This is a genomic window from Pseudoalteromonas phenolica (assembly GCF_005886345.1).
In the GTDB taxonomy this organism is placed as follows: Bacteria; Pseudomonadota; Gammaproteobacteria; order Enterobacterales; family Alteromonadaceae; genus Pseudoalteromonas; species Pseudoalteromonas phenolica_A.
Genome location: NZ_PNEC01000002.1, coordinates 57,672 through 102,154 on the forward strand (window position 1 = coordinate 57,672; position 44,483 = coordinate 102,154).

The 44,483-nt window shown below is 41.8% G+C and carries 45 protein-coding genes and 7 tRNA genes (1 of these 52 only partly in view); 12 read left to right on the plus strand and 40 right to left on the minus strand.

From position 1 onward, the window contains the following. The 26 genes from neuB to CWB72_RS01335 form a co-directional block, all read right to left on the minus strand. A protein-coding gene (neuB, locus tag CWB72_RS01210) for an N-acetylneuraminate synthase (RefSeq protein WP_138628640.1) crosses the window boundary here: on the minus strand, nt 1-240 show its beginning. Its footprint begins 789 nt before the window's first position; 240 of the gene's 1,029 nt are visible here — the first part of the coding sequence; the start codon lies at nt 238-240; its stop codon lies beyond the left edge, outside the window. Continuing rightward, nucleotides 240-1,430: a UDP-N-acetylglucosamine 2-epimerase gene (neuC, locus tag CWB72_RS01215; RefSeq protein WP_138628642.1), complete on the minus strand. Its 1,191-nt coding sequence runs from the start codon at nt 1,428-1,430 to the stop codon at nt 240-242. Before neuC ends, neuB begins: the two co-directional genes overlap by 1 nt. A 132-nt stretch (nt 1,431-1,562) precedes the next feature. Further along, on the minus strand, nt 1,563-2,909 hold the full coding sequence (locus tag CWB72_RS01220; protein WP_171037194.1) for an NAD(P)-binding protein: 1,347 nt from the start codon (nt 2,907-2,909) through the stop codon (nt 1,563-1,565). Nucleotides 2,910-3,116: 207 nt separating this feature from the next. Further along, nucleotides 3,117-4,259 (minus strand): LegC family aminotransferase, encoded by a 1,143-nt coding sequence (locus CWB72_RS01225; RefSeq protein WP_138628707.1) that lies wholly within the window; start codon nt 4,257-4,259, stop codon nt 3,117-3,119. Nucleotides 4,260-4,264: 5 nt separating this feature from the next. Continuing rightward, complete coding sequence (locus CWB72_RS01230; RefSeq protein ID WP_138628646.1) at nt 4,265-5,452, minus strand: UDP-N-acetylglucosamine 4,6-dehydratase; 1,188 nt, start codon at nt 5,450-5,452, stop codon at nt 4,265-4,267. Continuing rightward, nucleotides 5,453-7,561, minus strand: a complete 2,109-nt coding sequence (locus CWB72_RS01235; protein WP_138628648.1) for a motility associated factor glycosyltransferase family protein — start codon at nt 7,559-7,561, stop codon at nt 5,453-5,455. A gap of 85 nt (nt 7,562-7,646) precedes the next feature. Next, nucleotides 7,647-7,931: a hypothetical protein gene (locus CWB72_RS01240; RefSeq protein ID WP_138628650.1), complete on the minus strand. Its 285-nt coding sequence runs from the start codon at nt 7,929-7,931 to the stop codon at nt 7,647-7,649. Beyond that, complete coding sequence (gene fliS, locus CWB72_RS01245) at nt 7,924-8,352, minus strand: flagellar export chaperone FliS (protein WP_138628652.1); 429 nt, start codon at nt 8,350-8,352, stop codon at nt 7,924-7,926. The genes CWB72_RS01240 and fliS overlap by 8 nt, the downstream gene beginning before the upstream one ends. Nucleotides 8,353-8,367: 15 nt before the next feature. Beyond that, nucleotides 8,368-9,786, minus strand: coding sequence for a flagellar filament capping protein FliD (gene fliD, locus CWB72_RS01250; protein ID WP_138628654.1), 1,419 nt, complete (start codon nt 9,784-9,786; stop codon nt 8,368-8,370). 23 nt (nt 9,787-9,809) lie between these two features. Next, nucleotides 9,810-10,241, minus strand: a complete 432-nt coding sequence (locus tag CWB72_RS01255; protein WP_138628656.1) for a flagellar protein FlaG — start codon at nt 10,239-10,241, stop codon at nt 9,810-9,812. A gap of 77 nt (nt 10,242-10,318) precedes the next feature. Further along, entirely contained in the window at nt 10,319-11,317 is a 999-nt protein-coding gene (locus tag CWB72_RS01260; RefSeq protein ID WP_138628658.1) for a flagellin, read from the minus strand. A gap of 158 nt (nt 11,318-11,475) precedes the next feature. Beyond that, entirely contained in the window at nt 11,476-12,477 is a 1,002-nt protein-coding gene (locus tag CWB72_RS01265) for a flagellin (RefSeq protein ID WP_138628660.1), read from the minus strand. A 539-nt stretch (nt 12,478-13,016) separates the two neighbouring features. After that, a complete protein-coding gene (locus CWB72_RS01270) occupies nt 13,017-14,015 on the minus strand; it encodes a flagellin (RefSeq protein ID WP_138628662.1) in 999 nt (332 codons plus the stop codon). Nucleotides 14,016-14,332: 317 nt separating this feature from the next. Beyond that, on the minus strand, nt 14,333-15,571 hold the full coding sequence (gene flgL, locus CWB72_RS01275; protein ID WP_138628664.1) for a flagellar hook-associated protein FlgL: 1,239 nt from the start codon (nt 15,569-15,571) through the stop codon (nt 14,333-14,335). A 6-nt stretch (nt 15,572-15,577) separates the two neighbouring features. Beyond that, on the minus strand, nt 15,578-17,584 hold the full coding sequence (gene flgK, locus CWB72_RS01280; protein ID WP_138628665.1) for a flagellar hook-associated protein FlgK: 2,007 nt from the start codon (nt 17,582-17,584) through the stop codon (nt 15,578-15,580). 1 nt (nt 17,585) lies between these two features. Then, nucleotides 17,586-18,557 (minus strand): flagellar assembly peptidoglycan hydrolase FlgJ, encoded by a 972-nt coding sequence (gene flgJ, locus CWB72_RS01285; protein WP_138628709.1) that lies wholly within the window; start codon nt 18,555-18,557, stop codon nt 17,586-17,588. A 102-nt stretch (nt 18,558-18,659) separates the two neighbouring features. After that, the gene (locus CWB72_RS01290) at nt 18,660-19,754 is read right to left on the minus strand and encodes a flagellar basal body P-ring protein FlgI (protein WP_138628667.1); all 1,095 of its coding nucleotides are present in this window, start codon (nt 19,752-19,754) and stop codon (nt 18,660-18,662) included. A gap of 9 nt (nt 19,755-19,763) precedes the next feature. Continuing rightward, on the minus strand, nt 19,764-20,447 hold the full coding sequence (gene flgH / locus CWB72_RS01295) for a flagellar basal body L-ring protein FlgH (protein ID WP_058029158.1): 684 nt from the start codon (nt 20,445-20,447) through the stop codon (nt 19,764-19,766). Nucleotides 20,448-20,461: 14 nt separating this feature from the next. Next, a complete protein-coding gene (gene flgG, locus CWB72_RS01300) occupies nt 20,462-21,250 on the minus strand; it encodes a flagellar basal-body rod protein FlgG (protein WP_130256153.1) in 789 nt (262 codons plus the stop codon). A 17-nt stretch (nt 21,251-21,267) separates the two neighbouring features. Beyond that, the gene (locus CWB72_RS01305) at nt 21,268-22,032 is read right to left on the minus strand and encodes a flagellar basal body rod protein FlgF (RefSeq protein WP_138569046.1); all 765 of its coding nucleotides are present in this window, start codon (nt 22,030-22,032) and stop codon (nt 21,268-21,270) included. A gap of 121 nt (nt 22,033-22,153) precedes the next feature. Beyond that, on the minus strand, nt 22,154-23,506 hold the full coding sequence (flgE, locus tag CWB72_RS01310; RefSeq protein WP_138628669.1) for a flagellar hook protein FlgE: 1,353 nt from the start codon (nt 23,504-23,506) through the stop codon (nt 22,154-22,156). Nucleotides 23,507-23,548: 42 nt separating this feature from the next. Beyond that, complete coding sequence (locus CWB72_RS01315) at nt 23,549-24,232, minus strand: flagellar hook assembly protein FlgD (protein ID WP_138628671.1); 684 nt, start codon at nt 24,230-24,232, stop codon at nt 23,549-23,551. Between the two features lie 14 nt (nt 24,233-24,246). Beyond that, nucleotides 24,247-24,681 (minus strand): flagellar basal body rod protein FlgC, encoded by a 435-nt coding sequence (gene flgC, locus CWB72_RS01320; protein ID WP_130256149.1) that lies wholly within the window; start codon nt 24,679-24,681, stop codon nt 24,247-24,249. Between the two features lie 2 nt (nt 24,682-24,683). Next, on the minus strand, nt 24,684-25,094 hold the full coding sequence (gene flgB, locus CWB72_RS01325; RefSeq protein ID WP_138569049.1) for a flagellar basal body rod protein FlgB: 411 nt from the start codon (nt 25,092-25,094) through the stop codon (nt 24,684-24,686). A 144-nt stretch (nt 25,095-25,238) separates the two neighbouring features. Further along, entirely contained in the window at nt 25,239-26,072 is an 834-nt protein-coding gene (locus CWB72_RS01330) for a CheR family methyltransferase (protein WP_138569050.1), read from the minus strand. Nucleotides 26,073-26,089: 17 nt separating this feature from the next. After that, entirely contained in the window at nt 26,090-27,022 is a 933-nt protein-coding gene (locus tag CWB72_RS01335) for a chemotaxis protein (RefSeq protein WP_138628673.1), read from the minus strand. A gap of 140 nt (nt 27,023-27,162) precedes the next feature. Between CWB72_RS01335 and flgA the strand changes: the two genes are divergently transcribed. The 3 genes from flgA (at nt 27,163) to flgN (ending at nt 28,682) form a co-directional block, all read left to right on the plus strand. Beyond that, nucleotides 27,163-27,870 carry a flagellar basal body P-ring formation chaperone FlgA gene (gene flgA / locus CWB72_RS01340; RefSeq protein WP_138628675.1) on the plus strand — a complete coding sequence of 236 codons (708 nt, stop codon included), beginning with the start codon at nt 27,163-27,165 and terminating at the stop codon, nt 27,868-27,870. A gap of 67 nt (nt 27,871-27,937) precedes the next feature. Then, entirely contained in the window at nt 27,938-28,261 is a 324-nt protein-coding gene (gene flgM / locus CWB72_RS01345; protein ID WP_138628677.1) for a flagellar biosynthesis anti-sigma factor FlgM, read from the plus strand. Further along, complete coding sequence (flgN, locus tag CWB72_RS01350; protein ID WP_138628679.1) at nt 28,254-28,682, plus strand: flagellar export chaperone FlgN; 429 nt, start codon at nt 28,254-28,256, stop codon at nt 28,680-28,682. Before flgM ends, flgN begins: the two co-directional genes overlap by 8 nt. Nucleotides 28,683-28,694: 12 nt before the next feature. Here the strand turns inward: flgN and CWB72_RS01355 are convergent, their stop codons facing one another. Continuing rightward, nucleotides 28,695-29,159, minus strand: a complete 465-nt coding sequence (locus CWB72_RS01355) for an LPP20 family lipoprotein (RefSeq protein ID WP_138628681.1) — start codon at nt 29,157-29,159, stop codon at nt 28,695-28,697. A 108-nt stretch (nt 29,160-29,267) separates the two neighbouring features. On the opposite strand from CWB72_RS01355, the gene CWB72_RS01360 reads away from it, so the two are divergent. Further along, nucleotides 29,268-30,455: a flagellar assembly protein T N-terminal domain-containing protein gene (locus tag CWB72_RS01360; RefSeq protein WP_138628711.1), complete on the plus strand. Its 1,188-nt coding sequence runs from the start codon at nt 29,268-29,270 to the stop codon at nt 30,453-30,455. A 127-nt stretch (nt 30,456-30,582) separates the two neighbouring features. Further along, nucleotides 30,583-31,308: a glutathione peroxidase gene (locus CWB72_RS01365; RefSeq protein WP_138628683.1), complete on the plus strand. Its 726-nt coding sequence runs from the start codon at nt 30,583-30,585 to the stop codon at nt 31,306-31,308. A 94-nt stretch (nt 31,309-31,402) separates the two neighbouring features. On the opposite strand, the gene CWB72_RS01370 is transcribed toward CWB72_RS01365, so the two are convergent. The 9 genes from CWB72_RS01370 to dnaQ all read right to left on the minus strand — a co-directional run bounded on the left by CWB72_RS01370 (nt 31,403) and on the right by dnaQ (nt 34,321). Continuing rightward, a tRNA-Asp gene (locus CWB72_RS01370) sits at nt 31,403-31,479 on the minus strand. 49 nt (nt 31,480-31,528) lie between these two features. Further along, nucleotides 31,529-31,605 (minus strand) — tRNA-Asp (locus CWB72_RS01375). A gap of 29 nt (nt 31,606-31,634) precedes the next feature. Then, nucleotides 31,635-31,711, minus strand: a tRNA-Asp gene (locus CWB72_RS01380). Nucleotides 31,712-31,738: 27 nt separating this feature from the next. Then, a tRNA-Asp gene (locus tag CWB72_RS01385) sits at nt 31,739-31,815 on the minus strand. Nucleotides 31,816-31,839: 24 nt separating this feature from the next. After that, a tRNA-Asp gene (locus CWB72_RS01390) sits at nt 31,840-31,916 on the minus strand. 38 nt (nt 31,917-31,954) lie between these two features. Then, nucleotides 31,955-32,031, minus strand: a tRNA-Asp gene (locus CWB72_RS01395). 27 nt (nt 32,032-32,058) lie between these two features. Continuing rightward, nucleotides 32,059-32,135: transfer RNA gene (locus tag CWB72_RS01400), tRNA-Asp, on the minus strand. A gap of 98 nt (nt 32,136-32,233) precedes the next feature. Then, nucleotides 32,234-33,598 (minus strand): TIGR03503 family protein, encoded by a 1,365-nt coding sequence (locus CWB72_RS01405; RefSeq protein WP_138628685.1) that lies wholly within the window; start codon nt 33,596-33,598, stop codon nt 32,234-32,236. 12 nt (nt 33,599-33,610) lie between these two features. Next, on the minus strand, nt 33,611-34,321 hold the full coding sequence (gene dnaQ / locus CWB72_RS01410; protein ID WP_138628687.1) for a DNA polymerase III subunit epsilon: 711 nt from the start codon (nt 34,319-34,321) through the stop codon (nt 33,611-33,613). Nucleotides 34,322-34,391: 70 nt separating this feature from the next. Between dnaQ and rnhA the strand changes: the two genes are divergently transcribed. Further along, nucleotides 34,392-34,859, plus strand: coding sequence for a ribonuclease HI (rnhA, locus tag CWB72_RS01415; protein WP_138484728.1), 468 nt, complete (start codon nt 34,392-34,394; stop codon nt 34,857-34,859). A gap of 9 nt (nt 34,860-34,868) precedes the next feature. Here rnhA and CWB72_RS01420 read toward each other — a convergent pair whose 3' ends face one another. Then, entirely contained in the window at nt 34,869-35,621 is a 753-nt protein-coding gene (locus CWB72_RS01420; protein ID WP_138628689.1) for a class I SAM-dependent methyltransferase, read from the minus strand. A 51-nt stretch (nt 35,622-35,672) separates the two neighbouring features. Between CWB72_RS01420 and gloB the strand changes: the two genes are divergently transcribed. Together gloB and CWB72_RS01430 are read left to right on the plus strand one after the other, a co-directional pair. Further along, nucleotides 35,673-36,434, plus strand: a complete 762-nt coding sequence (gene gloB / locus CWB72_RS01425; protein ID WP_138628691.1) for a hydroxyacylglutathione hydrolase — start codon at nt 35,673-35,675, stop codon at nt 36,432-36,434. A gap of 79 nt (nt 36,435-36,513) precedes the next feature. After that, nucleotides 36,514-38,097 carry a lytic transglycosylase gene (locus CWB72_RS01430; RefSeq protein ID WP_138628693.1) on the plus strand — a complete coding sequence of 528 codons (1,584 nt, stop codon included), beginning with the start codon at nt 36,514-36,516 and terminating at the stop codon, nt 38,095-38,097. Nucleotides 38,098-38,140: 43 nt separating this feature from the next. On the opposite strand, the gene CWB72_RS01435 is transcribed toward CWB72_RS01430, so the two are convergent. After that, entirely contained in the window at nt 38,141-38,827 is a 687-nt protein-coding gene (locus tag CWB72_RS01435) for a response regulator (RefSeq protein ID WP_138628695.1), read from the minus strand. After that, a complete protein-coding gene (locus CWB72_RS01440) occupies nt 38,828-40,276 on the minus strand; it encodes an ATP-binding protein (RefSeq protein ID WP_138628697.1) in 1,449 nt (482 codons plus the stop codon). Between the two features lie 55 nt (nt 40,277-40,331). Between CWB72_RS01440 and CWB72_RS01445 the strand changes: the two genes are divergently transcribed. Then, the gene (locus tag CWB72_RS01445) at nt 40,332-41,117 is read left to right on the plus strand and encodes a hypothetical protein (RefSeq protein WP_138628699.1); all 786 of its coding nucleotides are present in this window, start codon (nt 40,332-40,334) and stop codon (nt 41,115-41,117) included. Here CWB72_RS01445 and CWB72_RS01450 read toward each other — a convergent pair. Further along, nucleotides 41,114-42,016, minus strand: a complete 903-nt coding sequence (locus CWB72_RS01450) for a DMT family transporter (RefSeq protein WP_130256132.1) — start codon at nt 42,014-42,016, stop codon at nt 41,114-41,116. The two genes, CWB72_RS01445 and CWB72_RS01450, sit on opposite strands and share 4 nt — an antisense overlap. A gap of 220 nt (nt 42,017-42,236) precedes the next feature. On the opposite strand from CWB72_RS01450, the gene CWB72_RS01455 reads away from it, so the two are divergent. The 3 genes from CWB72_RS01455 (at nt 42,237) to CWB72_RS20815 (ending at nt 44,162) form a co-directional block, all read left to right on the plus strand. Then, entirely contained in the window at nt 42,237-42,605 is a 369-nt protein-coding gene (locus tag CWB72_RS01455) for a hypothetical protein (protein WP_138628701.1), read from the plus strand. A gap of 320 nt (nt 42,606-42,925) precedes the next feature. Continuing rightward, nucleotides 42,926-43,426 carry a hypothetical protein gene (locus CWB72_RS20810; protein WP_252371467.1) on the plus strand — a complete coding sequence of 167 codons (501 nt, stop codon included), beginning with the start codon at nt 42,926-42,928 and terminating at the stop codon, nt 43,424-43,426. A gap of 10 nt (nt 43,427-43,436) precedes the next feature. Further along, nucleotides 43,437-44,162, plus strand: coding sequence for a methyl-accepting chemotaxis protein (locus CWB72_RS20815; protein WP_252371468.1), 726 nt, complete (start codon nt 43,437-43,439; stop codon nt 44,160-44,162). Nucleotides 44,163-44,483 lie beyond the last annotated feature (321 nt).

Sequence of the window (44,483 nt, forward strand, 5' to 3'; positions counted from 1 at the left end):
TTTATTCAGCTCAAGCTTTTTAACCATCTCGAACTGCGTTTCTTCAGCACATGTGGTTTGTTGCTGATAAGCCGCTTTGGGCGTGCTTTTCACCAACTCTTCTTCGGTAATAAAAGTCTGGAATTTGACAGCATCAGCGCCGGTTTCAACAGCCACGTCGATCAGCTTTTTTGCTAATTCGAGGCTGCCATTGTGATTAACGCCCACCTCAGCGATGATAAAAACGGATTCGTATTGCATTATGCACCTATATCATAAAATTTTTTTCGGCAGTTAATCGGCCATTGTACTTTTTTCAATACTTCAAGGACTTTATCGACCGTGTGACCATCACCATAAGGGTTCATCTCACGGCTCAGATGCGTCAGAAACTGTGCATCTGATGCCTTATCTACTGCATTCAGTATGGCTTTTTTATCGACCTCAACGTCAATAACATTAACACCGCGTGTGCGGCCCGCTTGCCGGTTACCAATATTGATGGTGGGCTTACCAAACGATGGCGCCTCTATCAGTCCACTTGAAGAATTTCCGAACACCATCGCACAATGTTTAAGTGCTGACAGATAACGTTTAAACCCTAGTGATGCAATTAAACATACGCGCTCGCTATGTTGTTGCCTGAACGCACTGAGCAAAGGAATAAAGGCTTCTCCGGCCTCATCATTGTTTGGAAATGTAATGATGACCTTGTAAGTCGCCATCAGCGCATCAAGCGCAGATAAGACCTCGGTCAATTGCTGTTTACCTGTCAGCGCTCCATCTTTAGGCACCGGGTGAAAAGTAAAGAGGATAAAGGGGCTGTCTAATGAAAAACCAAGGCTTTCTGCCAGCTCTGTTTGTGACAAAGTACTGCAACGGCGTATATTTTCTAACCCTGGCTCACCAACATTAAACACCGTTGAGGGCGGCTCGCCTAACTGGATCACCCGGTTGCGGTGCGATTCGTTAGAAACAAAGTGCAGTTGCGACATCTTGGTCAGGGTATGGCGAACAGTGTCATCAATAACCCCTTCGGTGATTTCTCCACCTGAGAAGTGAGACACGGGAATAGACATCAGCGCAGCTGCCGACACTATGCCCAGTAGTTCATATCGGTCACCCATGACCATTACCAAATCCGGTTCGCGACGCGCAAACACATCTGCAAAGCTCATCATACCCAGGGCCGATGATTTTGCCTTCGCACAGCGACTGCTGCCGGCAAGCATAATATCGACACACTCAGTGATTTCGATTGCCTCACCTTCGATTTCGTTGAGCGTATAACCCTGCTCGGGCACCAGGTGATTACCCGTTACAACCAACTCAAAATTGAAGTGTTCAGATGTGTGTAACGCTTTTATCAACCAGTAAAGTACGCCAAACTCGGCTCGGGAGCTGGTGATCAGCATGATTGTCGGAAGCTGCGTTGGCGGCTTAATTGTCATGGCTTACATAAATCCAATTTTTTTAATTATTTATCTATTCTAACAGATTTGCGCTAAGACCAAAAAAATGCAAACCGAATCAGGCGTGAATTAAGCAAACCGCGACTATTCACGCCTGACAGCATCTTGTCTTTATCTCTGGGCATGCTTATAAACATCCAGGATCACGTCGTTCATAAAAAAGATGTCGCCACGCGCTTTCCCAAAAAGCTGAATGTTGCTCACCGTCGCCTTGACTGTCTCCAGTTGCTCTTTTTGCAGCGCACGGAATGCATGTGTCGGGACAGGAAAGCTGTTTGGAATAAAATCTGAGGTGGCAAAACGTAATTTGCTATCCGATGGAAAAACGCCGCAGGCCTTAAGTTCATCTAAGATCGCCTGTTCATCCGGTGCCGACTGAGACGAGCCCGCAGCTCTGAACAACTCAACCGTTGCCCTGAAGCCATTAGCATCTCCATGACCCTGCATATTTGAATACAGCGTCGTCCTGAAATGACTATATTGCGGATCATAATTGCAATAATAATGCATTGCCGTCGATGGAGGGTGGTCAACTATCAGGTGGATCAGATAAGAGTCTAAAAACAATAATGGTTCGGCCGGTTTGCTTAGTGTGACAGGTAGCAACTTGAGTAAACTAAACAAGGGGACAGTCCAGGTCACGAGCTGTGTGGCAACACGTTGATCGCCAATGGTCAAAGCGGAGATCTTCCCTTCCTGATACTCAATGTCTGAGATCTGAGTTCCCAAAGACAAAGTACCACCCATAGAAACAAACTTATCCAACAGAATATCAACCCAGGCACCAACTCCGCCTGACTCGGGGTAAAACCGCGCCTGGCCCGTTTTGCCCTCGTGAAAAGAACGAAATGCCAATACCTCATCCAGCAAGGGTAACTGTTTCAGCATTCGTACTGCTTGCGCACTGTACCCCTGCACTCGCGCCAGCCCGAATAACAGATGTGAATCAGCGGTCAAATGACTGGCGCACTGGAAGAATAGCTTTTCTGCAGCGGGGATCATGAGTTGTTCACTGATTGTTTTGCCAAACTGGCAATGCAACTGCTCAGCTAGGCTGGCATAGTGCGCTTTGCACGACGCTGTGGCTTCAGTTAGTTCATAAAGGCCCCGAAAATAATCGGCTTCTGGTAACACTGCGGCATCGACAACAGGAGATATCTCCCCTAGCTGACCATGCACAAAATGTCCGCACTGGAGTCCATCAAATTCTATCCACGCGCCGTCTCTTACTTCTGCAAACAGTAAGTCGTCCAGCGCTTCATCACCCAATTCACACAATAAGTGGGTGCCATAGTCAAATGTATGCCCTTGTGGGGTTTGGAACGAGCGCATCAGGCCACCAGCCTCAGTCGCATTGTCGACTAGCAGTACCTTACGCCCATGCTGCGCTTTTACCAGACCCGCCACAATACCGGCAATGCCAGCCCCTACTACAATATCGTCGTAACTATCTTTCATCTGTTCACCTAACGTCGCAATACAGCACATCTAAGTCATGTCAAAGGTGTGCATTTCACAAGCCAATCCTTAAATCACTGTTCACAGCCTTTCGTAATGATCTTAACCAGTCCATTAGAATTTAAGTCATATTTAAGCAACTTGATACCTGTCAAAGACTTGTGAATAACAATTGACTTAAACAGTCGTTTTCCAAACGCAGCGGCTCTACAATACCGGCGTGCTCGGTAAGTTAACCAGGCGATCGCTCAACCACTCACTCACCGTCAATGGACCACTTAATGAACCTTGATACATAGGCAACCGATTCATTAATTGCCATACTGGCCGAGTTAATACTTTCTCTGCGTTGGTCGAGCGTAATAAAGCCTCTTTTTCTTCACTGGACGGACAAATAACAGCATTTAGCCAGTAATTGGAGCGCGCATAGCTTGGCTCTGTAACAAACTCATAATCAGTCGCATGGAAAAAAGCTTCATAGCGCGCAGCCAATGCTCTTTTTTGTGCTAGAAATGCATCCAACTTGCTAAGTTGCGCACATCCTAACGCCGCATTGAGGTTAGGCATCCGAAAGTTGAATCCGGGTTCATCGTGATAATACTCATATGGGTGAGGTACCTTCGCAGTCGTCGTCAGGTGCTTAGCGCGGCTCCCCAGCTCACCACTATTACACAATAAAGCGCCGCCTCCACCTGTGGTGATGATTTTGTTGCCATTAAAACTCAGCGCCGCAAGGCAACCAAAGGTGCCTGTATGTTGGCCTTTATACCATGAGCCGAGGCTCTCTGCAGCGTCTTCAACCAGTACCAGGTTCCACTGTTCACACAGCGCCGCCAGCTCATTAAGCTGAACGGGGTGACCAAAGGTATGCATTGGCACCACAGCTCGAATGATCTGTTTCGTCTTTCGATGTCGACAGTGACCGTCGCTATCCAAAAATGCATGCTGGGTTAAATAGTCTGCCATGGCCTCTGGGCATAAGCCCAGGCTGGTACGATTAACGTCTATAAATAACGGTGAAGCTTGCAGATGGTGGATCACGTTACAGGTCGCCACAAAGGTGAGCGCCTGAGTAATCACCAGATCGCCTGGTTGCACACCTGCCATATAAAGCGCGGTATGCAGCGCAGCACTACCATTAACCGTCGCAATAGCCTGCCTGGCGCCACAATAGTCTGCAAGCTGCCGCTCAAACGCATCGACATACTGCCCTACACTGGAAACAAAGCTTGATTCAATCGTCTGCATTACCTTGTGTTTTTCGAAATGGTCAAACGTCGGTTGATGCAGAGGTATCACACCATTGGTTTCATAGTATGCGCGGATGTGCGCTATCAGCTCTTTTGAAATCGACATTACATTTTCTCTTCCAGTGAGCGCCCTAATTCCAGATGGGCAAATTCTGGCAATAATTGTTCAAATAATGTGACCAACTGCGCTTTTGTCCATCGTCCAGATTGTCGCAGATCGCTGACTGCAGTTGCAAAAGCATCTAATTGCGCCTCATCAAAGGAAGCTTGTTGCTTTATCACGCCAAGATTAGTGAAGCGCGCTAAGTCCAGGGTTTCCTGCTCAGTGAAAAATTCTTCCTGGGGTTTCTCCCCAGAGGTATTTGATTCACTGAATAAGCATGGCCACTTGCCCGCCTTTGGTAACTCTGACATCAGCGCTCTAGCTTGCTCCTCTGAGTCACACTGGTAAGGCTCGTAGTCATAATATGCCAGATAGCGCTGGGCAATATCAGAAAAGGTTTGCAGGTGTAGCTCATCCCTTAGTTTTGGGAAAAAGATATCTAGGTTGTGGCCCAGCAAGCAAGATAACAAGCACAACTGGCCCGATTCTTCCGGCGTTATAAAGTAACGCATGATGTCTTTAGGTGCGACGATCGGCTGACGCTTCTTGAGTCGCATGTCAAACCCATGTAATAAGGAGCCGTCACTGAAAGCCACATTGGCAAAACGCGCCATCGACACAGGCAGTTTCGCGCTGCCACGCATCAAAAACAGCTCCATAATCCGCTTACTCGCCCCCATCATATTCACTGGATTAGCTGCTTTATCGGTAGAGACGCTGAAATACTTTTTCGCATTCTTTTGAATGGCCTGCGCATGGGTCTTCTGCGAGTTAAAGATATTGGTCTCTATCATTCTCATGAGGGTGAAAGGGTCTTTCTCGCTACGTACATGTTTTAATGCAGAGAGATTCAGTACATAATCGTAATCTGACTGTGCAGAGAGAAACGCTGCAAACTCTAGTGAACCAATATCCAATGTGAAGGTTTTAAATTCGCCCTCGATATATCCTAAGGAAGAGCGAATATCACGCACTAATTCCACTAAGTTGTTTTCGCTAATATCAATAACATGTAGCAGCTTCGGCTGGCGTTTAAATATTTCTTTGCTAACCGCCTGACCAATTGTGCCAGCTCCGCCCAGTACTAAAAATCTTGACTGGCGAACCAAGTTACTGAGCGATTCGCGATGTGTCGATATATCTTCGTCAAGCAGGCCGCTGGAGCGGCCAATCAGGTGTAGAGTATCCATTTATCTGTCTTCGTTACGGTACTTAGGCAAGGTGAAATCACACTTGGTATGCCAGTTCAGGGCAAAATCCTCTCTGATTTCTTTGAGGAACTCTAACCAGATTGCAAAGCCGCGTTTAAAGTGCACCATGGTTTCTTTTTCGTTTTCAAAAAAGTACATCATAGTCATCAACGGACAGTGGAAATACAGCAAGGTGCCTTTTATCAAGTGAAAGAAGTGAGGGTGTACAGATTTGCGATAAGCATACACCACTCTTTGTTGTGCTTTAAGCAGCTCATTGGCTTCTTCTCTTGTTGCGAACGGACGCTCACCTATTTCAATGAGGTAATCACACAGCTGTTGATACTCTTCAATTGCCATGCTTTTCTCTGCATCCTGCAAGTCGATTGGCTGAAAGTGTGCTTGCTTAAGTGCTTCAACAGTCTGATGTTTATCCAAAGAAGACTTAGCGATTAAAACTTGCTCTTCACGCAGTGGAATAGCATCACGGATCTTGGCACCTTCTCCAACATTATAAATACGACTACCGGGCGCGCTGTGGGCCAGTCTGTCTAACATTGCTTTGGATAGCGCCAATAAGGGTGTTGCCAGCACATCATCACCAAAGTTACCCTCCAGTTTAATGGTTGCACCAGCCATTGGTTTAAAACTGGATTTCAGCTGTTCATCATTGTAGATACTGAGTTTAGAGTGCGTGCTGCCTTTTTGCGTATAGCCATTGTCAACACCAATCAAATAGATATCTTCAAAACCCATGGATACGGCATAGGCCGCTGCTGTGTTTGAAACCAGAGGACCACATGCAGGCAACGAGGTCACGCTTAGTCCATAGCGTTTAAGCGTTTCCATAGTTAAAAATGCCGAAGCCGCTTCGGGCCCTTTAAGGCCGATCCCAGTCCATTTATAAAGCTTAGGAACATCGGGATGCATGACATCGACAGCCAATAAATTGGTGTCTCCATACCCCTCTTCAGGCTCAATATGCAGTAAGACATCGTAGGTTGCCTGGGTACGTTCTACCAGTACATGAAAATCGGGTTTAATGCCCGCTTTCATCAGACTTTGAAACGCGGTGCCACCCGCAATGATAATCGCATCATCCTGGTGTGCCCTGAGAAGTTCAATGGATTCATCTAGTGACGGACCATTGCCGACGACAAATACCGGAATTTGCTGAGCCAGCTTCTTTCCTTTAAAACGTGGAAATAAGAAGCTCGCGCCCTGCTCCGCATTGAGCACAGCGTGTGCAAGACCGGTGATTGCATCATTATAGAACCCAAAACCTTGATGAAGCTGATAATAATTATCGAAAAAGGCTTTAATCAGGTTGGTGATTTCATCAGACGGATAATGCTGATAACAAAAGCTGTTAATGATAGAGAAAATACCAATATCTTCAGCGACTTTAAAAATTTCGTTGAAAAAATCCTGATAATCTATACCCAGATGCAAAAATAAACACCCACCTTGCTCATCAATGGTGGTAATGATTTCATCCCAGTCAATGCAAAATAGACTGGCAAAAAAGAGTTCAAGGTCTGGCTCACAAATAAAAAGATAGTCAAATTTATGACGCTGCAACAGCTCAGTAATGTGATACCCTAGCCCTATGCCAAACACTATGGCGCTGGGAAATACCTCGGGTAATGAATCTAGCCGCTTGCCACCGGTGCGCTTGATACTGGAGAGTATTTCAACCAGTTTGACCATATAACGTACATGAACACGTTTGTCTGTGCTTTGCCAGGGCGTTGCCTCAAAGTAATCTGTCCTGCCAAAGTTAGCATGCTCAGTATAATGTGCGACTTGCTCTTTTGCCTGAGCAACGGGATCGTCACCATACAAGGGCACATCTTTGCCATTTGGCAAGAAGTTACCGTGACCGGACTGCGTGACATGGATACAAAAATCTTCGCGGGTCTGAAAGCGCTCTATACTGTTGGCAATTTCTGGGTAATATTTACGAAATGCAGCGAGATTGCGTTCGAAACGGGGATTAGCTTGTTCGGCAAAGATTTGCTCACGCTCTTTTTGCTGTTGTGTCGCGAGCAACTTCTCTTCTGCAGCCTCCAACATTTGTTGAAGATCGAGGTTAACGTCTGAGGTCATGTTATGAGCCTGTCTATTACTTACTTAAATTAGCATACATGCCAGCAAGTAAAATGCCAACTAAATGATAGAAAACAAATTTTTTCTAAAGGTTGGCCCTGTAGGCTTTCAACTTTCCAGTGTTGCGCCGAAAAGTAACTAACTGATCCTTGATCTGCTCTTTCGCTCTTGCAACTTGAGTCAGCACAGTGCGAAAGGCTTGTTCAAAACGCACCATCTTTTCCTGGTGCTCAACCCATTGATGCTGCTCAATAGCATGCAAAAGCTCAGAAATTTCCACAACTCCTTCCTGAGCCTTGCCATATTCTTCTTGTTCAATGGCTTTTGTTGCATCGTCTAGCTTTACAAACAAGCCATCAATATCAACCATAGCTTGACTCGCTGGACTGCTGATTCAGTGTTTCCATGCGGACATCAACGGGAATGGCATCCCACGCCGATTTAATTTCTTTAAGCAAACCCGACACCTCATCGACAATCGATGCATCGTTTTTCATGGTCGCATCTACCAGGCGATCCAGCATGTAGCTATACAGTGCATACAGGTTTTCTGTCACTTCACCACCAACTTCGAAGTCCAAAGACGCTCGTAGGGCCTCGATGATAGCTGACGCTTTCGAGATATGTTCAGCTTTTGCTTCAAAATCCATTTTCTCAATCGCAACTTTACCAAGCACCATTTTTTCTAGTGCTCCTGCCATCAGCATTTGAATAATTTCGTAGCGATCAGCACCTGCTACGCGCGTTTTTAGCGCCTCTTTTTGATAATTTCTTACTTTTGCATTATACATGGCAACACTCTCTATTTACGATTTAGAACTGGTAAAGCCTGGTAGACTGGCCAGCTGAGAACCCAAGTAAGTCTGAGTTTGTTGCATTTGCGCAAGCAACACATCCAACCCAGCGTACTTTTTCCTCAATCCTGCTTCTAGCTCACCCATTTTTTCATTTAAGTCGATTTTGTCTGCATCAATGTCTTTTATCTGCTCATTAAGGTTGTTTTCTCTTTCTTTCAACAACCCCTTTGGCTTGACATACTCCTCGAGCAAAGACTCCATCTGCTTTGCGATACCATTATCACCTGCAAAAGCCTTGCCAATATCGTCGAAGTTTTCATCCATAGCTTCATTAAGGCTCCGCACCAGTGACGATTTTTCCAGATAACCATCTTTCTTTACACCGATCCCCATATCAAATATCGTTTCAAATGGGCCTGCATCAGTGAGGGTTCCCCCTAATGTATTAATCAGTTGCGCGCTCAATGAGCGCATACTGGCATCACCATTGAGCGGTTTACCTATACGCGTTTGCAAACCAATCTGGCCGATCAAATTGTTGTAATTAGTGATTAACTCATCCACTAACTTGTTAACACTTTCACGGTCAACATCTACGTTAAGTTTGGCTGTTTCCCCTGCCTCACTCTCGCGCACCGCCTTAATCGTCAAATCTTCTACTGCATCTTTGAATGTATTTGAGCTGTTGTTGATTGTAATACCATCTACAACAATAATGGCATCCTGTGCAGCATCATTAGCCGGGTCGATGGCCATACCACCGCTACCAGCACCACCGCCATTGGCATCGGTAGACACATTATCCAGCTCGGCATTGTCGTTTGTAACTTTAAGGTCATTACCAGCGCCAGTAATATTCGACGTGAGCACCAACTTACTTCCTACACCAACTATACCAGTATTAACAATATTGGCAGTCACACCAAAATTTGTATCGGCATCATTGATAGCATCACGCAGCTCAGACAAGGTCATGTCTGCAGTGACATCCAAAGTAAACGACTTATCAGCCCCAGCTTCAAAGGTCAGTGTGCCACCTGATGCAGAAACAACATCATCAGCAGAAGTAAACAGGCCATCGCCCGATACGGCGCGACTTCCCTGTGCAAGCTGCTGTACCTCTATCTTAAATGAACCGGTAGAAGTACTGGATGAAGGTGTTGCTGAAATTAAGTCCCCACCACTAGGTTGAGTAATGTTGGCTGTACGCTTGCCAAAGTTATCCATATCAGCCAGCTTTTCGAAAGTATCTTGTAATTTAGATAACGCCGACTTCACTTCACCGATAGACGAAAGTTCGACTTTCAAAGAGTCTTCTTTTTCCAGCAATCGCTGCAGTTTTGGGTTTCTTTCGGCGCTGACGGTCGCACTAATAATGCTTTCCAGATCAAGGCCTGAACCAATACCTGCTGATGTAATAAGTGGCATAACTATACTCCAGTTCCTGCTTATTAAGCAGTGTGATCAAAAATCAACCCTTTACCCTTTATGGTATCGGCAAAGTCATCCAGAGCTTTAGCAATTTCCCTGATATCTTCAGAGGGGATCTCGCGGATCACCTCATCACTGTCTTTGTCAATAACCCGTATAAAAGGAGGGTCTCCCGATTCGTCAAACTCAAATGATAAGTTTGTTGAAGTGACAGGAATAATTTCATTTAACTTATCCAAACTGGCTTTAACGTCAACACTTTGTAATTGTTGCGCTTCGGCCAACTGCTGGTTGACGCTCGTTTGTTTCTGTTCTTGCGCTTCTATTTTATTTGCGTGTTCGACGGGGCTCGGAGAGTCTTTTAACTGGAGACCTTCCGAGCTATTAATCAGTTCCTTGCGAGAAGCAGAAGAGAAGTTACCATTTTGCTGTAATAAAGCTAGATCGTTCATACGAAAAACCTCTCTTAAAACCTAACTTACTTAAATATAGGCCAAGTCTGACGAGAGTCTGGACTTGGCCCATCAGCTTATCCCAATAGCGATAAAGCCACCTGAGGACGTTGATTTGCCTGACTCAGAATCGAAGTACTTGCCTGTTGCAAGATCTGCATTTTAGTTAGGTTAGCAGTTTCTTGTGCAAAGTCAGTATCCTTAATACGCGAACGTGCTGCGCTCAGGTTCTCTGAGATGTTCGATTGATTTCGGATAGTCGATTGAAAACGATTTTGCACAGCGCCTAATTCGGCACGCTTTTTGTCAACCACAGCAATAAGCGCATCCATCCCTGCCATCACAAGCTGTGCACCAACCTGAGTCGATACACTTATTCCTGTTTCAGTAAAGACTGATGCGTATGTATCAGATGCAGTATATGCCGAATCCAACGCTGACAAAGTAGCTTGTTGCGCAGTGCCAATAACCCCCACAGATGGCGCACCATGCAACGCTTTACCTGTGACTGTAGAGGCTGCACCGGCAATTCCTGACAGTGTAAAGCCACCGTTTGCAGTCAATGAATTTCCCGCCGCCGTTCCGCCTACCTCTTCCATACTAAACGCAATCGTTTGAGCTGCATCAGCACCAACCTGGAAGCTTGCCTGATAGGTGCCATCCAGCAAGTTTTGACCACCAAAAGTAGTGTCTGTCGCCACTCGGTTAACTTCGCCTACTAGAGAACGAATTTCTTCTTGCAGTGCCAGACGGTCTTCATCTGTGTTGGAACCATTAGCTGCTTGTTGCGACAAAGTTCTGACACGCTGGAACATCGAAGTCATTTCATCCAGCGCCCCCTCTGCAGTTTGCGCCAGTGAAATGCCGTCATTGGCATTTCGAATGCCTTGGTCCAGACCATTTACCTGGCTTGTCAAACGGTTTGATATCTGCATACCAGCCGCATCATCAGATGCGCTGTTAATTCTGAAACCCGAGGATAACCTTTTGAAAGATGTATCCAGAGAGTTCCCTGAATTCATCAGCTGACGCTGAGCATTCAGGGACATTACGTTGGTATTAACGTATAAAGCCATAATAGCCTCCGCTTTATCTATGTGATAGCACGAGAGCGGGATACCCCTACCCTGCCCAAGTACCAATTTAGAGCTCTAAACTTAGTTCTCTAATTCGGCTATCGACCTGACAAGCAGAAACTTTAGCTTTTTTCTAAAAAATTTTAATAAAGTCGAAATTATCCTTGCAGCAAGCTCAATGCAGCCTGCGGCCGCTGATTTGCCTGGCCAAGAATTGTCTGACTTGCCTGTTGCAAGATCTGATTTTTTGTCAGTTTTGCGGTTTCTAGAGCAAAGTCAGCATCTTTAATTCGAGATTTCGCAGCATTCAGGTTTTCTGAGATGTTAGCCTGGTTTCGAATGGTCGACTGGAAACGGTTCTGTACCGCACCCAACTCGGCACGTTTTTTATCTACCACGGCTATCATTGCATCTATTCCCGCCAGTACCAGCTGCGCGCCAACCTGACTGGATACACTGATCCCGGTCTCGGTAAATACACTAGCAAAGGTATCTGATGCGGTATAGGCTGAGTTTAGTGTTGACAACGTGGCCTGCTGAGCAGTCCCGATGATACCAACTGAGGGCGCGCCATGCAGCGCTTTGCCGCCAACCGTAGATGCCGCACCGGCAATCCCTGACAGCGTAAAGCCACCGTTTGCACTAATAGAATTGCCAGCTGCCGTTCCACCCACCTCTTTCATCGTGAAGCCAATGGTTTGAACTGCGTCAGCCCCAACCTGGAAGCTAGCTTCATAGGTACCATCTAACAGGTTCTGACCACCAAAAGTGGTATCGCTGGCTATACGGTTTACTTCAGAGGAAAGCTGACGGATCTCTTCTTGAATAGCAAGGCGGTCTTCATCTGTATTCGAACCATTTGCCGCCTGTTGTGCCAAAGTTCTGACTCGCTGGAACATAGAGGTAATTTCTTCCATAGCACCTTCTGCGGTTTGCGCCAGTGAAATACCATCATTGGCATTTCGATTGCCTTGATTCAGACCCAGGATCTGCGACTGTAATCGATCAGAGATCTGTAACCCTGCCGCATCATCAGCCGCACTGTTGATCCTTAAACCAGAGGACAAACGTTTGAAAGACGTATCCAAATCATTACCAGAATTCATCAGCTGTCGTTGCGCATTTAATGAACTCACATTAGTATTTACAAATAAAGCCATAATTCACTCTCTTAACTTGTCAAATTGGTCTAAGTGACTTAGACACTACAATGACAAAGCGGCATATCAGCATTAGACTACCTTTACGGGGCAATCAGTTGCCACTTTGACGCAAAATTGTATATGTCGATAAATAAGCAGGTAGCGTGCCAATATGTCATACCTATCATTTTATGGCCCTGAGTTACCAAGTTGTCCGAGTCAACCGCTAACCTAAATGTAGACCTGAGAAAACGCAGTGGCGCCTGCGGATAGTTAGTCGACATTAATACATGCAGACTAAGCGTCAGTTTTGTGCTAACAACATCCGTAGAATTTATTGCATCGGTGTAAAAGGAAAAAAGCCACCGCAATGCGGTGGCTTATTAAGATTGAGAGTGAGTCAATTTTTTGTACATAGACTTGGCATGAACTATGCATTTATAAAACGAGTTCATATTCATATGAACGCTATTGGATTTAAGCTCCTCCGCTTTATCGTCCAATACGGTGTCTGAGTCAATTACCCCTTCGGGCTCAGACGCCATTTTCCTTACCTATTATCCCAGAAGACTTAGTGCAGCCTGTGGACGCTGGTTAGCCTGACTAAGAATGGTCTGGCTTGCTTGTTGCAGAATCTGCATTTTGGTCAGATTTGCTGTTTCCTGTGCGAAATCAGTGTCTTTAATCCGAGATTTCGCAGCAGACAGGTTTTCAGAAATATTCGACTGATTACGAATGGTTGACTGGAAGCGGTTTTGTACCGCACCTAGCTCAGCACGCTTTTTGTCAACAACCGCAATCAGCGCGTCCATACCTGCCATAACTTGCTGTGCACCTACTTGGCTCGATACACTGATACCTGTTTCAGTGAATACCGAAGCAAACGTATTTGATGCAGTATAAGCTGAATCTAACGCAGACAGCGTCGCTTGTTGCGCTGTGCCGATAATACCTACCGATGGTGCACCGTGCAATGCTTTACCAACTACGGTCGAAGCCGCACCTGCGATACCCGACAGTGTAAATCCGCCGTTAGCAGTCAGTGAGTTACCCGCCGCTGTACCGCCTACTTCTTTCATAGTGAAGCCGATAGTCTGTACTGCGTCTGCACCAACCTGGAAGCTTGCTTCATAAGTACCATCAAGCAAATTCTGTCCACCGAAAGTTGTATCAGAGGCAACCCGATTCACCTCACTCATCAATGAACGGATCTCTTCTTGGATTGCTAGGCGATCTTCATCCGTATTAGAGCCATTAGCAGCCTGTTGAGATAGTGTTCTTACACGTTGGAACATCGAAGTAACTTCTTCCATCGCTCCCTCAGCGGTTTGCGCAAGTGAAATACCGTCGTTTGCATTGCGGTTACCTTGGTTAAGGCCATTGATTTGTGAAGTCAAACGGTCAGAAATTTGTAGACCTGCAGCATCGTCAGCTGCACTATTAATACGAAAACCAGATGATAAACGCTTGAATGATACATCTAGTGCATTACCAGAATTATTTAATTGTCTCTGTGCGTTCAATGAACTAGCGTTTGTATTTACATAAAGTGCCATGATCTTTCTCCTAGTGTAAACTTAATATTTACTCTCAAACTTATGTCTTAAAGCCTTCGATTCATTTTTACTCTCCGGCTTGGTTAATTAAGTTATCGGGCGGCAAAAAAAATCCTTTAGCTCTTTTTAAAAAAAACATTTAACCTTTTGTAAAGTATATATTTATTATTATTTTTTGTTGTTTTAGGCTTTTTATAATGGCTAAATATAAATATCAAAATGAAAAAACTATAATCATTAGTAATCTATTTTTCACCTTCTTGTTTACAGGATAATAAAAAGCCGCCCTTTAAGGCGGCTTTTTTTACAATAGTTCGTTACCTTATATATTCTAGTAAAGATAGATTAGTTAAGCGACCAAATGTTGCTTGTGAAGCTTGTAAGGCTGTTTCATGTTTTGTTAACTCTGTGATTGCTTCAGCCATATCTAACTCTATAAGTTCAGCTTTTGCTAATTTGTTATTTATATCTAGGTCATTATTTGCTTCTGTTATTCTTGTGGCTGTATTTAACCTTCCACCTAAACCCGACTGAGTTTGTGACACTAAATTTTTCGAATTTTCAATCCCAATCATTGCATCAGCAAGAGCTTGCCTATAGTCATCATCATTTATAGTACCATTATTCAGTGTTGTAATAAGATTATCCAAAGTATTCAGAACATTGTCTTTCTGCGGCGGTGCCAAATCAAACTCTACAGTTCCGGTCGCAACTGAATCCATACTAAACTCCATACCTGCCACTTGAATATTCGCTTGCGAAAAATTACCAGTATCTATAACAGTTGCACCTTGCCTTAAAGTGAAAGTATTCGGCGTACCAGCAGTCATATCTAATGTAAACGTATTTGAACCAGCAGGTGCTGTTGGATCAGGGTTATAATTGGCCTTATGAAACTGATCAAATGGTCCTTGTTCTTTAACATACACTGACGCGCTTGAAATGCCGCCTGTCACTGTTAAACCTGTATTTGATACCACATTCAATCTTTGCTCTACACTCTCAAATACATCGAAGCCGTTATCACTCGACTTTATCTCGACCCCTTCTGCAACCTTTATTTTGTGTTGGCCCTGATCGCCGTTATACGCATAACGACCATTGGTACTGTCATAAGAAAAAGTTTTAGTATTATCTTGATATCCAGAAAAAATATAACGACCGTCTTCACTCTTTGCATTCATTAAATCAAGGACAGCTGTTTTAATTGCACTTAACTCTTCTGAAAGTGCTGCTCTATCTGGTTTGGTTAATGCACCGTTACCCGCTTGAACTGTTAACACATGCGCACGCGTTAAAGAGTCTTTTATATTCTCTAATACCCCTTCTTGAGTATCTAATCGACTTTTTAGCATCGTTAGATTTTTGGTGTACTGTTCGTTAGTCTGGATCTTGTCACCATATAACAATGCACGAGCCATCGCAGAAGGGTCATCCGAAGCACTTAAGACACGCTTTTGGGTAGTTACTTGCTCCTGTGCTTTGTTAACTTCCTGCTGGTTATTCAAGATTGAGTTTAGGTTGTTCTTATAAATCATATTATGAGATAAACGCATAGTTAATTACCTCGTCGCACTTAAAAGGGTATCGAAAACAGTTCTAGCTGTTGTTATAATTTGAGCTGAGGCTGAATAAGACTGTTGGAAACGCAATAAATTGGCTGCCTCTTCGTCAAGGTTTACGCCAGACATTGATTCAAACCATGCCTCAGATTGTTCTGCTAAAGCCTCAAAAGCAGCGCCATTCGTTTTTGCTTGATTTGCTATTACACCAATTTCTGTTACTAACCCGGCATACGCTTCATTGAAAGTCTTTAAATTATCTGCCGTAGCAGTTGTAACAACATTTTGTCGAACCAATTCTTGTGAAGGTAATTTAGCCAACTCAAGCCCATTACGGTTATCATCAAATCCGCCTGTATTAAACTCTACAGTAAAAACATCCCCAACAGCTGGCGCTCCTTCAATATTAAAGTCGAAACCATAACTACTATATGGAGCACCTGCTTGTGCCAGAATATTTTCAGCTGGCGGAGTGATTGTAAAAGTATTTGTACCATTACCATCAACAATCTGATATTCATTGGCAGTAGCTGTTTTAGTAATCGTTATTGATCCCTGAGTCAGACTAGGCGGTGTGGCTGTAAAATTACTACCCGTACCAGTATTTGTTACAGAGCCTACTGAAATTGTTGCATTACTTGTATTATTTGCTTCTGTGATAGTTCTTATTGGTGATGCTAGTGCCAAACTTTCGGGTCTTTCAGTTGCCAACTCCATAGTAGAAGCAGCTGTTGAGTTGAGCTTAACCAAGAAGCTATCCCCTGTGTTTGCTGTGCCAGAAACGTTCATTTCAAGACCAAATGACTCTCCGCTCGTGATTGTGCTTGAGTCAATTACGCCTGCTGTGACATTAGCCGTTGATGGTGTGCCAATTATATTACCCTTGCTATCAACAGCTGCTATTTCAACCGTGGTTGCACTAGTAAAAGTAACTCTAAAATCAGTAGGGGGTATCTCAGCACCTTTGCCCGCTTCAAGCGTGGCATTAACAGAAGCAGAGCCTGTATTATCGGCATAAGCATAGCCCCCTACAGTGGGGATCGAGAATATATCACCACCAATATTTCCGTCTAGGTCCATACCTTTTTTATTTTGTTCATTAAATGCATCAGCTAATGCTAATCCAATTTGGCCTAATTGATTTTGAGCTGGGGATAAGATTTCATCTCTAAAAGCTAACAAGCCTCCCATTTTGCCTTTAAGGGTGCTGATATCAATATCTAATTCAACAGCCCTACCATCAGGAGTATCCAACTTTAACTGTTTTATATTTGGGTCTGGATCACCATCCATGTCAAATGTATTGAATGTACCATTGACCATGACAAGTGACTGGCCTGATCCTAGAAAGACGAGTTTTTCATTATTTGGCCCATCTAGCGTTTCAATATCAACCAATTCGGCCAACTCTTTGATCGCTTCGTCTCGTTCGTTTATGACCGAATTACTAGTTGCTTCGCCAGTTTGCATTTGGGCTCCAACAACTTTGTCATTTAAGTTACTGATTTTTTGAATCAGATTATTAGCCTCATTAGCCATTATATGAAGCTGTTCATTAACGATGTTATTTTGGTCAAACACAATGCCCGAAAGACGGTCCATTTGGTCAACCAAGTTTTGCGCATCAGTCAAGAATAAAGAACGAGTCACTGTAGATGAAGGAAGATTCATTGCCTCTTGAAGGTTATTGAATAATGAATTAATACTGTTGTTAAGACTATTGGATTCTTCGCCAAATAATGTATCAACACGCGATGACTCTGTAACAAATTGCTCATAATAAGTTTTGTTTGAAATATCACGATTCAATTGTTTTTGAGCAAATTCATTGAGTAATCGCACAGTCTCGCCGCGGCCAACTTGATTCCCCACCATCGTGCTGTGTTCGGTTCTTTCACGAATATATCCTTTCGTGTTTAAATTAGATATGTTCCTACTTGTAGTCTGCAATAATTCAGTATTAGCCCTGATCCCAGCAGTACCAATATTCATTAGATTAAATGACATCTTAGTTAACTCCTTGACGTACTAGCGACGTTAACATTTGTTTAAATTCTCCACGCTGTAAGACATTTTTTATTTTTTGTGCATAATTAGGATCGGTAGCGTAGCCAGCTTTTTGAAGGTCATCTAAATATTGTTCTGGCTTATCTACATTATTGAGCGCTTTGCTATAACGAGGGTTACTCTGTAAAAAATCAACATAGTCATTAATACTTTCTTTTATAGAATCATAAGCTCTAAAGTTTGCTTGCTTCTTAACGGGCAGTCCCTGCTCAAACTCTAATGTCATTTTTTTGGCATGCTCTCCTTGCCAAGATCTATCCGCTTTAATATTGAATAAATTAAAACTGCTACCGCCATCCTGTTTAGGGATCACATGTTTCCCCCAGCCTGTTTCAAGGGCTGCTTGAGCTATCATAACGGCTGGGTTCAAGCCTATTTTTTGAGCCGCTGTTTTAGCGTGTTCCCACATTGAACTGATAAAGGATTCAGGAGAATCGAAATAAGGCTGCTCCACTGATTTTTCGGCTTTTTGAACAGGCTCAGGCTGACGGCGAATAAACTCAGGCTGTGACTCTGAAGATGGCTTTTGCATTGGCAGTTGAGCATCGTTTCTTAAAACGGTTGAGGGCTTATACCCATCCACATTAGGTGAAAGCTGTTTAACAATCAGATCGGCAAGACCCAAGCTACCTTTTTTAGATAATTCGAGTGATAATTGTTGGTCGTGCATTTCCTGAAAGAACTTTACCCCGCTTGAATTAAACGGGCTGTTTTTATCTTCCATGGCTTCATTAGCTTGACGCATACTCTTCATCAGCATTTGTGTGAAGATAGATTCAAAATGCTCTGCTGCTTTTTTTAGTGCTTCATTTGATGCTTGTTGATCGCCACCGCTTTTCAACGCATCTTGTCTAAGTGCATTTAGATCACCTAAATCAAAGAAGTTTTGCTTTTCTAACGGGTTGGTATTCATATTCATCAATTACACTAAATTACTCATATGCTAACAAAGCAATAATCGAGCCAAAAAAAGCCTCGCATTTGCGAGGCTAACTAACTGATTATAAGAGACACATTATATGACGACTAATTGACCATTAATTGCACCTGCCTCTTTTAGCGCTTCTAAAATAGCCATTAAATCTCCCGGTGCTGCGCCTACTTCATTAATCGCTCTAACTAAATCATCTAGGTTTACACCTGGGTTAAATACAAAGGCTCTGGAGTCGTCTTGATCAACATCGACAATACTCTGGCGCGTAACAACCGTTTCGCCATTCGCCAAAGACTGAGGTTGCGAAACCACTTGGTCTTCTGCAATGGTCACTGTTAAACCACCATGGGTAATTGCTGCAGGTTGAAGTTTCACATTTTTACCTATCACTATGGTACCTGTTCGTGAGTTCACAATGATTTTCGCTGAGGTATCGGCTGGTTTGAATTCAAGGTTTTCTAACGTGGCTAAATAGGCAACACGCTGAGAAGGGTCACGCGGTGCAATAACCCTTACCGAAGCGGCATCCATTGGCTTTGCACTGTTAGGGCCCACTAAGCCATTGATGGTATCTGCTAAGCGTTTTGCTGTTGTAAAATCAGGGCGGTTCAAATTGAAAGTAATAAAATCACCTTGTGTAAACGGGCTTGCTACGGCACGTTCTACTGTTGCACCGTTCGGTACTCGACCTACCGTTGGTGTATTAATAACGACTCGACTTCCATCAAGTCCTTCTGCGCCCAGACCACCGACAATTAAGCTCCCTTGTGCTATAGCATATACATTACCATCAACGCCCTTCAAGAAGGTTTGTAATAACGTACCACCACGTAAACTTCCCGCACTACCTATTGAAGATACTGTGATGTCAATATTTTGTCCTGGTTTCACAAAAGGAGGTAAATCTGCATGTACAGCAACCGCTGCAACATTCTTAATCTTTGGTTTTAGACTATCAGGTAATGTGATCCCAAAGCCATTTAACATGGCTTTAAAGCTTTGCTCAGTAAAACGTGATTGCTCACCCGTTCCAGGCAGGCCAACTACTAGGCCATAACCCACTAATTGGTTAGAGCGCACACCTTCAACCATACTCACATCTTTAATGCGTTCAGCATGCACAGCTTGACTCAGTACGAGCACACATGTTGCTAAAATAACTTTAAATAACTTCATAATAATTCCTTAGAATGGCATTAAAGTGCTTAAGAAAAACTTCGCCAGCCAACCCGCACTTTGTGCTTCTTGACCATCACCTTTACCTGAGTATTGAATACGCGCATTGGCAATACGATTCGACTCAACCGTATTATCTGATTTAACATCCGCGGCACGAATAATCCCCTCTATTCGCATAAACTCTTCACCCGTATTAAGAGTTAACCACTTTTCTCCCCGAACAACTAAGTTACCATTCGGTAGAACTCGCATCACATTAACCGATATATTACCGAATAAACTATTAGATTGGTTTGCTTGGCTGTCGCCTGAAAAAGAGTTACTGGAGTTCATCCCAAACTGTAAGCTTTGACTGCCAATATTAACGTTTGCTCCACCAAGTCCAACTACTGGGTCTAACGATGCTGCAGTTGACTTTCCTGTAGTTGTATTGGCTGCTTTTGTTGCAGACGTTGTTTCACGAAGTACGACTGTCAAAATATCGCCAACACGTAATGCCTTTTTATCACCATATAAATCATTTGATAAATTTGGGTTAAAAAGAGAGCCTGTTGCTACAATTTGCTCCGCTTGTTGCTCTGGATAAATAGGCGCATAGTAAGGATCGTCTTTCACGACGTTTTTGTTTTGTGTAGACACACACCCAGTTAAAAATAATGAGCCTAAAATGATTAAACCTACAATACGCATATTAACCTCCAGAATTATAATTGTTGGTTGATGTAACTCAGCATTTCATCTACTTTTGAGATGACTTTTGAGTTCATTTCATAAACACGTTGAGTTTCGATCAAATTAACCAACTCTTCGGTTACATTTACGTTAGACGTTTCTAATGCACCTTGAACAATAGAACCAAGACCGTCAACGCTTGGGTTACCCTGAACAGGCGCACCACTGACTGCCGTTTCTGTGTAAAGGTTTTGGCCAATCGGCTCAAGACCTGATGGGTTAATAAAGTCACTGATCACCAACTGACCAATCACCACATTTTCAGCTTGTCCTGCAACAGTAACTGACACTTCACCATCTTGTGAGATGCTGATTGACTTGGCATCGTCAGGCACATTCATTTCTGGTTGGATCGGGAAACCGGCCCCAGATGTTACGATCCGGCCATTTTCGTCTGTGGTGAACTGACCGTTTCGAGAATACGCAACCGTACCGTCCGGCATTTGAATTTCAAAGAAACCTGGACCTTGGATCATCCAATCCAGTGAGTTTTCAGTGCTCTGCATATTACCCTGTGAAAAGTTCTTTTGGTTTGCAACCACCTTAGAACCGGCACCTAGCATTAAACCTGACGGTAGTTCAGTATCCTGTGAAGAGCGACCACCTGGCTGATTAATGTTTTGATATAGTAAATCTTCAAAGATCGCGCGGCTCTTTTTGTAGCCAACGGTACTGGCGTTGGCAAGGTTATTCGAAATAACCGAAATATCAGTTTGCTGAGCATCTAAGCCCGTTTTACTGATCCATAATGCTGGGTTCATAACTTATACCTCACTCATCAAACAATACGAAGAAGAGTGACATGCTTTTCATCCATCTCTTCTGCTTTTTTCATTAACTTCATTTGCATTTCAAACTGGCGTTGGTGATTGATCATATCGGTCATTTCGTGCACTGGGTTTACATTAGACATTTCTAACATACCGCCCATTACTCTGGCTGTGGGCGATATATCACAGAAGCCGCAAAAGCCATCTTCTAATGCGTCTTCTTTAGGTCTAAATAATCCGTCGTTACCTTTTTGTAACTTGCTATTGTCGGCTTCGATGATTTTCAATCTATCGACAACTTCTAAAAAATTAGCAGGAGCGCCTTGTGGTCGTACTTGGATAGAACCATCATCACTGAATACCACTTTATCAACCGGGATTGGTAAAATAATTGGTCCACCTTCGCCAATAACTTGACGTCCATGACTCGTCACCAAAGAACCGTCCGTTTTTATGTTTAAAGTACCCACTTTGGTATATGCTTCCTTACCAGATACATCCAAGACACTGATCCAAGACTTTTGATCAACCGCAATATCTAAATCACGGCCAGTCTCTACAACAGCCCCCATGGTCATATTGGTGCCCGGTCGCTCTTGCATAGCGAAAACACGAGTCGGTAATCCTTCACCAAACGCTTGCATTGAACGCGCTTGTGCAAAGTCAGCTTTAAAGCCTGTGGTATTGGCATTGGCTAGGTTATTCGCTTTTAATGCCACGCCACGCAAACTTTGTTTGGCGCCAGACATTGCGATATACAGCATTTTATCCATTACATTTGGCCTAAAAATTAATCTTAAACCTAATAAAGCAATAAAGATGCCAACCTAATTTTGACGTGGAATAAAGAAAAGAAAGGCCGCAATTGCGGCCTTACGAAAGAGGTGTTTAAAATTATCGTATCTGCAAAATATTTTGCTGAAGTGTTGAGTTCACTTCAAGGGCACGAGAGTTAGCTTGGAAGTTTCTTTGTGCGCTGATCAAGTCCACCAGCTCATTGGTTAAATTCACATTTGATTGTTCAAGTGCTGACGAATTTATGGTTCCTAAAGTGCCAGAACCCGGTTCGCCCGGTATTGGTTCACCAGATGTTAAACTTTTCTTCCATGCGGTACCACCAACTTGCGATAAGCCCTGCGAATTTGAGAAACGTACCATCGCTACTTGCCCTAAGAATGAAGTATCACCATTAGAATATGATGCCACCACTTTTCCATCTGTACCAATATCAATGCCAGCCAGTCGGCCCACTGTTGCACCATCTTGCTCCAATGCTTTGACTTCAAATCGACTTGCATACTGAGTAGGTACCTTAGCAGAAGTATTGGCTGAATCACTCCAGTTCATCGTGATGTCGCTTGGAAATTGTGCACCATTTAAAAGAAGATTAGATAAGCCTACACCACCACCACCATTAGGACCAGTGATTTGAAAGTCAGGGAACGTCACGGCAGGTGGAGCCACATTAGGTAAACCTGTTGCAGTAAAATCGAGCGTATCTAGCGGAGTGTGAGCAACCCCCGTTGTTCCTCCTGCTTCTTGACCATTCAAATTAAAAGGTTTCTCATCCAATGTGCCATATACCTCCCAAGTATTTGCGGTTGCTGTTTTTACAAAAAACAGCTGAAACACATGTGGTTCACCCAATGAATCATAAATTGTGGTAGAGGTTGATGAATTATAACTCGCGCTGTCTGTTGGAGAAAATGGGGCTGTTGTTGGTTGAGAACCGCGTGCATCCAAATTCATTGATGAATATACGTTTGAAGTAAACCTAGGTGATCCTGAAGCATCAGGGATCTGTATCGGAGAAGCTGTACTCAAACTCAATGAAGTGGTGGTGCCTGTTGAGGCATCAACAGGGAAACCTTGTAGATAATTTCCCTTAGCGTCTGTAACAAAGTTATCTTTGTTTAACTTAAACGCACCAGCACGTGAATAAGAATAATCCTGTGATGCTATATCCTCGCTCAACGCAAAATAACCGTCACCTGTTATCGCTAAGTCAAGAGAATTATTGGTAAATTTTAATGAGCCCTGATGAAACTGCTGCGCAACCATAGTTGTTTGAACGCCATCACCGTTTTTAGTGGCACCAGAACTAAATACCGAAGATGCATATACATCCGCAAATTCTGCACGCGACTCTTTAAAGCCTGTAGTGTTCACGTTAGCAATGTTATTTGCTGTCACATCTAAGTCTTTTTGTGCCGCAGCTAAGCCAGTTAAAGCAATATTAAAACTCATGTTTTCACCTCTTTCACTTAAGTCAATTTTAAGTATTTAAATCTATGCAATCTCTGCCACATCTGATAATTTCACTGCACCAGAGCTCGTGTTCACAATAATGCCATTGGCACCATTAACGTTCACACTGTCAATATTTTTAAATGTCGCCATTGGAAGGCTACTGTATTCACCATTTGAACGACCTTCTGCTTTTATTGAGTAACTGCCTGCTGGCATAACCTCGCCATCGCCATTTTTGCCGTCCCACTCAAATCTAATGCCACCCGCTTTTTGCATCCCCATATCCATCTGACGAACAAGTTGTCCTCTTTCATCAAAAATACTTATTGTGAGGCTTTCTACTGGCTTCGTCGCAATAATGGACCCTTTAGCGAGTTGATCATCGCCAAATTCAATGGTGTCAGATTCTAAGAGCGCTTTTTTTCCGACTAAAGTAGACGCTTGTAGTGCAGAATTGGATGTCATTGAATTCGATAGCATATCGAACTTCTCATTCAGACCTGAGATCCCCTCTGCCATAGTGAAATTAGTCATCTGCGAAATCATCTGGTCGTTATCAGCAGGCTTACTTGGATCTTGATAAGACAACTGCTGCGTTAACAATGAAAAGAAGTCTTCCTGCGTCAAAGCGTCATTCTTCTTTTCTGTTTGTGCTGATTTATTTTGCTCAGACCAACGTAACGAATCCAATTGTGAAGATACGGAATTTATATCGTTACTCATCGGCTATACTCCCACTAGCGCTGACCAAGTAATAAAGTTTTGCTGAGCATTTGTTTCGCTGCATCAGCTACTTGGACATTGGTTTGGTACGAACGTGACGCGGAGATCATGTTTGCCATTTCTTCTACCACATTCACATTTGGTTTATAGATGTACCCGTCTTTATCAGCACTTGGGTGATTTGGGTTGTACTCAACCTGTAAAGGTTTATCACTCTCAACGATGCCTAGCACTTTAACCCCAACCGATGCATTAAGCTGGCCCGGATTTTGTGCCTCAGACGCTTTTGTTAGTTCTGCGGCAAATACTGGGTGCCTCGCTCGATACACCTTGTCTTGACTTGAACTAATACTGTTTGCATTTGAAATATTACTGGCTGTGGTATTCAATCGAATATTTTGAGCACTCATTCCTGAGCCAGCTATATCGAAAACGTTATATAAGCTCATAATTATGCTCCTTGACTACCTAAGGCTTTTTTCAAACCTTTAAACTTGCCGGTTAAAAATTGCAAACTTGCCTGATACTCTAATGCGTTTTGTACATACAAGTTTCGTTCCACCTGTATATCAACCGAGTTACCATCACCCGTATCCGCTTGATTTGGTTTGCGAAATAGTTCAACACTGCTATTTAATTGGCTACCACCATGCATATGTTTACTGTCTGTTCTTTGCATTGAATTGCCGCGTTGTTGAGATGACGTTGCCGCTTTGAATGCTTGGGCAAAGTCGATATCTTTTGCTTTATATCCTGGTGTGTCTGCGTTAGCGATATTGCTTGCTAACATTTCTGCACGCTGTGAACGGATCAACATAGTATGCTGATGTACACCCAATGCTTTATCAAAACTAATTGCCATGACACGACTCCAAAAAATTGACTCTACTTCGATAAAGCAGTTATCGTGCCAAAATATAATATTTTAATTATCAGTGGGTTGAAATAGAAAATAGAGGGGAATGGTGGAAATAAAAAGCGGCAATGAATATTGCCGCTTTAAAAATTAAGTTTTTTTACGATAAATAATACCCGGATTACACCTTATCATTTCAAACTCATCACTTAATCCAGCCATAGATTCTGAGGCTCCTAAAAACAGATAACCTTGCGGGTTAAGTGCTTGAGCAAACTGTGAGATGATTTTAGCTTTAATCTCAGGTGAAAAGTAAATAAGTACATTACGGCAAAAAATGACATCAAATTTACCCATTAAAGAATAAGAGTCGAGTAAATTCAAATGTCTAAAGTTAACCATACGTCTAATTGGATCGGCAACCTTGGCCATGCCATTGCCACTGTCTTGAAAGAATTTTTGACGTCGTTCAACCGATAACCCTCTAGCCAAAGCCAAAGAGTCATACTCAGCGTTTTTGCACATATCTAGCATGGTATTAGAAATATCAGTACCAACGATCTGAACACCCATTTTCAGCGCTCCAGGGGCTTGTGACTGATACTCTTGTGTAGCCATGGCGATAGAATATGGTTCTTGTCCTGAAGAACTTGCAGCTGACCAAATTTTAATACCACGTCGAAGGTCTTTAAACTCAGGGTAAATCTTGTTTTTCAAAAGTTCAAAAGGATATGTGTCTCTAAACCACAAGGTTTCATTAGTTGTCATTGCATCGACAACTGCTGCTCTTAATTGACGCTCATGTGGGCTAAGTGTTTTAGCAACTAAAGCAGATAATGAATCTACGCCAAAACGTGCCATTAAAGGCGCTAAACGGCTTTTAACTAAATACAGTTTATTATCTCCAAGCACAATACCACATTGCTGCTCTAGAAATGTTCTAAACTGATCGTATTCGCCTTGCTGAAGATTTTTATTTTCCAAGTTAATACCGCCGTTACCTAATCACAATGAACCCATTTTTTCACCGCTGAAGCTAATTCATCAGGGTTAAACTTAGCAATAAAGTCGTCTGCACCAACTTTTTCAATCATTGCTTGGTTGAATACTCCACTTAAGGAAGTGTGAAGAATAACGTGCAAAGGGGCGAGTTTAGAGTCTGCCTTAATTTCTGCTGTCAATGTATAACCATCCATCTCAGGCATCTCAACATCAGAGATTAGTAGCGCTACTCTCTCTGTAATGTCATTTTGACAATCTTCTTCAGAAATTTCTTTCAGACGTATTAACGCTTCTTTACCATTTTTAGCAAGCTCAGTTTGAACACCAAGAGGTTCAAGGGCACGCTTTACCTGGTTACGAGCAACAGCAGAGTCATCTGCAATAAATACAATGCGTTCACCTAAGTCTTTTTGCATCTCTCCATCTGACACAATGTCTTCGCTTACTTCGGTATTAACAGGGCAAATTTCATTAAGGATTTTTTCAACATCCAAAATTTCAACTAACTCATTTTCAATTTCTGTAACGGCAGTAAGATAAGAGTAACGACCAGCACCATCTGGCGGAGGCATGATTTTTTCCCAGTTCATATTAACGATACGCTCTACTGCACCAACTAAAAATCCCTGAACTGAGCGGTTATATTCAGCAATAATGATAAAGCAATCTTGAATATTTTCGATTGGAGGGCCGCCAACAGCCAATGACATATCTATGACTGAGATGGTTTGACCACGTATATGTGCAACACCTCTAATGTAGGAATTAGATTTTGGCATACTCGTAAGCGGCGGACATTGCAGCACTTCTCTTACTTTAAATACATTAATGCCAAATCTTTGACGACCTCTCAGTCGAAAAAGTAACAACTCTAGGCGGTTTTGCCCAACCAACTGTGTTCGCTGGTTTACCGAGTCTAAAACACCTGCCATTTCAATCTCCTACATTTCGGTCATCTTGGCTAAATATACTACAAACTAAGGCAATAAATTGATATTAACCTTGATGCAATACTATATTTCACGCACAATCTTTATACCTTGTTTCTCCAAATAAGCATAGTCGAAACATCATGAGTTTGTTAAAAAAAACCAAAACATATCAGATTTTTTGCGCACTCGCCTGTTTTGTGACCAGCCTAAGTAGTCAAGCTCAAGTTTATTTAAACCAACAACTCGAAACTGGTGCTGAAACCTATATAAGGGATCAGATTAAGTTTAAAGTGGGCACTCGTATCGAAATAAATGCCCTCCCTTTAGATAATAGATTGAAGTCCAGAAAATGCGCCTCTCCTTTACTTTTTTCTTCAAATGCAACCCCCCCTTTTAACCGCCAAGTTACTGTGCGTATAAAATGTGAAGACCTTGCATCTTGGACACAATTTGTGCATGTAAGAATTGAAGAGCTCTTCCCTGTAATTGTGACTACACAAAATATCAATAAAGGTGAACTGATAACGGCAGAATCGATAACCACAGAATTCAAACCAAAACATTTTGTCAGGGCCAGTAATTTAGACACGGAAGAAAATCTTATTGGTAGCCGAAGTAAAAGAGTAATAAGAACTGGAGCATCCATCGGACTACATCATATCTGCATGGTCTGCAAAGGCGACAACGTAACCATCTATGCTAAAACTCGTACTCTAACAATAAAAACGACAGGGATTGCACTCCAAGATGGAAACATTGGTGAGCAAATAAGAGTTAAAAATCAAAAGTCTGGAAAAACTATCTCAGCAAGAGTAAAAGATATAGAATCTGTAGAGGTTAATATTTAATTTTTTTGCTAAAGTTATACACTAATGGGCCGATATAAAGGCATGAGTAATTTTAGGGTCAATTTTCATGGTTAATAATGTAAAAGGGCAACCTCAGTCCAACATCACGCTTAATAATATTAAGCAACAAAAAGCTGAATTACAAAAATCGGATGCTAATCAAGCCGCTGTTTCCGCAAAAGCACCACAAAAGGCTGCAACTGATTCTGTAAGCTTAACGCCACAAGCGCAACAACTTAAGAGCTTACAAGAAAAAGCGCAGCAGCAACCTGCTTTTGATAGCAAGAAAGTTGATGAGCTTAAAAAAGCCATTAGCGAAGGTAAGTATCAGGTAGATGCTGAAAAACTCGCAAAAAATATTGCAGCATTCGAGTTTGATGTCTATGGATAATCAAGTAGCTCTTTGCCAACATAAATTAGAAAGCCAACTTCAGCAACTAAATGATTTGACCCTAATTCTTGATGCTGAACTTAATGCGCTTTCTAGTCGAAAAGGTGACGGGCTTAAAGAAATTGCCAGAGAAAAGCTGATGTTATTAAATGCGATACAAAAGCTTGATAAAGAACTTTCTGGTTTTGCTTCTGAATTATTCTCCCATGAAGCCATTATTCCGATCACTAAGTCTATAAACGAAAAACTACTTAACTGTAAAAAACAAAATGATGTCAATGCTCAGGCAGCACACCAAGCTAATCTGGCCGTAAGAGAATTAAAAAATATATTAATTGGCGCACCATCTTCAGTTACCTATGGACAAGACGGTGCTGTTATCAATGCTGAAGCAAAGCTTGTTAAAAATATTAAAGCCTAGTCAACCATTACCTTAATAATAAATAACTCTTTTAACCTTTCTTGGTTTAATTGTACTGATATATAGTTCATGTACCTTTTTCATATCAAGCTCTAACTCAGTTGCGTAAGTATCTCCCACAGAATACGTTTTTACAATTTTAGCGCCTTTAATTAAACCGCCCACTTTACTTGAAAGCCCATCAGTTTGTGCGATAGCCCCTTTTACAGTCATTGTGGAGCTCAGCTTTTGTCCATGAACTTGCTCTGCGAGCTCCCTGTAAGCCTCTAACTTTGATACCTTGATTGCCATTAACATTTTCTGCGAGTCTGACTCACCAGGTTGACTACTCAAAGGTGCATAACCGACAGCTCTTAACACAGGGTAGTAGTCTGGCTCTTCGTATGTATACTCTATTTGCTTATCAAAAACTGAACTGCAGCCAGTAGATAAAAGTAACCCACCTACTAATAGAAAAATTGATTGTCTATTTTTCATTCTATGTAACCTCTTATGCCCTTCTCTTAATCAATGCATTTTTCGCGCCAAAAAAGATGGTATAGCTATTGCTAATTCAACTATCAAGTACAGTTTGAGATCTATGTGATGAAACAAATACTATTTATAACGCTACTTATTATAAGTACACATGTGCGAGCTGAATGGTTTGAAGTGATAGGGTATGGCGGAATTGTTGATGGTAATACTACCATTGCCAGACAAGCTGCTGTGAAAGATGCGATAACCCAAGCCCTTATATTTTCAGGAGCAACCGTCAGCAGCGTTCAGACAGTTGCTGACGGCGTATTAGAGCAGGACGAGCTAAAAATAAAGACGCATGGACAGATCCAACATGTGAATCTCATTAATGAACAACAACAAGGTGATAAATATTCTGTCACTTTGCATTTAGATATTGTTTCACAACAAAGCCAATGTATTGAATCCCAATTCAATAAACAAATAACTGTCACGCAAAGTCAACTTGTACAGCCTAGTCAAGCAAGGTTAGGTCAAATTTTTGACTTTCCAAAAGCGGGCTCTCAAAGGTTGTTTAACACATTAAATGAAAGAAAAAATGGCGTCAAAATGATCCCGTATATTGATAAGAAGATTCATGTGCGCGATTTCTTTGCACAACAATTTGATTATAACGCTTCATTAATTGAGTCTTTAAGTCAAAACAGCAACAGCCAATTTGTGTTACTGAGTCAAATCACAGATATCACAGAAAGTCGCAAAATGAATAATGATTATGCATTCTGGCAAGATGATGCTTATATGCGTAATTTCAAAATTGATTTTTCTTTATACGATGCTCAGTCAAAAGAGCAAGTATGGATGCAGCACTACAGTACACAAGGTATTTGGCCATTTAAAAAAACGGATATTGTCGATGTAGAAAGCGAAAAGTTTTGGCTGACTGACTATGGCCAAAAAATACAAACCATATACAGCAAACTAAGCCAAGACTTAAATACTGCTGTCAGCTGCTTAGAAACGTCAGGTAAGATCCTAATGATTGATCAAGACAGAGTCGTCATTAATCTAGGCAAAAGCCATGGACTTGAAGTTGGTCAAACGCTTGCGATTTTGTATAGAAGTAATTTAACGGCTGCCAATGGGATCCAGTTTGCTCATCAAAGAAATACCATTGAACAAATTGTCATTGAGCAAGTGAATATGCAAAGTGCAATAGCTAGAAACCTGAGCGATCGACCTCTTAGCAACATTCAACTCAATGATATAGTAAAAGTCATAATTAATGAGCCTGAATCATTCACTTTAGACTAAGCTTATTATCAAACTTTAACTTTATATAAGGGCAATCTACTTTTTAGATTGCCCTTATTCGTTTTACTCACTTTATTTCGTTCATTTAAGATTGATAATAGGTGTATTCATTTAAGAGGAAATTAATATGTTAGAAAATAGAGAAGGACAGTCAATTCCGTCAGTTTCATTTGCAACCCGTATCGGCAATGATTGGAAGACAGTAACAACCGATGACTTATTTAAAGGGAAATCGGTTGTTGTATTTTCAATTCCTGGTGCATTTACCCCAACCTGTTCGTCTACACACTTACCGCGATATAACGAGTTAGCAAATGCGTTCAAACAAAACGGCGTAGACGACATCATTTGTTTATCAGTAAACGATACCTTCGTTATGAACGCCTGGGCGAAAGATCAAGAAGCTGACAATATCACCCTACTCCCTGACGGTAACGGAGAGTTCACTGCTGGTATGGGTATGCTTGTAGATAAGGCTGATTTAGGATTTGGTAAACGAAGCTGGCGTTATTCTATGCTGGTTAAAGATGGTGTTATTGAAAAAATGTTTATTGAGCCTGATGTACCTGGCGACCCTTTTGAAGTATCTGATGCTGATACCATGCTTGATTACATCAACCCAGAGTGCGAAAAGCCTCAACCTATTAGTCTATTTACAAAACCTGGTTGTGGATACTGTGAAAAAGCGAAAACTCACCTAAAGAGTAAAGGCGTTCAATTTGAAGAGATTGTTCTAGGCCGTGATGCTAGCCTGACGAGTTTAAAAGCGATCTCAGGCCAAGAAACTGTGCCACAAGCATTTAAGGCAGGAAAGTATATTGGTGATTCAAAGGCTATTCTGTCGTATTTCTAATTTATAAATTTATCAAAGTAAATAACAAGGAGGTTATTGCTTAACTTAGTAAAAAGTAGAGGTTTTGATGACAACGTCTATATTGAAGAGTAAATGGCGGAGTGGACGGGACTCGAACCCGCGACCCCCGGCGTGACAGGCCGGTATTCTAACCAACTGAACTACCACTCCGCAGTGGTGGGTATTTATAGAGCCACATATTTGACTCTTAGATATCAAATGGCGGAGTGGACGGGACTCGAACCCGCGACCCCCGGCGTGACAGGCCGGTATTCTAACCAACTGAACTACCACTCCGCATAGATATCTTATTTTTTCATTTGCATTGGCGGAGTGGACGGGACTCGAACCCGCGACCCCCGGCGTGACAGGCCGGTATTCTAACCAACTGAACTACCACTCCACGAGCAAATAATTTCGATTAAAACCTTGGCGGAGTGGACGGGACTCGAACCCGCGACCCCCGGCGTGACAGGCCGGTATTCTAACCAACTGAACTACCACTCCACTGAGTTTTAATCTTTTCCTAATTGGCGGAGTGGACGGGACTCGAACCCGCGACCCCCGGCGTGACAGGCCGGTATTCTAACCAACTGAACTACCACTCCACACATAGGAAAGGGTGCCTAAAGGCGTTTTGTAAGATTGGCGGAGTGGACGGGACTCGAACCCGCGACCCCCGGCGTGACAGGCCGGTATTCTAACCAACTGAACTACCACTCCAGCGCGACTTACAAATTTTAGAATAATTGGCGGAGTGGACGGGACTCGAACCCGCGACCCCCGGCGTGACAGGCCGGTATTCTAACCAACTGAACTACCACTCCGCGTTATTCTTGTTGTCAGGTTGCTCCCTGACAGCGGCGTGAATAATACGAATCGACCTGTTTAGAGTCAACTGTTTTTTTTAAAAAAACAGCCTTTTTTAGTCACCATCCATAGAAAGGTTCAAAATATCACCTGATTTGTCATTTTTTGAACCATTTGATTCTTTCTCATTTTTATTCTCTGTTTCGTCCTCATCCGATATTTTCTTTTTCTTAAATGACGGCAAGGACAGCTTAATTTTGATTGGTTTATTTTGTACAAAAATACGAATGGCAAGCCAGCCAAGTAACATCACTAGAATATTACCTAGAGCAATTATGCCAATTAATAAGCCGGTACTCATTGTCGGCTCAGGTTCTGCCGGGGGGAGCTGAGAAAGTATAGGGTTTACTTTTGGCGCTTGTAACTCAGGAACTTTTTCAATCGACCTTTCTATTTCAAAATTATAAACAGGTAACTTAGCCATAAACTCACGACCGTTTATGTTTTCCCCAAAAACAGATAATTCAACTTGGTAACGACCCCAATCATAGTTACTAATTACAAGTTTACGGTACAAGCGAGCTTCTGGGTCGAGTGTAAAAACTTGTTCCTCACCATTAGGGTAATAGATCTTCCCCTGGAAGATGATGGTTTCAGGTTTAATAATATCTTGATCAAGATTAATAAGTAGCTCATGACTTGATGCAGCATTACGACCGAGTGACAGTTGATAATCAAATGGCGGTTCAGCTATGACAATTGGCGCATGAACTACTCGACGTTTAAGAATGGGCGTTTCTATATGAAACTCAGGCTGCCATTCTCCTGCTGGGAAAACAAGTTTAAACTCTCCGGTAAAAATACCATCCATCGGGCGTTCGTCAAAGTCTCTACCATCGTCCTTAAACTCTGTAACACTTTTAGTTCCTGCACCAAAATTGTCATAAAGGTCATTATTAGTACTTACAAACTCGACAATAAGGCTGACGACATCTCTAAAGTAACCAACATCAATAGGCTTTCCATCATTTGTCACTTTACCTGTAACTTTCAGCGTTTCGCCTCGAAACATCAATGCAGGCAAAGGCTCAACAACTAGTTCGATATCTCCCAACACCATAATCCGACTGTCTTGCTGGATTCTACCTATGACTTGCCAAGGACCTGGCGTTGGGTTTTCAATGGTAATTAAGTCATAACTTGATTCATCAAACCATTCCAACTGCTCATCTTTCATTGCGTGATGTGCATAGTATTTGCTGCCATCAGGTTTGACTAAGATGACCGCTGGTGAGCCTGGCTTACGAAAGAAAAGTAAAGTGATCTTTTCAACTTTATGATCAATACGGAAGCGATTATCTAACAGCGGAACTTCATTTACTTTGCGATTATTCTTCAACAACGTAATAGATGGGGTTGTTGTAAGTGCAATACATTCATGAACAAACAATAAGAGCAGCACTAACAATAATCGCTTCATATAAAATTTACCTTAATTTTGTTGCCAAAGAGTCTCGCCATTTTTATTAACGACTTTCAGCCTTTCTTCATGTGCTATTACTTCATCGGCAGAAGCTTTAACAACTTTAAGTGCCGGACGGTTATCAGCCAAACGTCTAATACTGGTGTTATCAGTTTGCGATGTGTCTTCGGTATTATTTGCCAAATTCATTTTTACTTGACCGCCCGTCATCGCTAAATAAACGTCAGCTAAAATCTCGGAATCCAGTAATGCGCCGTGCAGGGTACGTTTTGAATTATCGATATCATAACGTCGGCACAATGCATCTAGGCTATTCTTCTGACCTGGGTGCAGATTTCTCGCCATCACAAGCGTATCTAACACTTCGCAATATTCGTGAGTGTTGGGGTAGCCTTGCTGTAACAGCGCAAATTCGTTATCCATAAAGCCAACATCGAACGGTGCATTATGAATAATGAGCTCTGCCCCTTTAATATACTCAAAGAACTCTTGCGCTACTTGATGATAAAGCGGCTTATCTCTTAGAAATTCATTGGTAATACCGTGGACATCGATTGCCTCCTCTTCAATATCACGCTGAGGATTGATGTACACATGAAAGTTATTTCCTGTTAAACGGCGATTAATAAGTTCAACACACCCAATTTCAATGATCCTATGGCCTGCTTTCGGATCGATACCTGTGGTTTCAGTATCTAGGACTATTTGTCTCTTTAACATATCGTCTGCCTGTTAACTTTGCTATTGTTAGCAACTAATCACTTTATTCTACATAAAAACAGGCTAATTCGTGCAAAAAAGCGTAGAGATTTATACCGATGGTTCATGTTTAGGCAATCCAGGACCTGGTGGGTATGGCATTTATCTTCATTATCAAGGTCATGAAAAAACGCTTTCTCAGGGCTACAAACTCACTACCAATAATAGAATGGAGATGCTCGCTGCCATTGTTGCACTCGAAACCCTTAAACGACCTTGCACAGTCGTACTACATACCGACAGCCAATATGTTAAACAAGGCATCGAGTCTTGGGTTGCAGGTTGGAAAAAGCGTAACTGGCTTACTTCCGCAAAGAAGCCAGTTAAAAACGTTGATTTATGGAAGCGCCTAGATGAGGCCTGTCAAAGACATGACATAGAGTGGCGTTGGGTAAAAGGTCACAGTGGCAATAAATATAATGAAATCGTAGATGACTTGGCTAGAGAAGCTGCGGGTAGTTCAAAACTGCTTGAAGATGAAGGATATCAAGCAGCTTAAATTTTGTTGTTAGTGAGACTTGTCTCTAGTTTGTCTCAGCCCCGCATTTTTAACCGCAGGTGCCCATTTAGGCCTTGCGTGCCACTTAGGTTTAATAGGTGTTAAAGGTGCGACCCGCTTTCGTGCCACCAGCATATAACAGCTGCCCATAGGTTTTAAATAGTGGCGACAAAAACGCCGCCAAGGCGCAAAACGGGATAAACGGCTGCCACGTGCCAACGACGCATAGACAAAGCGCTCATCACTGATTATTTCAAACCCTAATAAATCTAACCAATCTTTTACTCGAGCAGGTGTAAAAAAGCGCCCTGACCAGGGCAGTTTTTGTGAGCTAAACGGCAATAAATTCGCCAATCCACACAAACTGAATGGGTTAAACCCTGAAATAACCAAGTAACCACCAGGAATTAAAGTACGATGCGCTTCACGTAGAATATGATGAGGATCACTTTCATATTCTAAACTATGGGCCAGCACACATACATCAACACTGTGCTCCGAAAAAGGCAGTTCATCAGTTTCAGCAACCACACTGGTTTTCTTACATTGGTTGGGAGATACATTTACTTGATGAGGGATCACACATTTTGATGTATCAAGCTGACCACTTAATGAGCCTAGTTTTAGTAAGTGATATCCAAACATCCTCGGTAACCAGGCTTTCATTCTTCGCTCTAAGCCGACTTTTATATAATCGCCATGTGGAAAGTCAGACCAAGTTAATGGTTTTGGTCCAGACCGAAAACTTAATGCTGGTTTCATTATTGATGCTCGTTATACTAAACCCATCTACACTTTATAGAGCAAATACTTATGGTGCAAGTTGATCCAATTAAAGCTTTTTCTGATAACTATATCTGGGCGTTGAAAAAAGAAAATAAAGTCTGGGTTGTTGACCCTGGGCAAGCTGAACCAGTATTTGATTATTTAAAACAAACTCACACAACGCTGGCTGGTATTCTAATCACCCACCATCACTGGGATCATACCAATGGCGTTAAGGCTTTACTTAATACGTTCAAAAACATTCCTGTTTATGGCCCTGAGAACTCCCCTTTTGAGGGTATCTCACACAAATTAAATGACAGTGACGAAATAACCGTTGCTGATATAAACTTTAAAATCATCTCAACGCCAGGGCACACTTTAGATCACATTTGTTATATAAATGATGCTTTTTGCTTTACCGGTGATACCTTGTTTAGTGCTGGCTGTGGTCGATTATTCGAAGGCGATGCTGAAATGATGTGGCATTCTTTAGCAAAGTTTGGCGAATATAGCGATGACACGCTAATCTACTGCACCCATGAATACACGCAAGCCAACCTTAAATTTGCTTTAGCTGTTGAACCTAACAATGCAGACTTATTAGCGTATATCGAAAAAGTACAAAAGCTTCGAGATGATAATCAGCCAAGTTTACCGACACATTTTGGCCTTGAGCGGGCTGTAAATCCCTTTTTAAGAGCCTCTGAAGAAAATAGCCTTGTACATGTACCTAAGCATTTAATTCAAGATACAAATGAAAACTGGCAAAAATTTGCAGCTTTAAGGGCTTGGAAAGATGAATTTTAACCAAGTTACCATGTGATTACTTTAAATAACGCAAGAGAATCTGTAGAATCGAGCGGTTTTTGCTCGAATATGAATCACTATGAAAAAGTCTGCAAGTTTAGTCTTAACGCTCTCTTTGTTAACGGGTTGTCAAACCCTAACTGACACACCAAAAGATCAATCAGAGATCACCAATACGGCTGCTAATGAAAACCTAGCAAGCCCTCTAGATATTAGCGAAGCGCTTGCTAATTCAATCACAGAACCAGTAGAAGCAGACGAACCGGCTCCTGTATTCGATGATGTGTGGGAACGTATTCGTTACCAACTCTCAATTCCAGTGCCGCAAAACCGCCCTGTTGTGGCTGAGAGAAACTATTATCAACGCCATCAAAAATATCTAGACCGTATATCAAAGCGTGCAGAGCCGTATCTATATTTTATTGTTGAAGAAGTAGAAAAACGCCAAATCCCAATCGAAATAGCTCTACTTCCCATCGTTGAAAGTGCGTTCGACCCATTCGGCTACTCGCATAGAAGTGCGTCAGGTATCTGGCAGTTTATGCCACAGACGGGAGAGCGTTTTAACTTACATCAGAACTGGTGGTATGACGGTCGCCGAGACATAGTACAGTCAACGCGTGCAGCTTTAGACTATTTGAGTTATCTGCATAAAACTTTAGAAGGTGATTGGCTGAATGCCATTGCAGCATACAACTCAGGTGAAGGGCGCGTCTTAAAAGCCATCAGAAAGAATCGTAAAAAGCATTTACCAACTGACTTTTGGTCGCTTGATTTACCAAGAGAAACGACGGCTTACGTACCTAAGTTATTGGCGTTATCAGATCTGTTAAAACGACAAGAAGAGTTCAATGTTACTTGGAAGCCAATTATTAATGCGCAGGTAGTTGAGATTGTCGATGTCGGCTCACAAATTGATTTAGCGCTTGCCGCTGACATGGCTGATTTAAGCCTCACTGAATTATACCGTTTAAATCCTGGTTTTAACCGCTGGGCAACCGCACCTGACGGTCCGCACCAATTACTGATCCCCAGTGATAAAGCGGATGCATTTAAAAACAAACTCGCACAAACACCAGTAAAAGACAGATTGCGTTGGCAATACTACACGGTGAAACGCGGTGACACTCTATCTGTGATTGCTAAAAAGTTTTCGACGAGTAGTAAAACCATTCAATCTCTTAATAAGCTTGAGACCCACATTATCCGTGTTAACCAAAAGCTGCTTGTTCCTCTAAGCGATGGAAAAATCAATAGTGAACACTTACCAGAATCAGTCAGAGTTGCCGCGAATAAATCTACTCGAGCTAAGAAAACACATACGGTGAAATCTGGTGACACATTGTGGGATATCAGCCGAGAGTATGATGTAACAGTAAAGCAACTTGCTAACTGGAATAAGCTAAAAACCAACAGCGTATTAAAGCTCGGCCAAAAGCTCACAATTTATCAAACAAAAGAAGCAAGCAAACCTACCGGATTAGTTTCTACTACCCGAACCATTACTTACAAGGTTAGGCGTGGTGATTCTTTAGCTCGTATTGCTTCAAAATTTAACTTAACGGTAAAAGAAATTGTTGAGTGGAATAACTTATCTGGACAAAAATATCTTCAGCCGGGGCAAAAGTTAAAGCTAAAAGTCGATGTAAAACGCACATCTTAAAAAGATGCACTAAAAAGAGAAGCACCTGTAGGTGCTTTTCTTTTTAGATAGGCTCGAACTTATAGCCAGCTCCATAAATCGAATGAATAAAATTAGCTTCAGGTGCAATGCTCTGTAATTTTTTACGAAGTTTCTTGATGTGGCTATCAACCGTTCTATCGCTGACTATCCGGTCGTCTGAATAAATATGATCCATCAGTTTATCACGACTGAAATTACGCCCTGGGTGTACATACATGGCTTTAAGTAATAGAAACTCAACGTGTGTGAGTGCAATGCTTTCATTGTTGAACCTTGCCATAAATGTTTGCTCATCAACTTCTAAGCCATGAAGAGCTTCTTGGTTTTGCTCTGCAGTATAATTTACTCGACGCATGATCGCTTTTACTCTGGCTACAACTTCTCTTGGGCTATAAGGCTTACAGACATAATCATCCGCACCAACTTCAAGACCAATTAACCTATCAATTTCTTCAACCTTAGCTGTCGTCATAATGATGGGTGTCTGGTTTTGAGCCCTGATCTGCTTACACAAAGTTATACCATCAACGTTAGGTAACATGATATCTAACAGCACCATACAGGGCTTATAGCGCTCAAATGCTGTCATTACTTCGCCACCATCAGTAACGACATGACATTCAAAGTCTGAAGCTGATAAGTATTTTGCTAAAATCGAAGCCAGCTTTTCTTCATCTTCAACAATAAGGACCGAATCTGCAGTCACCATTTAATTTTCCTTATATTTGAATTCTATCGTCAATTTTAATCCACCAAGCTTACTTTGCTCTGCGTGAACTTCGCCATTATGCGCCATAATAATATTCTGGCATATCGCCAAACCAAGCCCTGAACCACCTGTTTTACGGTTTCTGGCTGAGTCTGTTCTGTAGAGTCGATCAAAGAGGTGTGACAGCTGTTCAGACCCTACTCCTGGACTGCTATCTTGCCATATAACTTGGACCCCTTGCCCAATTCTGTTCACTTTAATGTCTAACATCCCCTTGTTTTCTGGCGATGCATCCGTATAACGTAAAGTGTTTTGCAATAAGTTATCGAATAACTGTCCTATACGATGTGCATCACAGAACAAGAAGCATCTGGGGCTGAAATCAAGCTGTAAATCAAAGTGACTAAGTTCACTTTTTCTTTTTTCAAGACTGCGCTCTATAAGTTCAGGCAGTACCATTTGCGACTTTTCATAGGACAACGACCCCCTATCTGACATCGAAAGCTGGTGAAGATCGTTTACTAATTTGGTAAGTCGTATGATCTCTGCATGCAATGAATCAAGTTGCGCTTCATCTGCTTCTATGACACCGTCAATCATGCCCTCAATTTCAGCTTTAATGACAGCAATCGGGGTTCTTAATTCGTGAGAAATATCAGCTATCCAACGTTGTCGAGCAGTCAAATTATCAGCCAATGTTTTTGCCAGCAAATTCATGTCACTTTCAAGCTGACCTAATTCATCTCTGCGAATGATTTGTTTTGATAACGAGTAATCCCCACTGGTGAGTTTCTTTGTTCTTTGCCTTAATGCAAGTATTGGCCTAACTAAATATTTACTAAAAGGGATAGATAATAAACAGGTCACCACAAAGGCAATAATAGCAATGACAACAAAGTGTTGACGTTGCTGCTTGGCAAATAGTGTTTCAAACTTTCCCGTTACCATCGAGCCATTTTCAACACCTATATAGCCAATTTTATCTCTTTCCTTCTCTGGCCAATACACAGGGATCCAAAGGGCATCTTTAACCATTGCAGGCCTACCAACTAACAGCTTACCATTTTGTGCTTTGAAAAATAGTTTATCCGAGGGCCCCCTGCCTCTTCGCTCTCCTCGAGGAGGTGGGCGCATCTCCTTGCTAGTCTTTGGACGTTTTTTAGGTAAGGCCTCATTGGCAGCACTTACTTGATGGTAAGTTCGCATTAAGTTTTTCCAATGTGGCGATCTTCTATCTAGCCAGTCAACACTCTGTTGCGATTCCATTGTTTGCTGGAAGGCTTCAAGGACTGGCTCGAGACGCGCTTTAGTTTGACTTTGTACATAGTCAGAAAAGCTTTTATCAAATGCTATCTGATTAGCCACAAATATAGCCAACACCAATGTTGAATTAGCTAAAAGCAGCATAATTAATATTTTTATGCGAATAGGTAATCTAAGCGTCTTCATTTTAACTTCAAGAAATTGACTCAAGATCATGTTCTGCCATGAATGTGTAAAGAATGTGGAAGTAACAGGCGCAGTTAACTCTTTTCCTAAGCCTCGAATTTGCTACTATAAACTAAATTTAAAAAAGTTCCCGAATACAGTGCAAAACCAAACACTTCAGAGATTCATTTCTTATATAAAGTCACAACAAGTAGATAAACTGCCTGAGTTTTATAGCCAGCTTAGCGACTCTGATTGCGTGATTGTATTAAAGTTCTGTTTCGAGCAGGCAATAAAGAACCAAGAGACCTACATATTCTTTCAAGACCTTTGCAAACAGCTAATTACAACAAAAGAAGTACTTCCTGAAGGGCTGATCACTGGCATTAATACACTAGAGCGACTGGCATTTTTCTCGAATGCACTCACTGAAATTGAGGGCTATAAGCAAGCTAACAGACAAGGCAACACGGTTATTCATGCGCTTTGCTCTAACGCTCAGCAAACACAATGGCCGTTTAACTTTTTAAGGTCTCTTATGCTATTTGAAAGAAATGAATCACTTGCTCACGCTCTTGGGCATAAGAATCATCAAAGCATGCGCCCTATCGATTGTTATCTTGCATTTAATCATAACTTAGCCACATTGCCAGATCATGAATTTACTGCTCTTTTAGCCCTTATTGAAATACAGTCAAAAACGTCTCAGCAAAGCGAACCGGGTCTATTACATGCGATATGTCAGTTTTTAGTTAAGGAGAAAGTAAATGAACAGCTAGACAATGTGCATCAACGCGTATTACTCATCGCTAGCTGTTTTCAGACACGTGTTGAAACCGTGTGTACACTTTTGAAGATTTAGGCCTTTTCAACCGCTTCTAGCTTGTTTCGTTTGATATACTTATCGCCAAACTGATAAAGAAATAAGCTAAGCAATATCATAGTGCCGCCAATTAAAAGCGATGACGTTAAAACTTCATCATTCAATAACGCGCCCAGACTTACTGCAAAAACAGGGGTGATCAAAGTCGTCAGGGCAACTGTGCTTGCCGGTAATTTTTGCAGCACATGAAAATAAGCTAAGAACCCTAACAATGAGCCAAAAAGTGCCAAGTAACCCGTTGCTAAAATAGACTTCATTTGCCATTGCTCATAATTAATCTCACCACCTGCTGCTAACCAAATCATTGCAAAAACAGGCGTCACAAATGCCAATGCTCCTAGCGTTGTTGCCATTGGGTGGATTGCAATTGGTACTGTCTTTATCATGACGCCACTTAAACTAAAACTTGTTACTGCCATGAGCACATAGATAATCCCTTCAACAGGTACATCCAATTGCTGAATTTGCGTTTTACACACTAAAAACAAGCCGAGTATAGAGAACAATAAGGCAATTAGTTTGACGGGTGTAAAAGCGTGTTCTGATAATATTTTTTGCGCAAAAAGACCCGAGATTATTGGCGCAAGGCCAAACACAAGAGAAATCACACCGGAAGGCACAGTCTGAGCTGCCAAATAGCTGAAAAGCATACCCACTACTATGCCAGCAGCAGAATAGAAATATAACAAGCAGGACTTTTTCGACCACGGCACATGTATTTTTAGAGTAAACACAGTGATGATGGCAAGCACCAATGCAATCAACATACGTAGAAAAACACTTAGTGTCGGTGGCATAGTCTCGGCGCTCCAGACAATACCAAGCGGTGTTGTTGACCAAACTAAGATCACAAATAGATACGACCCCTGCACGGGCATAACTTTTCCTTGGGAATAAAACATTGAAGAGGGCGAAATTATACTGACTAAAATGCTCAAATGTTATCGCTATATTAGTCTTATCAAACAGTTTTATGTAACGATACATTAATGAAGATAATAACTGCTTTAATGAAGATAATAACTGCTTTAATCAACATATACATCTGATAGACATATCTGCAATTTTTAATATCATGACCCTTCATTCGGAGGAAACATGACAATTACCGTCTATATCATCACCGCTGTTCTTTTCAAACTATCAATTCTTGGCTTTGGCATATTATCTGTAGTGACTGCTTTTATTGGCTTGCTACTTTTAAAAGTCATGCACAAAAAACTTTCAGAGTTATTGATAATTAGGTTTAGTAAAAAGTTTAAAATAGCACTTTGGGGGCACACCAGCGTTTACATTGCTTTTATCGGAAAAATGCTATTTATTGACGACTTCAGTGATGTTCCTACATTTCTGGCCAGTCATCTTGTTATTCACCATATGGTAAGCGCCTTAATTGCTGCGACTTTAATGATTATGAGCCTCAGAACTTACAACCAGCTTAAAGTAAGTAACTCGAATACGAATTAGATAAAATAAAGAATGTCACTCACACTTTTAAAACCCAAATCTAGTGGTGAGTGGTATGAATAAAAAGTAGGGTTGCGGTCCCTATAATTTTAGGTATTTCTTTAATCTTAGTTGCAAATACATTCAGCATCTTAAAACTTGAATTTTTGATTTGGGATTACTATTTCTTAGTCAACAAAAGCCAGCAACGCATTACTCTAATTTCCAACGCAGAATCATCTTTCAAAAGCTAAGTTCAAGCATGGAAAAACCTTCTACTCAGAAATGAAGAAAAGTATTGGCAAGAATTCCTTTCTCTTCATAAAAGTGTGCAGAAAGATTTGAAGCAACTGCAAACTTTTGAAGAAGGAGGTTGGACTACTCGATTTATTAATCAGCACCAAGCTATGCTAAAAGCTTATGAGAAAGCTCAGAGGAGCTTTGTTCTAAATAAAAACTATAAACAAGGCGATACAATGGTAAGAGGCATTGACAGAGATTTTGCTCAAGAACTTATAGACAAAAGAAGCGCAGTAACTAAGCACTTTATTGAGGTCCAAAGCAACCTAGAACAACAGCAATCTATTGTTATGACTGTCTATCCAATAATGTCATTCTTCATAGCGATAGTTGCAATAGTCGGTATTCTACTTTTTATACACAAAGCAATTATCTTACCTCTTCGAAACTTAATAGATAAAACAGTTGAGATCTCTAATGGGAAATATGTTTTGCACATGGATTACCCTTTCAATGATGAAGTAGGTCAACTCAGTCAAGCCATAACGGAAATAAAAAATCATATTGTTGAAGCTATCTCAAACATATCTGTTGTAAAATGAGAAGTTGAAGATGCATTTGAAGCGAATAGATCACGTTAGTAATGAAATAAGCAGAGGATCAGAAGAACAAGTCGCATGTTCTCAAACTATGGAAAGTACCATTAATGGATTATCTGAAATTGCATTAAGGTTGCAAGGGCTTACTCAACAAGCTTTGCAATCAACTACCCCAGTTACACAAAAAGCGAATAACTGCGGAATTACTATGGAGCTGTCGGCTAATAGCATGAAGGAGCTTGTTAGAGAGGTAGAAAATACATCGATCGTCATCGACTCTTTAGAATCCAAAGCTGCAAGTGTTAGCGGTGTACTCGATATGATTGGTTCTATCGCAGAACAAACTAACTTACTCTCACTCAATGCCGCAATCGAAGCAGCAAGAGCTGGAGAAGCAGGCAGAGGCTTTGCTGTTGTGGCAGATGAGGTAAGAAGCCTTGCTTCTAAAACACAGAAATCAACAATGAGTATTACCTCTGTTATAAATGAGCTTCATGCTACATCAAAACAGGCTGTAGCTGCAATGCAGCATGAAATTAAAATAACAGCTGATAACGTAGAGAAGAGCCAAGATGCACAAATAGCATTGAAGGAGATTCTCCAAGAAATGGAGCAAATGAAAAGTCTAAACCAGCAAGTTACAGACTCTGCCAGTGAGCAAACAAAGATATCAGAAACTCTTCATAAAACATTAATTCAACTCCAAGTTATTTCTGACGATTATAAGAAATTGGCGTAAATCGACAACGTATCCCGTACTGTGGCAAATGCAAATCGAGACCTAACGAAAATGGTTGAAGACCTAAGACGTAACCTATCCCATCAAGAAGCAGAGCTTTTTTAGGATTTAGTTTAAAGTTGATAACGACGAATTATGCACAAGGTGAAGTCAGCTAGTTTAGCTTGAGTTGAGGCCTTATTTATTAACTATTATGAAAAGTGTTTCAGATTGAAGAGAGTGGCTACTGTGAAGGCTGCTCTCTTCACCTTGCGCTAATTCATCTTTTTATCACAATGCATCACCTCATCACTGTGCAGGACGATTTAGCACCCTAAACGC

What these genes read in the sequence shown, in the direction of transcription:
- neuC (WP_138628642.1), bottom strand. Translation starts at nt 1,430, where the DNA reads ATGACAATTAAGCCGCCAACGCAGCTTCCGACAATCATGCTGATCACC.
- CWB72_RS01220 (WP_171037194.1), bottom strand. Translation starts at nt 2,909, where the DNA reads ATGAAAGATAGTTACGACGATATTGTAGTAGGGGCTGGCATTGCCGGT.
- CWB72_RS01230 (WP_138628646.1), bottom strand. Translation starts at nt 5,452, where the DNA reads ATGGATACTCTACACCTGATTGGCCGCTCCAGCGGCCTGCTTGACGAA.
- CWB72_RS01235 (WP_138628648.1), bottom strand. Translation starts at nt 7,561, where the DNA reads ATGACCTCAGACGTTAACCTCGATCTTCAACAAATGTTGGAGGCTGCA.
- CWB72_RS01240 (WP_138628650.1), bottom strand. Translation starts at nt 7,931, where the DNA reads ATGGTTGATATTGATGGCTTGTTTGTAAAGCTAGACGATGCAACAAAA.
- fliS (WP_138628652.1), bottom strand. Translation starts at nt 8,352, where the DNA reads ATGTATAATGCAAAAGTAAGAAATTATCAAAAAGAGGCGCTAAAAACG.
- fliD (WP_138628654.1), bottom strand. Translation starts at nt 9,786, where the DNA reads ATGCCACTTATTACATCAGCAGGTATTGGTTCAGGCCTTGATCTGGAA.
- CWB72_RS01255 (WP_138628656.1), bottom strand. Translation starts at nt 10,241, where the DNA reads ATGAACGATCTAGCTTTATTACAGCAAAATGGTAACTTCTCTTCTGCT.
- CWB72_RS01260 (WP_138628658.1), bottom strand. Translation starts at nt 11,317, where the DNA reads ATGGCTTTATACGTTAATACCAACGTAATGTCCCTGAATGCTCAGCGT.
- CWB72_RS01265 (WP_138628660.1), bottom strand. Translation starts at nt 12,477, where the DNA reads ATGGCTTTATTTGTAAATACTAATGTGAGTTCATTAAATGCGCAACGA.
- CWB72_RS01270 (WP_138628662.1), bottom strand. Translation starts at nt 14,015, where the DNA reads ATGGCACTTTATGTAAATACAAACGCTAGTTCATTGAACGCACAGAGA.
- flgL (WP_138628664.1), bottom strand. Translation starts at nt 15,571, where the DNA reads ATGCGTTTATCTCATAATATGATTTATAAGAACAACCTAAACTCAATC.
- flgK (WP_138628665.1), bottom strand. Translation starts at nt 17,584, where the DNA reads ATGTCATTTAATCTAATGAATATTGGTACTGCTGGGATCAGGGCTAAT.
- flgJ (WP_138628709.1), bottom strand. Translation starts at nt 18,557, where the DNA reads ATGAATACCAACCCGTTAGAAAAGCAAAACTTCTTTGATTTAGGTGAT.
- CWB72_RS01290 (WP_138628667.1), bottom strand. Translation starts at nt 19,754, where the DNA reads ATGAAGTTATTTAAAGTTATTTTAGCAACATGTGTGCTCGTACTGAGT.
- flgH (WP_058029158.1), bottom strand. Translation starts at nt 20,447, where the DNA reads ATGCGTATTGTAGGTTTAATCATTTTAGGCTCATTATTTTTAACTGGG.
- flgG (WP_130256153.1), bottom strand. Translation starts at nt 21,250, where the DNA reads ATGAACCCAGCATTATGGATCAGTAAAACGGGCTTAGATGCTCAGCAA.
- CWB72_RS01305 (WP_138569046.1), bottom strand. Translation starts at nt 22,032, where the DNA reads ATGGATAAAATGCTGTATATCGCAATGTCTGGCGCCAAACAAAGTTTG.
- flgE (WP_138628669.1), bottom strand. Translation starts at nt 23,506, where the DNA reads ATGAGTTTTAATATTGCTTTAACTGGCTTAGCTGCGGCACAAAAAGAC.
- CWB72_RS01315 (WP_138628671.1), bottom strand. Translation starts at nt 24,232, where the DNA reads ATGAGTAACGATATAAATTCCGTATCTTCACAATTGGATTCGTTACGT.
- flgC (WP_130256149.1), bottom strand. Translation starts at nt 24,681, where the DNA reads ATGAGCTTATATAACGTTTTCGATATAGCTGGCTCAGGAATGAGTGCT.
- flgB (WP_138569049.1), bottom strand. Translation starts at nt 25,094, where the DNA reads ATGGCAATTAGTTTTGATAAAGCATTGGGTGTACATCAGCATACTATG.
- CWB72_RS01335 (WP_138628673.1), bottom strand. Translation starts at nt 27,022, where the DNA reads ATGGCAGGTGTTTTAGACTCGGTAAACCAGCGAACACAGTTGGTTGGG.
- flgA (WP_138628675.1), top strand. Translation starts at nt 27,163, where the DNA reads ATGAGTTTGTTAAAAAAAACCAAAACATATCAGATTTTTTGCGCACTC.
- flgM (WP_138628677.1), top strand. Translation starts at nt 27,938, where the DNA reads ATGGTTAATAATGTAAAAGGGCAACCTCAGTCCAACATCACGCTTAAT.
- flgN (WP_138628679.1), top strand. Translation starts at nt 28,254, where the DNA reads ATGGATAATCAAGTAGCTCTTTGCCAACATAAATTAGAAAGCCAACTT.
- CWB72_RS01355 (WP_138628681.1), bottom strand. Translation starts at nt 29,159, where the DNA reads ATGAAAAATAGACAATCAATTTTTCTATTAGTAGGTGGGTTACTTTTA.
- CWB72_RS01360 (WP_138628711.1), top strand. Translation starts at nt 29,268, where the DNA reads ATGAAACAAATACTATTTATAACGCTACTTATTATAAGTACACATGTG.
- CWB72_RS01365 (WP_138628683.1), top strand. Translation starts at nt 30,583, where the DNA reads ATGTTAGAAAATAGAGAAGGACAGTCAATTCCGTCAGTTTCATTTGCA.
- CWB72_RS01405 (WP_138628685.1), bottom strand. Translation starts at nt 33,598, where the DNA reads ATGAAGCGATTATTGTTAGTGCTGCTCTTATTGTTTGTTCATGAATGT.
- dnaQ (WP_138628687.1), bottom strand. Translation starts at nt 34,321, where the DNA reads ATGTTAAAGAGACAAATAGTCCTAGATACTGAAACCACAGGTATCGAT.
- CWB72_RS01420 (WP_138628689.1), bottom strand. Translation starts at nt 35,621, where the DNA reads ATGAAACCAGCATTAAGTTTTCGGTCTGGACCAAAACCATTAACTTGG.
- gloB (WP_138628691.1), top strand. Translation starts at nt 35,673, where the DNA reads ATGGTGCAAGTTGATCCAATTAAAGCTTTTTCTGATAACTATATCTGG.
- CWB72_RS01430 (WP_138628693.1), top strand. Translation starts at nt 36,514, where the DNA reads ATGAAAAAGTCTGCAAGTTTAGTCTTAACGCTCTCTTTGTTAACGGGT.
- CWB72_RS01435 (WP_138628695.1), bottom strand. Translation starts at nt 38,827, where the DNA reads ATGGTGACTGCAGATTCGGTCCTTATTGTTGAAGATGAAGAAAAGCTG.
- CWB72_RS01440 (WP_138628697.1), bottom strand. Translation starts at nt 40,276, where the DNA reads ATGAAGACGCTTAGATTACCTATTCGCATAAAAATATTAATTATGCTG.
- CWB72_RS01450 (WP_130256132.1), bottom strand. Translation starts at nt 42,016, where the DNA reads ATGCCCGTGCAGGGGTCGTATCTATTTGTGATCTTAGTTTGGTCAACA.
- CWB72_RS01455 (WP_138628701.1), top strand. Translation starts at nt 42,237, where the DNA reads ATGACAATTACCGTCTATATCATCACCGCTGTTCTTTTCAAACTATCA.
- CWB72_RS20815 (WP_252371468.1), top strand. Translation starts at nt 43,437, where the DNA reads ATGCATTTGAAGCGAATAGATCACGTTAGTAATGAAATAAGCAGAGGA.